Origin of the sequence: Thermovirga sp. (assembly GCF_017656375.1) — a bacterium.
In the GTDB taxonomy this organism is placed as follows: Bacteria; Synergistota; Synergistia; order Synergistales; family Thermovirgaceae; genus Thermovirga.
The window spans coordinates 1-57,671 of sequence record NZ_JACDOB010000007.1 but is presented as its reverse complement, the minus strand read 5'-3'; the positions used below and the strand labels follow the sequence as shown (position 1 = coordinate 57,671).

At 45.4% G+C, this 57,671-nt stretch carries 52 protein-coding genes and 1 riboswitch (1 of these 53 running past the window's edge); of the genes, 27 read left to right on the top strand and 25 right to left on the bottom strand.

Annotated elements, in window-relative coordinates:
- A protein-coding gene (locus tag H0Z23_RS04010) for an ABC transporter ATP-binding protein (RefSeq protein WP_296867683.1) crosses the window boundary here: on the top strand, positions 1-130 show its 3' portion. The gene continues 623 nt to the left of window position 1, outside the view; only the last 130 of its 753 coding nucleotides appear in the window; the start codon falls outside the window, past its left edge; it ends in the stop codon at positions 128-130.
- Between the two features lie 118 nt (positions 131-248).
- Here the strand turns inward: H0Z23_RS04010 and H0Z23_RS04005 are convergent, their stop codons facing one another.
- From H0Z23_RS04005 to H0Z23_RS03975, 7 genes are all read right to left on the bottom strand, one after another.
- Positions 249-1,805 carry an AbgT family transporter gene (locus tag H0Z23_RS04005; RefSeq protein WP_296867682.1) on the bottom strand — a complete coding sequence of 519 codons (1,557 nt, stop codon included), beginning with the start codon at positions 1,803-1,805 and terminating at the stop codon, positions 249-251.
- Between the two features lie 26 nt (positions 1,806-1,831).
- Positions 1,832-3,103 carry an amidohydrolase gene (locus H0Z23_RS04000; protein WP_296867681.1) on the bottom strand — a complete coding sequence of 424 codons (1,272 nt, stop codon included), beginning with the start codon at positions 3,101-3,103 and terminating at the stop codon, positions 1,832-1,834.
- Positions 3,100-4,305 (bottom strand): M20 family metallopeptidase, encoded by a 1,206-nt coding sequence (locus tag H0Z23_RS03995; protein WP_296867680.1) that lies wholly within the window; start codon positions 4,303-4,305, stop codon positions 3,100-3,102. The genes H0Z23_RS04000 and H0Z23_RS03995 overlap by 4 nt, the downstream gene beginning before the upstream one ends.
- A 108-nt stretch (positions 4,306-4,413) precedes the next feature.
- Entirely contained in the window at positions 4,414-5,433 is a 1,020-nt protein-coding gene (locus tag H0Z23_RS03990) for an ATP-binding cassette domain-containing protein (protein WP_296867679.1), read from the bottom strand.
- A 1-nt stretch (position 5,434) separates the two neighbouring features.
- Positions 5,435-6,124 (bottom strand): ABC transporter permease, encoded by a 690-nt coding sequence (locus tag H0Z23_RS03985; RefSeq protein ID WP_296867678.1) that lies wholly within the window; start codon positions 6,122-6,124, stop codon positions 5,435-5,437.
- A 27-nt stretch (positions 6,125-6,151) separates the two neighbouring features.
- Complete coding sequence (locus tag H0Z23_RS03980) at positions 6,152-6,979, bottom strand: substrate-binding domain-containing protein (protein WP_296867677.1); 828 nt, start codon at positions 6,977-6,979, stop codon at positions 6,152-6,154.
- Between the two features lie 45 nt (positions 6,980-7,024).
- A riboswitch (molybdenum cofactor riboswitch) is annotated at positions 7,025-7,144 on the bottom strand.
- 118 nt (positions 7,145-7,262) lie between these two features.
- A complete protein-coding gene (locus H0Z23_RS03975; protein WP_296867676.1) occupies positions 7,263-8,159 on the bottom strand; it encodes a LysR family transcriptional regulator in 897 nt (298 codons plus the stop codon).
- A gap of 214 nt (positions 8,160-8,373) precedes the next feature.
- Between H0Z23_RS03975 and H0Z23_RS03970 the strand changes: the two genes are divergently transcribed.
- From H0Z23_RS03970 to folD, 16 genes are all read left to right on the top strand, one after another.
- Positions 8,374-9,570 (top strand): YgeY family selenium metabolism-linked hydrolase, encoded by a 1,197-nt coding sequence (locus H0Z23_RS03970; protein WP_296867675.1) that lies wholly within the window; start codon positions 8,374-8,376, stop codon positions 9,568-9,570.
- Positions 9,571-9,611: 41 nt separating this feature from the next.
- Complete coding sequence (locus H0Z23_RS03965; protein WP_296867674.1) at positions 9,612-10,814, top strand: YgeY family selenium metabolism-linked hydrolase; 1,203 nt, start codon at positions 9,612-9,614, stop codon at positions 10,812-10,814.
- A 1-nt stretch (position 10,815) separates the two neighbouring features.
- Positions 10,816-12,063, top strand: coding sequence for a threonine synthase (locus H0Z23_RS03960; protein WP_296867673.1), 1,248 nt, complete (start codon positions 10,816-10,818; stop codon positions 12,061-12,063).
- 13 nt (positions 12,064-12,076) lie between these two features.
- Positions 12,077-13,339 carry a serine hydroxymethyltransferase gene (glyA, locus tag H0Z23_RS03955; protein WP_296867672.1) on the top strand — a complete coding sequence of 421 codons (1,263 nt, stop codon included), beginning with the start codon at positions 12,077-12,079 and terminating at the stop codon, positions 13,337-13,339.
- A 12-nt stretch (positions 13,340-13,351) separates the two neighbouring features.
- The gene (locus H0Z23_RS03950; protein WP_296867671.1) at positions 13,352-14,851 is read left to right on the top strand and encodes a pyridoxal-phosphate dependent enzyme; all 1,500 of its coding nucleotides are present in this window, start codon (positions 13,352-13,354) and stop codon (positions 14,849-14,851) included.
- A gap of 82 nt (positions 14,852-14,933) precedes the next feature.
- Entirely contained in the window at positions 14,934-15,971 is a 1,038-nt protein-coding gene (locus H0Z23_RS03945) for a DctP family TRAP transporter solute-binding subunit (RefSeq protein WP_296867670.1), read from the top strand.
- 34 nt (positions 15,972-16,005) lie between these two features.
- A complete protein-coding gene (locus tag H0Z23_RS03940) occupies positions 16,006-16,605 on the top strand; it encodes a TRAP transporter small permease (protein ID WP_296867669.1) in 600 nt (199 codons plus the stop codon).
- Entirely contained in the window at positions 16,602-17,894 is a 1,293-nt protein-coding gene (locus tag H0Z23_RS03935) for a TRAP transporter large permease (RefSeq protein ID WP_296867668.1), read from the top strand. The genes H0Z23_RS03940 and H0Z23_RS03935 overlap by 4 nt, the downstream gene beginning before the upstream one ends.
- A 49-nt stretch (positions 17,895-17,943) precedes the next feature.
- The gene (locus H0Z23_RS03930) at positions 17,944-19,143 is read left to right on the top strand and encodes a YgeY family selenium metabolism-linked hydrolase (RefSeq protein ID WP_296867667.1); all 1,200 of its coding nucleotides are present in this window, start codon (positions 17,944-17,946) and stop codon (positions 19,141-19,143) included.
- A gap of 29 nt (positions 19,144-19,172) precedes the next feature.
- Entirely contained in the window at positions 19,173-20,159 is a 987-nt protein-coding gene (locus tag H0Z23_RS03925; RefSeq protein WP_296867666.1) for an ornithine carbamoyltransferase, read from the top strand.
- Between the two features lie 27 nt (positions 20,160-20,186).
- Positions 20,187-21,182 (top strand): BMP family protein, encoded by a 996-nt coding sequence (locus H0Z23_RS03920; protein WP_296867665.1) that lies wholly within the window; start codon positions 20,187-20,189, stop codon positions 21,180-21,182.
- A 66-nt stretch (positions 21,183-21,248) separates the two neighbouring features.
- Positions 21,249-22,793: an ABC transporter ATP-binding protein gene (locus H0Z23_RS03915; RefSeq protein WP_296867664.1), complete on the top strand. Its 1,545-nt coding sequence runs from the start codon at positions 21,249-21,251 to the stop codon at positions 22,791-22,793.
- The gene (locus H0Z23_RS03910; protein WP_296867663.1) at positions 22,780-23,859 is read left to right on the top strand and encodes an ABC transporter permease; all 1,080 of its coding nucleotides are present in this window, start codon (positions 22,780-22,782) and stop codon (positions 23,857-23,859) included. The genes H0Z23_RS03915 and H0Z23_RS03910 overlap by 14 nt, the downstream gene beginning before the upstream one ends.
- A complete protein-coding gene (locus tag H0Z23_RS03905) occupies positions 23,856-24,776 on the top strand; it encodes an ABC transporter permease (RefSeq protein WP_296867662.1) in 921 nt (306 codons plus the stop codon). Before H0Z23_RS03910 ends, H0Z23_RS03905 begins: the two co-directional genes overlap by 4 nt.
- Before the next feature lies 1 nt (position 24,777).
- Positions 24,778-26,133 carry a dihydropyrimidinase gene (gene hydA, locus H0Z23_RS03900; RefSeq protein ID WP_296867661.1) on the top strand — a complete coding sequence of 452 codons (1,356 nt, stop codon included), beginning with the start codon at positions 24,778-24,780 and terminating at the stop codon, positions 26,131-26,133.
- A 20-nt stretch (positions 26,134-26,153) separates the two neighbouring features.
- Positions 26,154-27,005 (top strand): bifunctional methylenetetrahydrofolate dehydrogenase/methenyltetrahydrofolate cyclohydrolase FolD, encoded by an 852-nt coding sequence (folD, locus tag H0Z23_RS03895; protein WP_296867660.1) that lies wholly within the window; start codon positions 26,154-26,156, stop codon positions 27,003-27,005.
- On the opposite strand, the gene H0Z23_RS03890 is transcribed toward folD, so the two are convergent.
- Both H0Z23_RS03890 and H0Z23_RS03885 read right to left on the bottom strand, forming a co-directional pair.
- Positions 27,000-27,449: a MarR family transcriptional regulator gene (locus H0Z23_RS03890; RefSeq protein WP_296867659.1), complete on the bottom strand. Its 450-nt coding sequence runs from the start codon at positions 27,447-27,449 to the stop codon at positions 27,000-27,002. The two genes, folD and H0Z23_RS03890, sit on opposite strands and share 6 nt — an antisense overlap.
- Positions 27,446-28,813: an MATE family efflux transporter gene (locus H0Z23_RS03885; RefSeq protein WP_296867658.1), complete on the bottom strand. Its 1,368-nt coding sequence runs from the start codon at positions 28,811-28,813 to the stop codon at positions 27,446-27,448. The genes H0Z23_RS03890 and H0Z23_RS03885 overlap by 4 nt, the downstream gene beginning before the upstream one ends.
- Before the next feature lie 189 nt (positions 28,814-29,002).
- On the opposite strand from H0Z23_RS03885, the gene H0Z23_RS03880 reads away from it, so the two are divergent.
- Positions 29,003-30,712 (top strand): thiamine pyrophosphate-binding protein, encoded by a 1,710-nt coding sequence (locus H0Z23_RS03880; RefSeq protein WP_296867657.1) that lies wholly within the window; start codon positions 29,003-29,005, stop codon positions 30,710-30,712.
- Between the two features lie 37 nt (positions 30,713-30,749).
- On the opposite strand, the gene H0Z23_RS03875 is transcribed toward H0Z23_RS03880, so the two are convergent.
- From H0Z23_RS03875 to H0Z23_RS03815, 13 genes are all read right to left on the bottom strand, one after another.
- Positions 30,750-32,618, bottom strand: coding sequence for a TRAP transporter permease (locus H0Z23_RS03875; protein ID WP_296867656.1), 1,869 nt, complete (start codon positions 32,616-32,618; stop codon positions 30,750-30,752).
- Between the two features lie 79 nt (positions 32,619-32,697).
- Positions 32,698-33,672: a TAXI family TRAP transporter solute-binding subunit gene (locus tag H0Z23_RS03870; RefSeq protein ID WP_296867655.1), complete on the bottom strand. Its 975-nt coding sequence runs from the start codon at positions 33,670-33,672 to the stop codon at positions 32,698-32,700.
- Between the two features lie 189 nt (positions 33,673-33,861).
- A complete protein-coding gene (locus H0Z23_RS03865) occupies positions 33,862-34,545 on the bottom strand; it encodes a response regulator (protein WP_296867654.1) in 684 nt (227 codons plus the stop codon).
- Positions 34,535-36,136, bottom strand: a complete 1,602-nt coding sequence (locus H0Z23_RS03860; protein WP_296867653.1) for a sensor histidine kinase — start codon at positions 36,134-36,136, stop codon at positions 34,535-34,537. Before H0Z23_RS03860 ends, H0Z23_RS03865 begins: the two co-directional genes overlap by 11 nt.
- Positions 36,137-36,187: 51 nt before the next feature.
- Positions 36,188-37,105 carry a DUF2207 domain-containing protein gene (locus H0Z23_RS03855; protein ID WP_296867652.1) on the bottom strand — a complete coding sequence of 306 codons (918 nt, stop codon included), beginning with the start codon at positions 37,103-37,105 and terminating at the stop codon, positions 36,188-36,190.
- Positions 37,106-37,213: 108 nt separating this feature from the next.
- The gene (locus tag H0Z23_RS03850) at positions 37,214-37,684 is read right to left on the bottom strand and encodes an aminotransferase class IV (RefSeq protein ID WP_296867651.1); all 471 of its coding nucleotides are present in this window, start codon (positions 37,682-37,684) and stop codon (positions 37,214-37,216) included.
- Between the two features lie 78 nt (positions 37,685-37,762).
- Positions 37,763-38,809, bottom strand: coding sequence for an ornithine cyclodeaminase (locus H0Z23_RS03845; RefSeq protein WP_296867650.1), 1,047 nt, complete (start codon positions 38,807-38,809; stop codon positions 37,763-37,765).
- Positions 38,787-39,920 (bottom strand): NAD/NADP-dependent octopine/nopaline dehydrogenase family protein, encoded by a 1,134-nt coding sequence (locus H0Z23_RS03840; protein ID WP_296867649.1) that lies wholly within the window; start codon positions 39,918-39,920, stop codon positions 38,787-38,789. Before H0Z23_RS03840 ends, H0Z23_RS03845 begins: the two co-directional genes overlap by 23 nt.
- Positions 39,913-41,898 carry a TRAP transporter permease gene (locus H0Z23_RS03835; RefSeq protein WP_296867648.1) on the bottom strand — a complete coding sequence of 662 codons (1,986 nt, stop codon included), beginning with the start codon at positions 41,896-41,898 and terminating at the stop codon, positions 39,913-39,915. The genes H0Z23_RS03840 and H0Z23_RS03835 overlap by 8 nt, the downstream gene beginning before the upstream one ends.
- A complete protein-coding gene (locus H0Z23_RS03830) occupies positions 41,882-42,406 on the bottom strand; it encodes a DUF1850 domain-containing protein (protein ID WP_296867647.1) in 525 nt (174 codons plus the stop codon). Before H0Z23_RS03830 ends, H0Z23_RS03835 begins: the two co-directional genes overlap by 17 nt.
- 85 nt (positions 42,407-42,491) lie before the next feature.
- Complete coding sequence (locus H0Z23_RS03825; protein WP_296867646.1) at positions 42,492-43,445, bottom strand: TAXI family TRAP transporter solute-binding subunit; 954 nt, start codon at positions 43,443-43,445, stop codon at positions 42,492-42,494.
- Between the two features lie 182 nt (positions 43,446-43,627).
- Positions 43,628-44,773, bottom strand: a complete 1,146-nt coding sequence (locus H0Z23_RS03820; protein WP_296867645.1) for an enolase C-terminal domain-like protein — start codon at positions 44,771-44,773, stop codon at positions 43,628-43,630.
- 107 nt (positions 44,774-44,880) lie between these two features.
- On the bottom strand, positions 44,881-45,039 hold the full coding sequence (locus H0Z23_RS03815) for a hypothetical protein (protein WP_296867644.1): 159 nt from the start codon (positions 45,037-45,039) through the stop codon (positions 44,881-44,883).
- A 210-nt stretch (positions 45,040-45,249) separates the two neighbouring features.
- On the opposite strand from H0Z23_RS03815, the gene H0Z23_RS03810 reads away from it, so the two are divergent.
- Positions 45,250-46,164: a MurR/RpiR family transcriptional regulator gene (locus H0Z23_RS03810; RefSeq protein WP_296867643.1), complete on the top strand. Its 915-nt coding sequence runs from the start codon at positions 45,250-45,252 to the stop codon at positions 46,162-46,164.
- A gap of 11 nt (positions 46,165-46,175) precedes the next feature.
- Here H0Z23_RS03810 and H0Z23_RS03805 read toward each other — a convergent pair whose 3' ends face one another.
- Complete coding sequence (locus tag H0Z23_RS03805; protein WP_296867642.1) at positions 46,176-47,000, bottom strand: aminotransferase class IV; 825 nt, start codon at positions 46,998-47,000, stop codon at positions 46,176-46,178.
- Positions 47,001-47,165: 165 nt separating this feature from the next.
- On the opposite strand from H0Z23_RS03805, the gene ilvE reads away from it, so the two are divergent.
- From ilvE to H0Z23_RS03775, 6 genes are all read left to right on the top strand, one after another.
- A complete protein-coding gene (gene ilvE, locus H0Z23_RS03800) occupies positions 47,166-48,038 on the top strand; it encodes a branched-chain-amino-acid transaminase (RefSeq protein WP_296867641.1) in 873 nt (290 codons plus the stop codon).
- A 141-nt stretch (positions 48,039-48,179) separates the two neighbouring features.
- Positions 48,180-49,271 carry a butyrate kinase gene (gene buk, locus H0Z23_RS03795; RefSeq protein WP_296867640.1) on the top strand — a complete coding sequence of 364 codons (1,092 nt, stop codon included), beginning with the start codon at positions 48,180-48,182 and terminating at the stop codon, positions 49,269-49,271.
- 3 nt (positions 49,272-49,274) lie between these two features.
- Positions 49,275-50,183, top strand: a complete 909-nt coding sequence (locus tag H0Z23_RS03790) for a bifunctional enoyl-CoA hydratase/phosphate acetyltransferase (RefSeq protein ID WP_296867639.1) — start codon at positions 49,275-49,277, stop codon at positions 50,181-50,183.
- A gap of 78 nt (positions 50,184-50,261) precedes the next feature.
- Positions 50,262-51,182: a phosphate butyryltransferase gene (ptb, locus tag H0Z23_RS03785; RefSeq protein WP_296867638.1), complete on the top strand. Its 921-nt coding sequence runs from the start codon at positions 50,262-50,264 to the stop codon at positions 51,180-51,182.
- A 65-nt stretch (positions 51,183-51,247) separates the two neighbouring features.
- On the top strand, positions 51,248-52,327 hold the full coding sequence (buk, locus tag H0Z23_RS03780; protein WP_296867637.1) for a butyrate kinase: 1,080 nt from the start codon (positions 51,248-51,250) through the stop codon (positions 52,325-52,327).
- Entirely contained in the window at positions 52,327-52,947 is a 621-nt protein-coding gene (locus tag H0Z23_RS03775) for a DUF975 family protein (RefSeq protein WP_296867636.1), read from the top strand. The genes buk (H0Z23_RS03780) and H0Z23_RS03775 overlap by 1 nt, the downstream gene beginning before the upstream one ends.
- A 70-nt stretch (positions 52,948-53,017) precedes the next feature.
- On the opposite strand, the gene H0Z23_RS03770 is transcribed toward H0Z23_RS03775, so the two are convergent.
- Complete coding sequence (locus H0Z23_RS03770) at positions 53,018-54,409, bottom strand: aspartate aminotransferase family protein (RefSeq protein WP_296867635.1); 1,392 nt, start codon at positions 54,407-54,409, stop codon at positions 53,018-53,020.
- 75 nt (positions 54,410-54,484) lie between these two features.
- On the bottom strand, positions 54,485-55,534 hold the full coding sequence (locus tag H0Z23_RS03765; RefSeq protein ID WP_296867634.1) for a D-cysteine desulfhydrase family protein: 1,050 nt from the start codon (positions 55,532-55,534) through the stop codon (positions 54,485-54,487).
- 179 nt (positions 55,535-55,713) lie between these two features.
- Here H0Z23_RS03765 and ortA point away from each other — a divergent pair, with 179 nt between their 5' ends.
- Complete coding sequence (gene ortA, locus H0Z23_RS03760) at positions 55,714-56,034, top strand: 2-amino-4-oxopentanoate thiolase subunit OrtA (RefSeq protein WP_296867633.1); 321 nt, start codon at positions 55,714-55,716, stop codon at positions 56,032-56,034.
- Positions 56,024-57,445, top strand: a complete 1,422-nt coding sequence (gene ortB / locus H0Z23_RS03755) for a 2-amino-4-oxopentanoate thiolase subunit OrtB (RefSeq protein WP_296867632.1) — start codon at positions 56,024-56,026, stop codon at positions 57,443-57,445. The genes ortA and ortB overlap by 11 nt, the downstream gene beginning before the upstream one ends.
- The last annotated feature ends 226 nt before the right edge of the window (positions 57,446-57,671 follow it).

Here is a 57,671-nt window from a genome sequence, read left to right as displayed (position 1 = left end):
CATGAAAGATGGGAAAATATTTTCGGCTTCAGAGAGAGCTCGTATCTCTGCTTCAATGATAGAGGAAGTGTATGGTATTCCTGTAGAATTGGGGGAAATAAAAGGATACCCCGTCGTGCTTCCCGTGTGATAGTTATTGCAAGTTGTCGTCAATTGCTAAACGAAGGGGTTGCAGCTTGTTGCGTAATATTGTCGTATATAGATCCTAAAAGAGGGGCGCTTTGCGGCGCCCCTCTTTTTAAAGCAGGCTAATTTACGAAGATTCCAGCTCCTGGTCCCAGAGGCAATCCCAAGAAGTACCATATTGCAAGCAGAGCAATCCATACAACCATGAAGAAGATGGAAATGGGTAGCCCCAAAGAGACAATTGTCCCAATTCCAGCCTCTTTATCGTATCTTGCGGCAAAGCCAAGCAATATGGGGAAGTATGGCATCATGGGCGTTATGGAGTTGGTAGAGGAGTCACCTATACGGTAGAGCAGCTGAGCAAGTTGTGGAGAATAGTTGAGATAGTAGAGCATGGGGATAATTACAGGGGCCATGAATGCCCATTTGGTTGATCCGCTTGTGACGAAAAGGTTTATGAACGTTGAAAGTAATATTATTGCTATAAGTAGGCCAAAGCCCGTTAGCCCCATGTCCTGCAGCCATCCTGCCAGTTTTACCGCCATGACTATGGCCATGTTGGATTTTTTGAAGGCTGCTATAAAGTTGGCGATAGGCAGAATTATCACTATGTAGCTAGCCATATGTCCGACGCTTGCTACCATGCTGTCTATCATGTCTTTTGCGTTCCTTATGGTGCCGGCCTTGCGCCCATAAACTACTCCCACAAGGATGAAGTATAGGAGCATAAGGGGAACCATGCCCTTTATGAAAGGTGAAGGAATTATGGTGTTCTTTGCAGGGTCGCGCAGGGGACCGCCTGGGATTAACACCATCGCCAGCATGAAGGCCCAATAGAGCAGGGTAAACCAAAGAGCGCTCTTGAAGGCCCTACCTTCCTCTTTGCTTATAGCAAAATCATTCGTAGAATCTGAGGAACCACTACTTTCCAGTGCGGCCTCGCAGGTGTCAAATTTTTCATCCCACGCGCCGAAGGAAGGCATCATGAACTTGCTTACGAAAATTGCACCAAGAGACGATATGACTAATGTTGATGCAACCATGAAGAAGTAGTTTGCTGTTGGGTATACCTCTCCCCCCGGTACAACTATCTGATAAGCTGTAGTGGAGATTCCTGATAAAAGCACGTCAGTTCCTGCGATAAATAGGTTTGCTGTAAAACCTGAACAAACGGCAGCATATCCAAGCACAAGGCCAAAGATGGGGTTTTTTCGCATGGAGAAAAACAGCGCTCCAGTTAGTGGTGGAACTATTACTATGGCTGCATCAGATGCCAAGTTACCGCAGATACCAAAGAGGAAAACTGCAAAAATAAGGAACTTTTCTGGAACTTTGGCGATACTTTTCATCAGTGCCTCAAGGAAGCCACTCTTGGTTGTCACGCCAAGGCCTATCATCATTACAAGGACAAGCCCAAGAGGCGGGAAGCTTGAGAAGTTTTTGACCATGTTGCGTAACTGCCAATCAAGTCCTTCGCGAGATATGAGATTTATGATTTGAACGGTCTTATCCGTTCCAGGTTTTACTACCTGGGCTCCTGCGAAAACGGCTGAAAGTATGTAGACTAGGACCCAAAAACCCATGAAAAGCCAGAATGGATGGGGTAGCTTGTTGCCAGCTACTTCTATGCCTTTTATGATCCTATACAAAAAACCCTGTTTTTCATTTCCTTGTGACATGTTCTAATGCCTCCTTTCTTTTTTTGTCAACTTTCAAATCTGCTTAGTTTTTCAACTAATTGGCTCATGAGAACTACTCCCTTTAAGAGGCTCCTTTCGTCAAAATCGAAATACTCGTTGTGGTGTCCAGCTTCTATGTCAGAGCCCAAAACCATATAGGATGCTTTCCCCCCTTTCTCTTGGACTCTTTTCATCATCCACGAAAAATCGTCGCTTCCTCCCATGTTGTAAAAACTTTCTATGGAGTCAAACTCTCCAGTTTCTTTTGCTACTTTGCATATTAAGCCAACTAGGTCCTCATCGCTTTTTGCAGTGATTGACTCTCCCATTTGTTTTACAGTCCATTCCAGCTCGTACATGAGTGCGCAGGATTCGACTATTTTCATAGCCCTTTGGTACATGTAGGAAGCTATCTCTTCTGTCTCTCCCCTGGTTTCCACTTTGAACATGGCATGGGGAGGAACTACGTTTCTTCCCTCTCCTGCATGTAAAACTCCTACGTTTACCCTTGATGTGCCATTTCTATGGGGAGCTATTCCGTGTAAATTTATGGCAGCATTTGCCGCTCCCAGTAGCGCGTTTCTCCCTTCATTGGGTGCTGCACCAGCATGAGAAGCCTTTCCTTTATAGAACACGTCGAACTTTGTGGTACACAAAAGCCCGGCCACGCCGCCAGCCATATTCCCTGTGGACAGCCCGAGCCCAAGGTGTAGAGCTACTAAAAAGTCACAGTCGTCAAGGATTCCTTTTTCTGCGATGGCTTTGCCGCCTCTTACTCCCTCTTCTGCAGGCTGAAAGATAAGCTTAATCTTTCCGCGCAGGCTGTCTTTCTTTTCTGCCAGCAACCGGGCGACTCCCAACCCTATTGCAGCGTGCCCGTCGTGGCCGCAAGCGTGCATCGCTCCGGGATTTACGGAAGAAAAGCCTTCCCTGTAGGGGCGATGTTTGTCGTCCTTTGCCTCGTTCACTTCTACAGCGTCTATGTCAAAGCGCAGCGCTACGGTAGGGCCTTTTTTGCCTGTGTTGAGGACGGCCAGTGCCCCTGTGTAGCCTGCCATTCTCTCAATCCATTTGGGATCTGCGCCTTGCTTTGTGGCTCGTTCTATTTCCTTTGGTATCACCGATTCGTCACGGCCCATAACTGATGATTCGTCCAGGATTTCTCTTCCTACCTTTACGTCATATCCAAGGTTCGAAAGAAATTCCGCAATGACAGAAGTGGTCCTGAATTCACACCAACCAGCTTCGGCGTACTTATGGAAATCCCTTCGTAATTTGATAAGCTCTTCTAGTCTCATTTAGATAGCGCCTCCAATGCAGTTAGGGCAACTTGGCAAAGGTAGGTAACCCCTATAGGTAAAGCCTCCTCGTCGGGCAAGAACTTATTGTTGTGAAGTTTGGGGAACTCTTCTGGAGGGATACCTTTGGGCCTGCATCCCAGCCATGCAAATGCTGCAGGCACTTTTTCGCTGAAGAAGGCAAAGTCTTCCCCTCCAGGGTTTGGCATGGATATTTCGTAAAGACCATTCTTTCCTACAGTTTTTACAATTGCTTCTTTGGCTATTTTTGTGGCTTGATGGTCGTTCATGGTGGGAGGATATCCCCATTTGTAGTCCACAATGCAGTCTCCTCCCATGCTGCTTGCTGTCCCTTTCGCTATTTGGGATATTTTTTCGGCCACAAGTTTCCTTGTGTTTGGGTCAAAGGTTCGGACCGTTCCGTCCAGATCTACTTGGTCTGCCACTATATTGTACCTGCTTCCCCCTTCGATTTTCCCAAAGGTTATGACAGCGGAGTCCAGGGGACTTACGTTTCTTGAGATGACGGTCTGAAGAGCCGATATGACCTGGCTCGTTATTACTATGGCATCTATGCCGAACTCAGGAGTGGCTGCATGAGTGGATTTACCCCGGACAGACATGTTGAGCCTGTCCGACGCAGCGGACATGACCCCCTCTTTTATTCCCATGACGCCCGTTTCCAAGGTTGGCCACATATGAATGCCAAAGATTGCCTCTACTTTAGGGTTCTCCAGGGCTCCATCTTTTATCATCCCGGGGGCACCTCCCACAGGGCTGTCTTCCTCTGCAGGCTGAAAGATGAATTTGATGTTGCCTTTTACATGGCCCTTGAGTTCTGAGAGTACATGAGCAGCACCCAACAGCATGGCTGTGTGGGAATCGTGGCCACAGGCGTGCATAACTCCGTCGTTGACCGAAGCGAACTCGCAGCCTGTTTCCTCCTTTATTTGTAGTGCATCCATGTCTGCTCTCAAAGCTACGGTAGGGCCATTGGAGTCTCCTTTCAATAGGCCAATTACACCGGTGCCTCCAACTTGCTTTTTCACTTCTATTCCGAGACCTTCTAGTATCTCGGCAACCTTGCCAGAAGTTCGTATTTCTTTATGGCTGGGTTCTGGGTGTCGGTGAAAATCCTTCCAGTAGGATATGTAGGAATTTCGATATTTTTGAACAAACTCTGATATTTTCTCTTGAAACAAGGCAACAACCTCCCCGCAATTTAATCTAATTGTAAGCACGCGATAGTATATTATACAGTTTGTTAGTGTGCTTTTCAATTAAATTGTTATCTGAGTTTGGTTTTATCCTTAAATCCATTTAAGAGCTGAAGCTTTGAAATGAAGGTATACCTTTAATCCAGGATGGAGATGGAGATTTTTGACGGACTTTTCGGTAACTAGGGAAGATATAGTTTTTCCTCCGGCGTTCACTTTTACCAGCACCTGGCCGGACTCGCTTATAAGGGACATACTTGTTATGGTCCCCAGAATAGAATTGAGAGCCGAGTCCTCTTCTGGCATTTCAGTGCATATAATTACGTCCTTTGGGTCCAAAAGAGCTAAAGACCCACTTTGCGGGCTACCTGCTCCTATGAGGATTTGACCATCCGCTAATCGTAAGGCCAAGAGCCCATCGTTATATGGCTTCCAATCTCCAGCAAGGACGTTTTCCGGCACGTAATTTATAAGCTTGCCCTTGAAAAGAGATAGGATTTTTTCTGTAATTTGGTAAACCCATGGGAGGTCATGAGTCACTATCACAAGGGTAGAGCCCCATTCATCCCGGGCTTTGAATACTGCTTCCTTTATTATTCTTGCACTTTCTGAGTCCACACTTGCCGTAGGTTCGTCAAGCAGAATTACCTTTGGCCTTAGGATAAGCCTTGCTGCCAGGGCCACACGCTGAGCTTCCCCGCCTGAAAGCTCGAACCACTTTCTTTTGGCGAAAATTTCCGGGGAAAGCCCCACCATTTCAAGGGCCCTTTTTACTCTTTCCTTAATATTATGGGTATCCTTTCTCATCTTTAGGCCATAAGAAACGTTTTCCTCTACGGTTCTTCTTAGAAGCGGGGAATTCTGTAAAAGCAGTGTTACCTCTCGCCTTTGGGTGAAAGAAGGTTCCTTCACGAGTTTCCCGTTATAAAAGACTGTTCCTTCTGTAGGCTTTTCCAGGAAGGCCAATATCCGCAGTAGGGTGCTTTTGCCGCTGCCGTTTGGGCCTACCAGAGCGACAACCTCTCCTTCGGCAATTTCAAGTTTAGATATGTCAAGAACTGTTCTTTCGGAGTACCTGTGGACTATGTTTTCCAGCCTGAAAATGTTCTTCATCTTATGCCCTCCTGCGTAAGGAAGAGACGAGAGTATTTGCTGTTAGCGCAAAAGCCAGCAGGACAATTCCCAAAGCTATCCCCATGGAAAATTCTCCTTTTCCAGTCTCAAGGGCTATAGCAGTGGTTATGGTCCTTGTATGCCATTTTATGTTGCCACCTATCATCATGGAGACGCCAACTTCGGATATTACTCGACTGTAGGCAGTAACTGCAGCTGCTGTAACTGCATACCGGCCTTCCCACATGGAGGATAATGCTGCCTGCATGTCGGAAGCTCCAAGAGTCCTAAGGGTCAAGTAAATTTTTGGGTCTATCCCCTCTATTGCAGAGGCAGTGAGAGATACTACGATGGGCAGTGCCAGGATAAATTGTCCTATGGCAACGCCCGGGATTGTAAATAAAAGCCCTAAATCCCCCAGAGGGCCTCTGCGGGATATAAAAGCGTAAACCAAAAGGCCAATCACCACAGTAGGCAAGGCCAGTAAAGTGTCTACGAGAGTTCGAACGGCCCTCTTGCCGGGGAAGTTGTAGTGCCCTAGAAGGAAGCCCAACGGTATGCCAACTATCAATGTACACGTTATGGAGAGGGTTGAAAGACGCAAAGTGGTCCATATGGCTGAATATGTCTCTGGGTCCTTTGCTAGAAGTAAATAAAAAGCTCCTATAACCCCTTCAAATATGTAATTCAATTTAGGCCCTCTCCTTAAACGTTTTTGTTACCTGGCAGCATTTGGCACGAAAAGCTGCTTTCCCATAAGGCGGAAGTCGGCTATTAATTTTTGCCCTTCATCTGAGGTTATCCACTCAATGAACTTTAGTGCCAAGTCATATTTTACCTTAGGGCAGCGTTTTGGGTTTATGGCTATCACGCTGTATTGATTGAATAAAAGCTGGTCTCCTTCCACCAGTATTACAAGAGGAGGATTGCCGTTATGATTTGCTTCATATTTGATGAATGTTCCCCTATCCGTTAGCGTGTAGCCATCCCTTTCAGCTGCTATGTTTATAGTGTTTAGCATTCCTTGGCCTGTCTGTATGTACCATTCTTCTTTGTCTATGTTTGTAATGTTAGCTTTTTTCCAGAGCTCCAATTCCATCGAATGAGTTCCTGAGTTGTCGCCCCTGCTGACGAAAGGAGCTTTCTTCGATTTGATCCGCTTCAGGGCATCAATTGCCTTTAAACCCTTAATGCCTGCAGGGTCTGTGCGAGGGCCTATTATGACAAAGTCGTTGTACATTACTTCCCTACGGTTGATCCCATATCCCTCTTCTATGAATTTTTTCTCTTTGTCTGGTGCGTGAACTAACAAAACATCCACGTCACAGTTTTTTCCTAGCTCCAGGGCTTTCCCTGTGCCCACTGCAGTCCACCGCAGCTCAATTTTTGTGGTTTTTTCGAAGGCCGGGGCAATGACGTTTAAAAGGCCAGTATTATCGGTGCTTGTTGTCGTAGCCATCATTAGATACTGGGAGGCGGCTGTACTGGGTAAGGATAGCGTTAGAAGCAGGGCAATGCTTGCCAAAAAAACTAGCGTTTTGCGCATGTTCATTCCTCCTTATTCAAGTTTTTCCCTCCAGGAGGCATCCCGCATGAACATGCCTATCCCCCTTTCCAAACACGGGAGGCACTCCTGTTTCCAGGAATACCCTTCGGCTGGGCTCCATAGGCTAGTGCCTTTAGGAGCTTCAGCTCGGAGGCACCAAGAGGATAACATACTAAAGTTACTAAGACAACTTGGTATCTTGGAGGTTGTTACCGGACAGTGATATTGTCACCCTGTAAGTGGACCGAGAAAATGTTGCCCCAAGATATCCTGACAGGCTATCTTAAATTAATTTTTCTTCCAGAAACTTCAGCATTTCCCAACCAGCATAGGTCAAGCCCTGGGTTTGATGGAACAGGGCTAATATGTCCAATTCCAGAGGATAGGAGCATTTTACTTCTAGCTTGCAGAGGGAACCATTTCTTATGTCTTCCTGCACGGTGCGAAGATTAAGAAGTGCTACTCCAAGCCCCTTTATGGCTAGCTCTCGTGCAGTTTCTATACTTGAAACGATTATTTTGTGCTTAAGATGAAGCTGGTTTTGCACCTCAAAATCTGAAAGGTAAGAGGATAGGCACGACGATTGGTGCCAGCCTATAAATGGATAATTTTCCAGGTCCTTCGGAAATAGTAAATCTTTGGAGTGAGCTATTTCGTGAGATGCCACGAAGGCCAATTTCTCTGTGGCAATTACCTTGCTGGACATCTCGTTTTGAGGCAAAAAATCCCGAGTTCTTTCGATTAACAAAAGTTCTATTTCAGAAGATTGCAGCAGCTTCACAAGCTCTCGATTATTGCCCATTATTGTACTTATGCTTACTCCTGGATATCGGACGGCGAATTCAGGGAGAATGTTAGATAAAAGCAGAGAGTCCACGTAAGTGCTGCAACCAATTTTTAAAGTCCCTGCCTCTAGCGACCTGAGCTCATTGATCCGATTTTTAACTTCATCCAACTGTTTGAGGACTTCCTTGGCCGTAGTGTAAAAAATGCGCCCTTCAGGTGTCAGACGGACTTTTTTCTTCTTGCGATCGAAGAGCCTTACACTGAGGTGTTTTTCCAAGTTGGCTATATGCTGGCTTACCGAAGGTTGTGATATATACAGCTTGTCTGCTGCCGCCCTGAAAGTCCCGTTTTCCACTACCTCACAGAAGGTCTGTATCTGAAAAAGAGTAATCACTTGGTACCCCCTCTATCCTGCGTTTTGCGTATTTTCTCAAAGCCTTCCCAGTTTATTCTCAAAGTAAATAAAGCGTCCTTTTAGCTGTTTTTTGGACTAGCAAAATAACCATAAGAAAATCTTATCGTTCTGATAAGGTTTTATGCATTGATATTAATAGATAATCGGCTACACTTCAATTAGGTAATTTATCTAAAAGTCAGGAGAACTGACCATGTTAACCTCAGGCCGAAAAGAAGAGCTGGTAAAGCTTTGTAGTAATTTGGTTCGCATCCCGAGCCTCTCAGGGCGGGAGCGCCTTCTTGCGGCCTTCGTTAGAGACACCATGCTCTCCTTGGGTTTCGATGACGTCCAGATAGATTATTACGGCAGTGTAATAGGCACTATGGATTTTGGCAAGGGGCCATGTCTTCTTTTCGAGGCCCAGTTAGACCATGTTGATGTAGGTAACCCCTTTCAGTGGCACCACTATCCATTCGGAGGATTCATAGAAGACGGAAAGATTTATGGGCGGGGAGCCACAGACCAGAAAGGTGCTTTGGCAGCCATGATATGTGCTGCTTCTTTTCTGAAGGAAGATCTTTTTAAAGAGCTGTGTGGAAGGCTAGTTGTCTCTGCTACAGTTTGCCAGGAGAAATTTGAGGGAGTTTCTTCCATGCTGGTGGCAGAAAAATACCAGCCTGACTTTGTAGTGACTGGTGAGGCTTCAGATCTTGCTATAGAAAGAGGGCAGCGAGGCAGGGCGGAAATAGTCATGGAAGTTACGGGAAAACAAGCCCACTCAGCTCGCCCAGGCTACGGTGTCAACGCTGCGGCGCTCATGGCGCGGCTTGTCAATTTCATTACGGATACTTTCAAACCCGCCAGGGACTCCTTCCTTGGAGAAGGGATACTTGAACTTACGAGTTTGATTTCCTATCCCGAAAACGCAACAGGCATTATCCCTGATTCCTGTAGGGCCACTTTCGATAGACGGCTTCTGCCGGGGGAAACCCGTGCGGATGTTCTTTCGCAGATAGAGAACCTTCTGGATGAGGCTTCGAAGAGGATTCCCTTTTTGAACGCTAGGGCTTGGATCTCTTCTTCAGAATATCAGTGTTATACCGGGGCTACTATATCTGGCGAGCATTTCGCGCCTGCTTGGCTTTTGCCAGAAGACCACCCCTTTGTAAGAAGCTGCCTGGAGGGCTTGGCAAGGTTGAATCTGAAGCCCCGTTTGGCTGATGGGGCGGGGTTTGGAACCAATGGCTGCTATTACGGTGGTGTTGCAGGCATTCCCACGGTGGCATTTGGCCCGTCGAAGGAGAGTTTGGCTCACGTAAGTGATGAATACATAGAAGTAGAGGAGATATGCATGGGTTGCAGCGGGTACTATGGTATTGCTGCACAAGTGCTTTCCTCAAGAAATTAGATTTTTGGGTTGAATAGGAAGATGACGGGGGGTTGTTTAATTTGCTTACAGAGAAGAGAAAGGAAAGGCTAGTTAAGTTTTGTCAGGATTTGATTCGTATCCCAAGCCTTTCGGGGCAGGAGAAAGATGTTGCACAACGCCTTGCCGAAGAGATGAAGGCTCTTGGCTACGACAAGGTGGAGTTCGACAGGTATGGGAACGTGATGGGAACTATTGTGTTGGGCAGAGGTGGAAGGAAGATACTGTTTGAGGGCCACATGGATCATGTGGGCATTTCGGATATCTCGAAGTGGACCGTAGATCCCTTTGGGGCTGAAATAAGAGATGGAAAGATTTATGGAAGAGGCACGACGGATATGAAGGGAAACCTTTCAGCTATGGTTCTGGCCGCGGCCTTCGTGAAGGAAGATCTTTCAGGAGAGCTGGATGGTGAGATAACTGTTGCTGGTTGTGTGCACGAGGAATGCTTCGAGGGTGTGGCGTCAGAAGAAATAGCCAAAATTACTCAACCGGACTGTGTAGTGATAGGTGAACCTTCAGGACTTACCCTGAAACGAGGCCAAAGGGGCAGAGCGGAGGTGGTCTTGGAAACCTATGGGAAAAACGCCCATTCGTCCAATCCCTCTGTTGGCATAAACGCCATAAAGAAGATGAATAGAGCCCTTCTTGCCATAGAAGAAGGATTTACACCTAAAAAACATCCTATATTGGGAGAGGGAATTCTGGAGGTTACAGACATCATTTCTCACCCCTACCCGGGAGCCAGCGTTGTGCCTGACCGATGCAGGTGCACTTTCGATAGGAGGCTGCTTGAAGGTGAGGGCAAAGATGAGGTTCTTGGGCAGCTGGAGGAGCTTCTTTCGAAGATCGAAAGGCTGGATCCCCAGTTTAGATACAAGGTAAGTCTGGCTGTAGGGGAGGATAAGTGTTATACAGGCGAGCCCATAATAGCTGAGAGATTTGCCCCTGGCTGGATTTTCCCGGAAGACCACCCCTTCGTAGCTGCAGCACTGCAGGGGCTTCGTTCGGTAGGGCAAGAGCCAGAGATTTCCCACTACTATTTCTGCACCAATGGGAGTTATTACGCCGGAAAGGCAGGCCTACCTACCGTTGGGTTCGGAGGGTCTTTGGAGAGGCTTGCCCACGTGGATGACGAGTACATAGAGATAGATCATCTACAAAAAGCCTGCGAAGGATATTTTGGCATAACTCGCGGGGCTTTTCTCGCAAAAGAGGTGAAATAAAGTGGCAAAACCCCAATTACTTAAATGTGCCATTTGTGGAAAGGAGTATAAGCCTGAAGAAAACCTATACACATGTCCTGACTGTGGTTTGGATGGAACCTTTCACGTTCTATACGATTACGAAAAGGCAGCAAAGGAGATGACAAAAGAAAGCCTAAGAAAAAACGGCGATTTCTCCCTTTGGAGATACAAGGCAGTTTTGCCCATCGAAAAAGAGGAGAGTATTCCCCATCTTGCAGTGGGTTGGACTCCTCTTTACCGATCTAAGAAGCTTGCTGAGTCCTATGGCGTAAAGGAAGTTTACGTGAAAGATGATGGCCGAAATCCCACAGGGTCGCTGAAAGATCGGGCTAGTGCCGTCGGTGTGGCCAAGGCAATGGATTATGGCAGAAAAGCCATTGCATGTGCTTCCACGGGTAACGCAGCAAGCTCCCTTTCTGGTTTTGCAGCAGTTTCAGGCCTTAAGAGCATAATCTTTGTTCCCGAAAGCGCTCCAGTGGCAAAAATCACTCAACTTCTGGTGTACGGCGCACATGTAGTGTTGGTGAAGGGCACCTATGAAAAAGCTTTTGATTTGGCAACTGCGGCAATTGAGCGCTGGGGCTGGTATAATCGTAATTGCGCGATAAACCCTTACTTAGTTGAAGGGAAAAAGACTTGTGCTATTGAGATAGCCGAACAGTTGGATTGGAATGTGCCGGATTTCGTCTTTGTATCCGTCGGAGATGGCTGCATCATAAGCGGTTTGTACAAGGGGTTTTCCGATTTGGTGAAGTTAGGGCTGACCGATCGGGTACCTCATATAGTGGGAGTTCAGGCAGAAGGGGCAAGCCCGATATACAAGGCTTTTAGAGAGGGCTCCTCAAGGGTGAAGTTTAGCCCGGCATCTACCGTGGCGGACAGCATTTCCGTTGGGGCTCCCAGAAATTGGGCTAAGGCCCTTAATGCAGTAAGGCAGAGCAATGGAGAAATGATGACAGTGAAAGACGAAGAGATCCTTTCGGCCATACCTGAGTTGGCCAGAGCCACAGGAGTTTTTGGGGAACCTGCGGGTGTTACGGCCTTTGCTGGTTTTCGGAAAGCCGCACGGGAAGGAAAGTTGCCTCAAGATGCTAGGATTGCCCTTATTGTAACCGGCAATGGCCTTAAGGATATAGAAGGAGCTCGTAAGGCGGTAGGACAACCCATAGTTACTGAGGCTCGCCTTGAATCTTTGGAGCAAGCCTTGAGGGAGAGAAACGTAATATAAGGGAGTGATGGAAATGTTTGTGGGGTCTTTTGAGTATTTGAGGAAGATTGATCCGGCAATAGCCTCTGTAATAGAGGCTGAACTGAGGAGGGAAAGAGAGGGCATAGAGCTGATAGCTTCCGAAAACGTAGTTTCCCCGGCTGTTTTGGCTGCAATGGGCTCTGTTTTGACCAACAAGTACGCAGAAGGTTATCCAGCAAAGAGGTATTACGGAGGATGTGAGTTTGTGGACCAGGCAGAAGAGCTTGCCCGTGAAAGGGCTAAAGAGCTTTTCGGGTGTGACCACGTTAACGTTCAGCCTCATTCAGGCTCTCAAGCGAACATGGCCGTTTATTTTTCGGTATTGAAACCAAAAGACACGATTTTAGCCATGAATCTTTCACATGGAGGCCATCTTACTCACGGCAGTCCCGTCAATTTTTCCGGCCAGCTTTACAACGTTATCCCTTACGGTGTCTCCAGGGAGACTGAGACTATCGATTTTGATGAAGTGGAGCGTTTAGCTTTAGAGCATAAGCCCAGGATGATAGTATGCGGAGCGAGCGCCTATCCCAGGGAGATAGATGCAGAAAAGTTCCGCCAGATAGCTGACAAAGTAGGGGCTTACCTCATGTTTGACATAGCTCACATTGCAGGGTTAGTAGCTGCTGACCTTCACAAGGACCCAATACCTTGGTGCGACTTTGTGACGACCACGACACACAAGACGTTGCGAGGCCCAAGAGGCGGAATGGTCATGTGCAAGGAAGAGTATGCCAAAGCCATAGACAAGACCATATTCCCTGGCATGCAGGGAGGTCCTCTGATGCACATCATAGCTGCCAAGGCAGTGGCTTTTCAGGAAGCGCTGCAGCCGGAGTTTAAGGAGTACCAGAAAAAAATAGTAGAGAACGCCAAAGCTTTTGCCGATGCGCTTTCAAAGAAAGGTTTCAGGTTGGTTTCAGGAGGCACGGACAATCATCTGATGCTTTTGGACTTGACTGATCGAGACATTACCGGGAAGGACTTTGAAAAAGCTTTGGACAAAGCAGGGATTACTGTTAACAAAAACACCATACCCTTTGAGACTCGCAGCCCCTTCGTGACCAGTGGCATAAGGGTAGGCACCCCAGCGGTGACAAGCCGAGGGTTTGGCCCCAGTGAGATGGCCGTTTTGGCTGATCTTATGGACAGGGTGGCCTCTGCTCCCGACGATGAGGTGAACTTAAAGAAAGTGAAAGAGGAAGTTTTGGAGCTGTGCAGGGCCTTCCCGCTTTACGGTGGATGGGAACTGTAAAGCTTTGCAAATATGAATTCTTTGGAAGGAGTGGGCAAGTTGATTGATCTGACTATTAATGAGGAGCAGCTGCGCCGTACGGTAGAGAGGGCAAGGGAGAAAGGCATAGTCATACCAACGTTCGAACAGATGAAAGACCCTGACAAGATTCCTGAAAAAATAAAGGAAAGGCTGAAAGAAGTGGGCCTTTGGGATGTTAACCCTCTTAACCTTTTCAGGATAACCTGGAAGAACGAACCTAAGAGCAAAGGCGGGCTGTACGATGGAGTAAACTTCATGGAACTTCCCTCGGAGCTCACAGGTGTTAAGGCTAGAATAATAGCTTTGGTGGGTAAATGGTTCCCCACGGGAGCCCACAAGGTGGGAGCTACCTTCGGCTGCTTGGTCCCTCGCCTTGTGACAGGCCAGTTTGACCCTACGACACAGAAAGCCGTTTGGCCGTCCACAGGGAACTACTGTAGAGGGGGGGCATACAATGCCCAGCTTTTAGGGTGTGAGTCTATAGCTATACTGCCTGAAGGCATGAGCAAAGAGCGTTTTGAGTGGTTAAAAAGCGTCGCAGGAGAAGTAATAGCTACCCCTGGCAGCGAAAGCAACGTCAAAGAGATATTTGATAAAAGCTGGGAACTCCGCCGTACCAGGGATAATGTGGTTGTCTTCAACCAGTTTGAGGAAATGGGCAATCACCTGTGGCACTACGAAGTTACGGGGCATGCCATGGAGGAAGTAGTTGAACAGATTTCCGGCCCGAAAGATAAACTTTTCGGCTTGGCTTTGACGTCTGGTTCTGCAGGAACTTTAGGCTGCGGAGATTATATGAAGGACGTTTATCCTGCAAGCAAGCTCGCAGTTGGTGAAGCCCTGCAGTGCCCTACCCTTTTGATGAACGGCTTTGGGGCCCACCGCATAGAAGGCATAGGAGACAAACACGTTCCGTGGATCCATAACGTCAAAAATACCGATATGGTGATAGCAGTAGACGATGCTGACAGCATGGCGATGATTAGGCTTTTCAACGAGCCAATAGGCAAGGAATTCCTCAAAGAGCAAGGCGTGCCTGAAGATGTAGTTGATAATCTCCATTTGATGGGCATATCCAGTGCTGCCAACGTAATTATGGCTATAAAGATGGCAAAATACTATGAACTGACTGAGAAGGACATAATTTTGACGGTCTTCACAGACAGCATGGAGCTTTATGGCTCCCGAATCAAGGAACTTGAGGAGGAGTTTGGCCCATATACTAAGGTGCAGGCAGCTGTGGATTTTGAAAAACACATTATGGGGCTTTCCGTGGACTGGATGAAAGAGCTTACATATTATGACAAGAAGACCATCCACAACCTCAAATACTACACATGGATAGAACAGCAAGGCAAGGATCTGGATGAGCTTAATGCCCAGTGGTACGACGCGGAAAACTATTGGGGTAGCATACACAGCATGGCGCCGCTTATCGACGAGAAGATAAAGGCTTTCAACGAGATGACAGGATTGCTGGATGAACTTTAAAGGCTCATTGGCAGGGGAGGTGGAAGGGTAGCTGTAAAGGGGAGCAAAGAAAAATTAGAGTATGAAATAAGGAGGGAAAAGCATGAGGAAGCTTGTGGTAGCCTTGTTGGTGGTAGCTATAGTAATGGTAGGTGCTAGTGGAGCTTTTGCGGCCAAGACTATCAAGTTGTCCCACTTGAATCCCCAGCAGCCTTTCGAAGTGGCGACGGCTGCGATGGCTGCAGTTTTCAAGAGCATGGTTGAGGCCCAGAGCAATGGTGAGTTAAAGGTTGAAATTTACCCTGCAGGACAGCTTGGCAACGAAAGGGAAACCATGGAGCAGGTAAAGGTGGGAGTTGTACAGAGTTATATAGCTTCCGCAGGTGGAATGGCTGCCTTCTATCCCCTGTACAGTGTCTTGGATATTCCATTTGCCATTCCCGATTACAACGTGGCGTGGAAGTTGTTTGATGGGCCATTTGGCCAATATCTGGCTTCGGATATAGAGAAAAAAGCGGGATTCAAGGTGTTGGGTTTTGGGGAAGCAGGAGGGTTCTTTCAGTTGACTAACAGCAAACGCCCTATAAAGACGGTTGAAGATATGAAGGGGCTCAAGATGAGAACCATGACCTTGCCTTCTCATCAGAATTTGATGAAAGCATATGGAGCAGCTGCCACTCCGGTAGCATGGGCGGAAGTTTATACGGCCCTTCAGACAGGAGTTGTAGATGGGCAACACAACCCTATACCCATTATCCTCACTGGAAAGCTATATGAAGTTCAGAAATATTTGACTTTGACCAATCACCTTTACAGCACTTACTGCTGGGTTATGAACAAAAATTTCTACAATGGCCTGACAGATGAAGAAAAGGCCATTGTGGACGGTGCCGCTATGACTGCTATCGTCGCTGGAAGAGGCTTGAACCGGATCATTGAGGCTTCCGATAAGGGACTGCCAGCCCTTCAGGCTGCAGGAATGGAAATTTACACACCTACACCTGAGGCTCTTGAACAGTTTAGAGAAATTGGGAAAAAAGCTGCTATGGAATTCATCAAGAGCACATACGGGGACGAAGGGATAGAACTGGCTAACAAATATCTAGATTCCATTAATGAGATAGTTAAGGAGGAAAAGTAGGGCTTAAGCCCTACTTTTCCCTGAAAGGAAAGCCATGGCTAAAAAAGAGGATATGTTTCTTTTCAGGTTAGTTGAGAGAACGGGAAATACCCTGGAAAAGATCATAGAAGTCCCTCTTTTGATCCTCTCGGTCATCATGACTTTTACCGTTCTTTTGGGTGTATTGTTTAGATATGTTTTTGTTTCCCCTTTAAGCTGGACGGAGGAATTTTCCAGGTACATGATGATATGGATGGCCCTTCTTGCCGTGGCTCCATGTATCTGGAGACACGAGCATGTTGGGGTGACCATGTTCGTCAAGAAGTTGCCGCGCTTCATAGCAAAGGGAGTAATCTTCGTTTCCAATGGGTTTATACTGTTTTTCCTTTATATTCTTACCGTTTATGGATTCAAGATGGCAGAAGGAGGCAAAGAACAGATTTCCACAGCTTTGAACACTACGATGTATTGGTGGCTCATGGCTGTTCCAGTTAGTGCCCTGCTTTGCATTGTGATGCTTGTCTGCAAGATGATTCTGGATATAAGGCGCAAGGATCTGGATGAGATCCTTATGGCGGAGGATATTATTGCCGCGGTGAAGCGAGAGGAAAACCTTGAGTTTGATGAGCCTAAGTTAGGGGGGCGTGGGCAATGACTGGATTCATAACTGCTGTATTCGTGATATTTCTCGCTGTAGGTATGCCCATCGGTTTCGTTTTGGGAGTAACGGGACTTTTGGCTATGATTAAGATGCATATACCTTCCATACTCCAGCTGGTTCCACAGAGATACTTTGCTGGCGTAGACATGTTTACGTTAATGGCTATGCCCTTTTTCATCCTTGCAGGGGACATAATGAACAAGACAGGCATAACTCAGAAGCTTGTCAAGTTCAGTAATGTGCTAGTAGGGCACCTTCAAGGGGGGCTTGCCCATGCCAACATTGTAGCTTCAGTTTTTTTTGCTGGGCTTACAGGGGCGGCCGTTAGTGATACTGCAGCCATAGGCTCAATGTTGATTCCCGCCATGGTGGAGGAAGGTTACGACAAGGACTTTTCGGCGGCAGTTACTGCATCTTCTTCCATAATAGGGCCTACCATACCCCCATCTAACATCATGGTTATTTATGGGGCTTTCATGCAGGTCTCCATAGCTGGCCTGTTTCTGGCTGGCATCCTTCCAGGTATTTTGGTCGCTGTTGCCTTGATGATCCTTACGGCAAGAATTTCTAAGAAAAGAGGATATCCTGTTGGAAAGAGACGGGCAACGCTAAAGGAGATAGCGATAGCTTTCAAGGAGGCCTTCGTGGCTTTGCTCATGCCTATAATCATTCTTGGAGGAATCCTAAGCGGTGTGTTTACCCCAACGGAAGCGGCAGCTGTTGCCGTTGCATATGCTTTGTTTGTAGGATTTGTTATATATCGCAGCATTACATTGAAAGACCTAGTGCCTATTTTCATAAAGATGGCCCGCACGACAGGAATAGTGTTTTTGGTTATAGCTGCAGCCTCCATCTTGGGATGGGTGCTCACAATGGAACAGATACCGGAGAAGGTTGCCACCCTAATGTTAGGAATAAGCACCAATAAGTGGGTGGTTATGGGAATGATCTTGGTCCTTTTGCTTTTTGTGGGTATGTTCATGGATATAGCTGCAGCGTTGATAATTTTGGGCCCTATTCTTCACCCCTTGGCGGTAAAGATGGGATTTAACCCTCTTCATTTTGGCATAATAATGGTCCTTTCCCTCAACATAGCATTGATGACTCCTCCGGTGGGGGCCTGCCTGTTCGTCGCCTGTGGAATAAGTAGGTTGACCATAGAACAGCTCAGCAAAGAGATAGCACCTTTCATCCTCGTGGTAGTGACTGTTCTCATATTGATAACCGTATTCCCTGGCATACCTCTTTTCCTGCCCAGGCTTATGGGTTATGCACCTTGGTAGGGAAAGGTTGAAGATGTTGCTTAGATTAAAGAAAGGAGCATGATAGGTCGTGGAATTCAAGAATGTGCTTAAAAAGGCGGAGGAATACAGAAGTGATATTTCGAAATTTCTCCGAGACATGGTGGCCATCCCAAGCGAGAGTTGTCAAGAGCGGGACGTTATACTCCGCATAAAAGAAGAGATGGAGAAGGTGGGCTTTGATAAGGTTGAAATCGACCCCATGGGAAACATTTTGGGTTACGTGGGTAAAGGTTCAAGGCTTATAGCTATGGATGCCCATATAGATACTGTAGGAGTGGGGGATCTGAGCCTGTGGGAGGTAGATCCCTACAAAGGTTACGAAGACGACCAAGTGATAGTGGGAAGAGGTACCAGCGACCAAGAGGGAGGCATGGCCTCCATGGTATATGCCGCTCGGATAATCAAGGACCTTGGCCTGGAGGACGATTACACTTTACTTGTGACAGGGACTGTCCAGGAGGAAGACTGTGACGGCCTTTGCTGGCAGTACATTATTCAGGAAGACGGGATAAGGCCAGAGTTTGTAGTTATAACCGAACCTACATCCCTCAATATCTACAGGGGACAAAGAGGCAGGATGGAGATAAAAGTCAAAACTAAGGGGCTCAGCTGCCACGGCTCGGTACCGGAAAGAGGCGACAACGCAATTTACAAGATGGCTCCAATACTTCAAGAATTGAGGGCCCTTCACGAAAACCTTCACGAGGATCCTTTCCTGGGCAAAGGGAGTCTTGCAATATCGGAAATCTTTTTCACATCTCCTTCAAGGTGTGCCGTTGCCGACAGCTGCTGGATATCTATAGACAGAAGGTTGACTTGGGGAGAGACTTGGGAAAAGGCCCTTCAGGAAATACGCAACTTGCCTTCAGTGAAGGAAACAGGCGCAGAGGTTACCATGTACAACTACGATAAGCCTTCCTACACGGGGTTGGTTTACCCTACGGAATGCTATTTCCCCGCATGGGTTCTTGAGGAAGGCCATCCGGCGTGTCAAGCCACAGTTGATGCCTATAAAAACCTTTTTGGCCAGGATCCATTCGTTGACAAATGGGGATTTTCTACCAACGGCGTATCCATAATGGGAAGGTTTGGCATTCCATGTATAGGGTTCGGTCCCGGACATGAGGACCAGGCTCACGCTCCTAACGAGAGAACATGGAAGGATGAACTAGTAAAAGCAGCTGCAATGTATGCAGTCATCCCTTCCATATATGTTCAGAACTATTAAAAACGCACAATAGTAGGAGGGAAAAGAAAATGCAGACAATTTTCAGGGGAAAACATTTTATTACTCTAACAGAATGGACCAAGGAGGAGATTGAGACCCTTTTGGAGTGCTCGTATGAATTGAAGAGAGCCTTTGCCATGGATAAGCCAACCATATATCTGCCCCACAAGACGGTGTTCTTGATGTTCTTCGAGCAGTCTACCAGGACAAGAAATTCCATGGAGGCTGGTATTACCCAGCTTGGAGGGCACGCTCACTTTTTGGACACCAGCAACATGCAGATAGCTCACGGTGAGGTGGCGAAGGATACGGCTATCATTCTCTCCCGCATGGGGCATGCCATAGCTTGCAGAAACTGCTTCTGGAAGGTAGGCAATGCTTATCTTAGGGAAATGGCCAAATACGCGACGGTTCCTGTAATAAGCATGCAAGATGATTTATACCATCCTCTTCAAGCCATTGCGGATTTGATGACAATTCAGGAAAAGAGGGGGAAAGACCTTCGTAACCTAAAGGTCTCAATAATTTGGGCTTATGCTACTACCCACAAGAAGCCCATATCCGTTCCAGTGAGCCAGGTGCTTTTGTTCCCTCGCTGGGGCATAGATGTGACATTGGCCTATCCAGAAGGTTACGACCTTCCTGACTGGGTAATTGAAAAGGCTAAAAGATATGCGGAGGAAAACGGCGGATCCCTTAAGATCACCCATGATCAGGAAGAAGCATACAAGGATGCCGATGTAGTGTTCCCCAAAAACTGGGGCAACTGGGTCACTAACGAGGATACGGCTGTCATAGATTCTCTGCTTGAAGCTAACAAACACTGGAAGTGCACGGAGAAGATGATGAGCCTCACGGCCAAGGATTCTCTTTATATGCATGCCCTCCCAGCGGACAGGGTGAACGAGGTGGAGGATTCGGTAATAGATGGGCCCCACTCGGTCATTTACGATGAGGCCGAAAATAGGTTGCACACCGCCAAGGCGGTAATGGCCCTTACTATGGGTGGGAGATAGTAAATATAAATAGGGGAGGTATAGGATATGAGGCTAGGAAAGAAGCTGTTTAGCGTAGTATTGGTTTTGTGCCTTGTAATGGTTTTTGGCGGGGCTGCCATGGCAAAGAGCCCAGGAGATTACAAGATGGTGCTTATCTTGCCTGGACCTATAAATGATCAAAGCTGGAATGCCACAAACTATGCAGGGCTGCTGGCAGCCAACAAAGAGCTAGGCACCAACATTGAATATGTAGAAAATGTGCAGGCAAGCGATTATGAGTCTACTTTTAGAAATTATGCTGATAGGGGTTACGACCTCATTATGGCAGCGGGAACCCAGTTCGATGAGCCGGCACAGAGAGTAGCGCCAAACTATCCAAAAACGACTTTCATGGTCATAAACGGAGTTGTGGCGAAAGAGCCTAACGTTTGCCCCATTCTACCCAAGGAGTATGAAGGAAGTTTTCTTGCCGGAATTATAGCTGGCAAGACTACGAAGAACGGCAAGATAGGCCTTGTCGGAGGTTTCCCCAACAAGTTGATGATAAGGCTACTTAATACCTATGAGTTTGGCGCAAGAGTAGGGACACCGGAAGTTAAGGCTATGCGTGCCTATGCCAATTCTTGGAGTGATGTGGCTTTGGGTAAACAGATGGCTACGTCCATGATAGAAAAGGGCGCTGACGTACTTTTCTTCTACGCCAACCAGGTTGGCCTTGGAGCCATACAGGCGGCAAAGGAGAAAGGCGCAAAGTTTGTCGGCTTTGCGAGCAACCAGAATGATGTGGCTCCAGGAACGGTTGTGGCTAGCGTTTACTTTGATTTCAAGGCCATGTACGTATGGGCTGTAGATAAGTACTTGAAGGGAGAACTTAAACCCGTAGTCAATGAGGCAGGCATAGCAGAAGGAATAGTAAAGGTCGCTTATACCGACGAAGTTTCTCAGGAAACGAGGGATCTAGTCTCCCAGGCAGAAGATGCTATAGCTAATGGGGAGTTGCTCAAGTTCCTTTCCCAATTCCCGGAGCCATTGAATCAGTAGTTCAACTATGATGGGGAGCTTAGTCTCCCCATCATTCCTAAAAATTTTTCTGAAACGGTGATAATAATGCTCATAGGACATGAAAACACAGCCGTAGAGCTTATAGGTATAACAAAATACTTTCCAGGGACCATAGCGAACTATAAGGTCAATCTTACTGTCAGAAAAGGTGAGGTCCTAGCCCTTCTTGGAGAAAATGGCGCAGGAAAGTCTACATTGATGAAGGTCCTTTATGGCATGTACATGCCAGATGAGGGAGAAATAAGGGTAGATGGCAAAAAAGTAGATATCCGTTCTCCTCAGGACGCTCTAGCTTTAGGAATAGGCATGATTCACCAGCATTTTACCCTTGTGCCAGTACATACCGTCGTGGAAAATGTACTGTTAAGCGCTTTTAACACTCCCAAGGGTAAACTTCCAGTTTCTGAGGCGGCCAAGGAGATAGAAGAAATAGGCAGAAAGTATGGCCTTGAGGTTGATCCCTATGCCTTGGTAAACCAACTTACAGTAGGTATGCAGCAACGCGTGGAAATACTGAAGGCCTTATATGCTGGAGCCAGAATATTGATAATGGACGAGCCCACGGCGGTGTTGACCCCACAAAATGCTCAAAAACTTTTTGAGTTTGTCCAGGATTTTCGCCAGGCGGGAAACTCCGTCGTGTTTATAACTCATAAATTGAATGAAGTAATGGAAATAGCCGACAGGATAGTAGTAATGCGAGGAGGGAAAGTCACAGGCGAACTGCCGAGAGAAGCAGCCTCTGAGAACGAACTTGCCCGGATGATGGTAGGCAAAGATCTGGATGAGATAACTGTCACTAATGTCTCTGAGGGCGATTCTTTTGGCAATATAGTTCTCAGCATAAGAAATTTGAGGGTCAAAAGTGCTAGGGGGCACATGGCAGTCGATGGGTTGAGCCTAGATATACGCGAGGGAGAGATATTTGGCATTGCCGGCGTTAGTGGCAACGGTCAAGAGGAATTAGCAGAAGCTCTTTGTGGCTTGAGGAAGATAGATGGAGGAGAAATTCTTTTAGAAAGCAAAAATATAGTAGGCAAGAAAGTAATGGAAATTATCAAGGAAGGAATAGGTTACATCCCCGCGGATAGGCACAGGGAAGGGTTAGTCTTGGATATGAGCCTAGAAGAAAACCTGATCCTGAGGAAGTTTGAAAGTGAGAGTTTTTCAGCCAGAGGTGTTTTGATCCAGGAAAATATTCGTCGATATGCTGAAAGAGCTATAGACGAATATGCCATAAAAACCCCTTCGTCGAAAGTGAAAGTGAGGGGGCTTTCTGGAGGGAACCAGCAGAAGGTGGTGGTGGCGAGAGAAATGGATATTGCGACAACCGCCCTGGTCGCTGTACAGCCCACAAGGGGCCTTGACCTAGGGGCGATAGATTACGTTCACAGGACTCTTCTAAAAGCCAAGGCCGAAGGAAAGGCCATACTGCTTATTTCCACTGAGCTTTCCGAAATTTTGGCCCTTTCGGACAGAGTAGGAGTAATTTATAGAGGGAAGATAGTGAAGGTATTTAATAGGCAAGAAGCCAAAGTCGATGAGATAGGTCTTGCAATGATGGGAGTGTCCAACGATGAAGCGCAGTAAGAAGATAGCTCTTTCCCTTTTCCCTGTTTACTCCGTGTTCCTGGGGTTGATTTTGAGTGGGCTGTTGATGCTCCTTCTTGATGCTAACCCGCTTTTTGTTTACAAGAAAATGTTAATCTTTGCCTTCAGGGATGCCTACAACATAGCAGATATTTTTGCTAAGGCTACACCTCTGATGCTTACAGGCCTTGCTTTTGGATTTGCCTTTAGAGCTTCGTTATTTAACATAGGAGCTCAAGGCCAATTTTATATGGGCTGCCTTGCTACGGTAACTTGTTCCCTTTTCATGAACAATTTCCCCGCTGTGATTTTGCTCCCCCTTTGTGTATTAGCTAGCGGCGTAGCTGGTGGACTATGGGGCTCTTTGGTGGGATATGCGAAAGCAAAGTTTAACGCCAATGAGTTTCTGATAAGCATGATGTCTACTTATGTTGCGATAGCCATAATGAATTACCTGATAAGAGGGCCATTGATTGAAAGCAAGGGAGAGTACCCACAGACTGATGTGATAGCCCAAAGTGCATGGATACCCCAGATAATTCCACATACCAGGCTTCATTGGGGGTTTGTTCTAGCCGTTGTGATAGCAGCGCTTGCTTACTTCATTTTATGGAAGACAACCCTGGGGTTTAAGATAAGGGCAGTTGGAATGAACAGGGACAGTGCTCGATATGCTGGAATAAACGAAAAAAGAATTTTTGTGGAAGTGTTTTTTATAAGTGGAGCCTTTGCTGGCCTTGCCGGGTTCATGGAGGTTAATGGCATTCAGCACATGCTGGTTCAGGGTTTCAACCCATATCTGGGTGCTGAAGGAATAGGAATAGCCATATTGGGTAACGCTCATCCTTTAGGTATCGTATTTGCTGCCATCCTTTTCGGCGCTTTGAAGGTGGGAGGAAACTTGGTGGTTCAAACCTCTTCCATTCCATCGAGCATCATAGGCATAATGGAAGGGCTGGTAATGATTTCAGTAATTTTCTCTTATTTCCTAAGAGAGCGTATCTTGATTAGGATGGAAAAGAAGATGCTTCAGGCTGAAGATAGAAAGGAGGATCCTCGCGTATGATTGTAGAGGGCATCCTTAAGGGCGCTGTTATGATGAGTACTCCCTTGCTGATTGGAGCCTTGGCGGAAGTTTTCGTCGAGCGAACAGGGGTAATGAACATAGCGATAGAGGGTATTTTCTTAATTGGAGCCTGGGCTGGGTTTGTAGGTGCTTACCTGACTAAAAGTATTGGTGTGGGGCTGGTTTGTTCTGTGGTTGCCGGTCTTGTTACAGGGGCAATTTACGGTTATTTCACCGTTTATTTAAAGCAGCACCAGATAGTCACAGGGACGGCTTTTAACATCTTATCTGTCGGTTTAACCTTATATTTATATAGAGTCTTCTTTGGCGTGCCTCTTTTGCCTTTGACAGTGGAACCTCTTTCTAGCATAAACATACCTTTATTAAGCAAAATTCCTGTTTTGGGCGAGGCTCTTTTCAATCAGAATATCTTGACGTACCTGGCTTTTTTATTTGTTGGGGTTGGCTATTGGGTGTTATATCACACGCGATTAGGTTTGGTTATCCGCTCCACAGGAGCCAACCCAGAGGCTGTAGACGCCGCAGGTATAAACGTAGAGAAAGTTCGTTATTGGGCAGTTCTTTTTTCCAGCGCAATGAACGGGCTGGCCGGGGCGTTTTATTCCCTTGGCTTTTTAGGCCTATTTACTGAGAATATTATAGGGGGGAGAGGCTGGATTGCCTTTGCTATTTGCTTTTTGGGTAATTGGAATCCCCTTGGAGTTTTGGCTGGAGCTTTGGTTTTTGGCCTCGCAGATGCTGTTGCTGTATCTATCCAGACCTCGGCTTTCAAAGCTATCCCCAATGAGTTTATAATTGCTCTTCCGTATATTTTAACTATAGTTGCGACCATAGCGAGAAAACATTTCAATGTTCCGGCTTACCTTGGCACTCCCTATGTGAAGGAGAGAAGATAAAATGTACGACCTGGTAATAAAGGGGGGTACCCTCGTACTGGGAGAAAAAACCTTATTGGCTGATTTGGCTATCGCTGGAAGTAGAATAGCTGCGATCGGTGAGGGGCTTGAGGGCAAGAGAGTCATTGATGCGGAAGATATGCTTGTCTTGCCAGGCGGTATAGATATGCATACTCATATGGCTCTTCCCGTAGGAGGCACCCGTTCGAGTGATGATTTTTATTCTGGAACAGTCGCGGCAGCTTTCGGAGGAATAACTACGATAGCAGATTTTACTGTGGGAAGCCCTGAAACATCTTTAAAGAAGGACCTCACTGATAGGCTGGAGGATGCTAAAGAGAGCGTGCTGGATTATGTTTTGCACTCTGAGATTGTCGGATGGAGGAAGTCTAGGATAGATGAAATAAGGGAAGTTTCCGAAGATGGTGTAAGGACCTTCAAGTTTTTCATGGCCTATGGGGATTCTGGCAGGAGAACAAGCGGAGGGCAAATGCTTGAAGCCTTCAGGGAAATTAGTTCTGTTGGTGGTATAGCTTTAGTACACGCCGAAGACGAGGACATAATATCTTACCTGGAGGAAGGCCTTTCGGAAGATCAGTCGGGAGAGATGAAAAGCCTGGCCTTGACCAGGCCGGATGTTTGTGAAGCCACAGCTGTAGCAAAGGCCGCCATAATAGCGGGGTATACCGAGTGCAGGCTGCATGTAGTTCATTTGAGCTCTGCCATGGGACTGAGAGAAGTTCGGAAGGCCAGAGAATTGGGAATTAAGATAACGACGGAGACATGTCCACAGTACCTTTTGCTCACAGAAGATGCCTATGATCTCCTCGAAGGCCATCTTTTTTCTGCAAGCCCCAGCTTAAAGAAGCCTTTGGATTGCAGCAGCCTTTGGGAAGGCCTTGCAAATGGTTCAATAGATGTCGTGGCTACGGATCACTGCCCTTTCACCAGAGCTCAAAAGGCTTGGAAGGGTTCTTTTAGGGAATTGCCTTATGGCCTTCCAGGTGTAGAGACTTCGAGGGCTTTGCTGTTTTCGGAAGGGGTAAAGAAAGGGAAGATAAAACTTAGCGATTTCGTTCGTGTTACATCGACGGCTCCCGCGAAACTGCTAGGGCTGTATCCCCGAAAGGGCACATTAATGCCTGGAGCTGATGGCGACGTAGTGGTCTTTGACCCCGAAAAAGAGTGGGTGATAAGCGCCGATAGTCTCCATATGAATGTGGACTTTTCGCCTTTTGAAGGTTTAAAAGTTAAAGGCAAAGTAGCTTATACTATTTCTAGAGGAGAGGTAATAATAGAGGAAAGAGAGTTTACAGGGGAAAAAGGTAGAGGGCGTTTTTTGGGGAGAAAGGTTTAATAAAAAAGAGGTGATTTGAAGTGACAGAATGCAAAATTCTGGACGGGAAGAAGGTTGCATCTGAGGCAAGGGAGCGAATTGCGGTCATAGTAAAAGAGATAAAGGAAAGTGGAAAAGTGCCTCCAGGCCTGGCGGTGGTGTTAGTGGGAGACAACCCAGCGTCTAAGGTTTATGTTGGACAAAAAGAAAAAGCCTGCAAAGAGGTGGGTTTTGAATCCTTTTTACATCGTTTGCCTGAGGAGACCACGCAGCAAGAATTGCTGGAGCTCGTGGCTAAATTGAATGAAGACCCTAAAGTTCATGGGATTCTGGTGCAGTTGCCATTGCCGAAACATTTGAACGAGACCGAAGTTATAGAGGCTATTCGCCCTGAAAAGGATGTGGACGGTTTCCACCCGATGAACCTTGGTAAGCTCGTCGCGGGGCTTCCGTGCACAGTTCCTTGTACTCCCAAGGGAATAATGTATCTTTTGGAATATTATGGTATAGAAATAGAAGGTAAAAACGCTGTTGTTGTGGGTCGAAGCAACATAGTTGGAAAGCCCGTAGCCCATCTTTTGTTGCAGAAAAACGCTACGGTAACTATATGTCACAGCAGGACAAAAAACCTTGAAGCTATAACCCAGGAAGCGGACATATTGGTGGTTGCTGCAGGCAAGCCCCATTTCATAACCCAGCACATGGTCAAAAAGGGAGCTGTAGTTGTGGATGTAGGTATTAACAGGCTTGAAAGTGGCCTTGTGGGTGACGTGGATTTTGATGGTGTCCGAATGAAAGCCTCCTGGATAACTCCTGTGCCGGGTGGCGTTGGCCCTATGACAATAGCAATGCTTTTGCAGAACACTCTGGAGATGTATGAGCGGACGTTATGAAGATTTGGTAAGATGTTTTTTTCTTAAGTTTACAGCGTTTTCGGCTAGGCGAACAAGAAAATCTTCTAATATTTCATATTCTTCTTCGGAAAACCCCTTTGTAAGTTCTTCTATGGCCTTGTTTCTTGCTTGTAGGGCGAAGGGCAAGACGGCAAGGCCTTTTTCTGTTGGGAACAAAAGATACTCTCGCAGGTCCTCGGGGTTTTGTCTCTTTGTGATATAACCATTTTTTTCTAACCCTTTAACGGCACGGGCTATGGTGGTTTTATCTTTTAGGAAGCATTCTGCCACCTCCTCTTGCGTGCGGCCTGGGTGAAGGGCTATTTCAATTAACAGGCGTTTTTGCCCATGGCCTATCCCTTCAGCCGGGATGCTGTGGTCCATGAACATTGATAGATTGCGATGGATAATTGACAGCAATTTCCCTATGTTTTTATCTTTCATAGCTTTTCACCTTGAGCTTTAGTGTACTTGTTCTTAAGCAATCTTTCGTAAGGCAGCAAAAAGCCCATGGTCAGCAAAAAAGAGAGGATATCTGATATGGGAAAGGCAAGCCATATGCCTTTAAGCCCTATAAATCGAGGCAAAACGATTAATAGGGGGACAAAAAATAATATGGGCCTTGCAAGATTGATGATTAGGGCTGGTTTCGCTTTTCCAAGAGCCTGGAAGAACACCCCGCCTATTCTGTTGTAGCCCATCAAAAAGAATGCTGAAACCATTATTCTTAGGGCTATAGGGCCTCTTTCAAGCACTTGGGGATCAGATGTAAATAGATGTAGTGCTGCTTTTGGGAAAAGTAGAAGAAGCACTGTAACGGTTCCACATATACTCATGGCAATGATGGTGGAGAGGCGGAGCGCCTTTGTTGCCCTGTCGTATCTTTCTGCTCCATAATTGTATCCCACTATTGGCTGCATGCCTTGGGCTATGCCTATGACAGACATGCCGGAAAACCGTATGATTCTGTTGCTTATTCCGAATATAGCTATGGCTAGGTCTCCTCCATAAAAACCTGCAAGGTTGTTTATGAACCCAAAGACGAAGCTGGAGGAAGCGTGCTGCAATAAAGAGGGAAAGCCTATAACAAAGATTTCTTTGATCATTGCGGTGTCTGGCATCAAGTGGCGCAACCTGGGTTTTACTAAGCTTTTCCCGGAGTAAAAGAAGTGAGTTATCCAGGCTGCGACCAGGATCCTCGATAGCACTGTAGCTATGGCAGCTCCTTTTACGCCCATGCCTAGGACAAATATAAAAATAGGATCGAGAATGATGTTGGCAACAGCTCCTATGAGCATGGAAGCCATGGCTGTCCTTGCTGCTCCTTCTGAACGAATAACGTTGTTCATGGACATGGCAAAGAGAATCAGGGGTGTTCCTAAAAATATTATGCCCATGTAATCCTTTGCGTAGGGAAGTATTGTCTCGGTTGATCCAAAAAGTTTCAGTATTTCTTCTAGAAAGAGCTCACCCATTGTGGCGAAGAGAAGCCCTATAAAGATTATCAAGAAAAGGTTGTTTCCTAAAGTTTTTTCGGCTCTTTCGTAATTTTTGGCACCTAAGCTGCGGGAGATAACGGAAGCAGCTCCTATCCCAAGCATTGCGCCGGTGCCCCCTATAATCATTTGCAAGGGAAAGGAAACAGAAAGGCCAGCTATACCTAAAGCGCCTACGGAATGTCCAATGTATATGGTATCTACAAGGTTGTACAGGCCATTTACAAACATGCCCACCACGGCAGGAAGCGAGAGTTTGACAATTAAGTGTCCGATGGGCTCATTAGCCAAAAGCTTTTCCCGTTTTTGCAACAAAACCCCTCCTATCTGAAACTGAGAAAAATTATAGATCATATTAGTTGTATATGCAACTACTCTGCATCCTTCATGTCCTTGCTTTATAGTGGAAAATAGATGAAGAGCCTATAATTGGATTTAGATAGAAATGCAAAAGTATATGGAGAAATAAAAGGGCTATATGGATTGAGGGGAGGAAGGAGTATGAAAGGTGGAAGAATTATTCTTGAAATGCTTAAAGCATATGGAGTAGAGTGCGTATTTGGTTTACCGGGGGAGACCACATTAGGTTGGTATGCTGAATGGAAAAATTTCCCAGAGATAAAATACATACTTGCCAGGGATGAGCGCAGCGCTTCCTTTATGGCTGAAGCCTACGCTAGGGCTACCAACAGGCCTGGGGTGTTCGAGGTCCCTAGCCCTGGGGTGACCCATTGTGTTCCAGGAGTTGCTGAGGCATTCAAGGGTTCTATGCCGGTGGTCTGTTTTTCTTCCGACATCCCCTATAACTGGGACAAGCGGAACATGCTCACGGGGTCCGACCAGCCGGCCTTATTTAGTGGTATTACTAAAGAGTCCATAACCATCACCAAAGCGGAGGATATCCCCTTTTTGATTCGTAGAGCATTCAGGGTCGCCTTGACTGGTCGTCCGGGCCCTGTGCATATAAGGGTTCCTCAGGACGTTTTTTACCAAGATGTGGAGGTTCGTGACATATACGCGCAGAGGGATTTTACCGTCTTTCCCTCTCATAGGAGCATTGCCGAGCGCGAAGCAATGGAAAGGGCCGTTGATATATTGTCGGAAGCTCAAAACTCACTTATTTGCCTCGGGCAAGGAGCGCTGGTCTCACGCGCATGGAATGAGGCTGTGGATCTTGTGGAGGCTTTGTCTATACCCGTTGGTACAACCATGACTGGTAAAGGAGCTTTCCCTGAAAGTCATCCTCTGTCCATAGGTGTTATAGGATCCAGGGGAGGTACGAGCTTTTCCAATGCTTTCGTGGAGGAAGCAGATGTCATATTCTATGTGGGTTCCAACACAGATTCAGCTACCACTGATGGGTGGAGGCTTCCAGATGTCTCTTCTGTGAAAAAATTTATTCAGCTTGATATCGCTGGAGTTGACGTGGGCAACATGTATAAGTTGGATGTGGTATTGATAGGCGATGCAAAGGCTACTCTTGGAGAGATGGTAAACATTATAAGGGAGAAAAAGAAGGAACCTAAAGCGAGAAGGGAAGATGAGATAGCCAAAAGAAGAGCTTCGTTTCAGAAAGAGTTGGATGCATATGTAGATAGCAGCGAAATCCCGATAAATCCCTTGTTTTTTGTTCGGGAGCTTTCAAAAAAGGTGCCAGAAGAAAGCCACATAATTTGTGATCCCGGAGTTGGGGGAATTTATACAGCTGCCTTTTTTAAACAAAAGGATGCAGGAAGAAGATTGTATTTCAATTACTCCATGGGTTCTTTAGGTTATGCTGTTCCAGGGGCTATAGGTGTGGCTGCTTCTGCTCCAGGAAGGTGTACGTTAGCAATGGTGGGCGATGGAAGTTTAGGGTTTACATGCGGCGAGCTTGAGACCATATCCCGTTTAGGATGGAACATCAAAGTTTTTCTATTCCAAAATGACGCCTTTGGCTGGATAAAAGGAGAAGCTTCTTTAGTGCACGATTTTGAACCCTTTGGGACCGACTTTGCACTGGTGGACTACTCTAAGGTCGCCGAAGGGTTTGGGCTTAGGTCCTATATGGTGAAAGATCCTAAAGATTTGCCCCAAGTGCTGACCCAAGTATTTGCTACTGAGGCTCCTTGTTTCGTTATTATCAAAGTTGCTACGCAAGATAAATTAGTGCCTCCTGTGCCTAAGTGGGTTGCTTCAGCAAAGGGAAAGGGCTTGAGGTGCATATATTAAAAAAATAAAGCCTCCAGAGTTGCTCTGGAGGCTTTTATTATGCTGGCTCTTTCAAAGTTTTTGGGGTTTTTGAAAACAGAAACATGAAAAGTACAGTGGCTGCTACTGCTGGGAGTTTGATGGCTAAGATTGGGGTAAAAGATGCAAGGCCTGACGCTACGAATAAGAACCTTTCGTAGGATTTAAGTGCCCGTGTCATAAATCCTTCCATAGCAAAGCCCAAAGAAAGGGCAGCAGATATACCACCTGCTATGGCAGCAGCATTTTCGATCATGGTGCCGTGCAGGATGAGCCCCTTGTCGTAACAGAAAGCGTAAGGCACTATGAACGCCAAAATTCCGAGCCTCATGGCTTGGAACCCTGTTTTATTTGGGGGAGCACCAGCGATGGAGCTTGCTGCGTATGCTGCAAGGGCCACAGGTGGTGTTATGGCCGAGATTATGGCGAAGTAGAAGACGAAAAGATGGGCACTTAAAGGAGCAAAACCGAGTTTCGTCAGTGCAGGCACTCCTAAAGCTGCAGCGAGGATGTAAGCTCCAGTGGTAGGAAGTCCCATTCCAAGGACCAACGATACTAGCATTATCAATATTAGCGCCAGGAAGGGTATGTCCCTGGCTAGTGAAAATACTAACCCTACGAACTTAAAGCCAAACCCTGTCAGGGAGACCGAACCTACGATAATGCCCGCGGCAGCACAAGCTATTGCCACTACGGTTATATTCAGCGCGCCTGTATAAATGGCATCCAGGATGGATTTTATTCCCATACGGCGTTTAGTGTCAAAAAGGGAAATTCCCCAAGCCATGCCTATGCCTATGACTGCGGCAAGCATAGGAGTGTAACCAGAAAGAAGCATCCATAAAAGCCCCACTATTGGGACCAACTTGTATGAGTTTTTAAGGACATATTTTTTCGAGGGTAACTCTTCAGGCTTTAATCCTTTTATTCCAGTTTTAACAGCTCTCAGGTGAACCATCAAAAACACTGCTCCGTAATACAAAAGAGCAGGTAAAGCAGCGGCAATTATTACTTCTCGGAATTGAATTCCCAAAAGTGAAGCCATAATGAAGGCTCCAGCACCCATGATAGGGGGCATGATCTGTCCTCCAGAGCTTGCGACGGCTTCCACGGCTCCTGCAAAGTAGGCCGGATATCCAAGGCGCTTCATGAGGGGGATGGTAAAAGTGCCCGTTCCGTAGACGTTTGCTACGGCTGAGCCTGAGATGGAGCCAAAAAGGCAAGAGCTGACGACTGCTATCTTTGCCGGCCCTCCAGGGGTAGTGCCGGCGAAGGCCTGGGCGAACTCCATGAAATACTCTCCAATACCACTTTTCTCCAAGAATCCGCCGAAAATGAGAAATATTATTACAAAGGTAGCCGAGACTCCTAACGGGATGGAGAAGATACCTTCTCCAGTCAAGTAAATTTCTTCTACTACTTCGGCTAAGGTAAATTGTAGCCCTTTTAGCACTCCTGGGAGATAAGCTCCGAAATACATATAACCAGCGAAAAACGCTGCAATTATTGCCAGGGGAAGGCCAACTACTCGGCGTGTGGCCTCAAGAAGCATTATGGTTAAAAGCACTCCAAGGATCAGCTGAGCCTGGGTTAACGGGTCCACTTGCACAATTCTTGATACTATCTCATTGTAATAAATTATTCCGTAAATGCCGGGAGCAGTGCTCAGAGCAGCCAAAAGCCAGTCAAGAAGGGTTGGCCTATCCTTGGGTGAATGTTCGGTAGCAGGGTAGAGTAAAAACGCCATGGGTAGTACCCAAGTAAGATGTATGGTTCGCTGCAGGTATGCTTCAAAATTGCCAAATACAGCGGTATACAGGTGAAAGATTCCCATTAAGATGACATATATGTACATGAAAGTCTGAGTTTTGCCTTTTAGTTTGCGCATGTCTCATACACCTCTGAAAAGGCAGGGCAAGGGTGTAAAATTTAATCCCTTGCCCCAGCCAGAGTAGATTTTTTGCTAGTTATTTTACTTCGTTCCAGAACTTTATAGATCCTGGATGGGCTTTTACAGCGTCAGAAACGGCTTCCTGTGGGTTTAGCTCGGCGATGTCCTTGATGGAGGCTGCAAGGTCATTTTTGTGCTCCCACAACGTCTTTGCCATAGAGTAGACCAGATCGTCAGGAAGGTCGCCGCGGACGATTATACAGGTGTAGTCTCCTACTACGGGAACAGGCTTCGTCACGGACTTGTAAATGGCAGGGTCTACTTCAAAAGTTGTAGTCCCCAAAGCTTTTTTCATGGCGTCACGGGCTTTTTCGTCTACAGGTAAAATGACTATGTCAGTCTGGGATTCTATCTTCATGACGATGGAAGCAGCCCTTCCTACTGCAAATGCGAACATGTCTATGTGATTGTCAGCAAGGAGGTTGGCACCGTCACTGTAGGACGCATACTCTACAGATCCGCCCCATGATTTGATATCTTTCCATGATACGCCAAAGCCTTTTTGGAAGATAGACCTGATGACGAACTCAGAAGAAGTGCCAGGTTTTAAAGTAGCCATTCTAATGGGTAGCTTCTTTTCCACTATATCCCCAAGAGTCTTGATGCCATGAGCTTCCGCATAGTCTTTTCTCATGATGAAATAAGTGTACTGCCTGTAAAGGTTGGCGAAAATTTTTGCGTTGCTCATTGGTTTCTTGAAAGGAGCTTCTCCTGCCTGGGCAGCGCCTACCACGGAAGCAACAGAAAGCCCCATATCAGCCTTGCCGCGGTCTACGTTAACTATGTTACTTACACCGCCGCCAGTTCCACTGGTGGTAGGGATTACGCTTTTCGTCCACATGTCGGCGAGGGTTCCACCAAGGGCAAACCAGTTACCGCCTGGAGGTCCAGCTACGAAACGGATCTGCTGTGGCCAGTTGGCAGAGGCAGCGAAAGCCGAACCTGCTAGGACGAAAGCGAAAACTAAAGCTAGGGCAACAACTTTTCTCATACTACCAATCACTCCTTCTTGTAAGTTTTTTATAAACCCTGGCTACATAGTAAATGTTTGCGAATGCAATAACAATGGTTTAGACCTTAAAATAACATTTTGTAAGTTTTGGTCTAAAGTTTGAGGCGAGATTTTCTAAGATACTAGATGTGCCATGGGTTGAGTATGAACAAAATGAACAAAATAAAGTTATTTTATCGAAATGTAGGTGTTAACGGGCCTTCCAACTTCACCGTAGCTTCGCTCTACGACAGCCCTTCCCTGATCTACAAGATATTCTAGGTAGCGCCTTGCCGTTACCCTTGAAACGCCTAGGGCCTTTGCGGTTTCCTCTGCTGAGAGGGGATGAGCGCTTTCTTCAAGCAGTGCTTCTACTCTTTCTAAGGTAGAGATATTGAGGCCTTTAGGGAGGCAACCATGCTTTTTGCTTCTTCGCAGGATAAAGAGCCCGTCAACGTCATCTTGAGAGACTGAATTTTTGCCTTTTAATAGTTTTTCTCGATATTCTTGATAAGTTTCAAGGGACGATTTAAGCCTCTCAAAAAGGAAAGGCTTAATTATGTAGTCAAAGGCCCCTGCTCGAATCACCTGGTTTACGGTGTCCGTTTCCTGGGCTGCGGAGATAACTATGATATCTACAGGCATCTCCCTTGAACGCAGCTCCTTTAGTAGTTTAAGCCCATCCATCTCTGGCATGAAAATATCCAAAAAAACCAAGTCTACATGTGTTTTTTGGAGGTCTTCTAGTGCCCTTTCCCCATTGCTGGCATGTCCTACGACTACAAAGTTTTTCATCGTAGATACAAATTTTTTTAGAATGTCTGCAACCATAGGGTCATCTTCTACTATGAATGCGCGGATTTTATCGGCCATCGCTCTCACCTCTATACGGTAGGGTTACTATAAAGTCAGTACCTTCTCCAGGAGTAGATTCTACCTCTATATCTCCATCTAGTTCTTCCACTCTATTTTTTACATTATATAACCCGTATCCCCTGGAGTGGGGACCTTCTTTGGTAGAATATCCCTTTTCGAAGATATAAGGCATGTGCTCAGGTTCAATTCCCATTCCATAATCTCTTACATTTATGATTATTTTCCCAGACTCCTCGAAGAGGCCGAAATACACTTTTCTTCTTTCTTTGGGCATTCTTTGCACGGCTTCAATGGCGTTTTCCAGCAAGTTGCCTATTATCATTATCAATGAAAGGTTGTCGAAGCTTTCCAGTTCGCTGCAGAAGCTGTCTGGGTCTATCTGGAAATCTATGCCTAGTTCGGAGCATCTGGAGCTCTTTCCCAGTAGTATGCCTCCCACTGAAGGGTTTTTGAATCTTTTGGCTATGAAAGATATCTGAGACTGGTGAGCCGAAGTTATTTCCGATATGAAGGATAGGGCTTTTTCGTATTCTTCAAGTTGAATAAGGCCAGCTATAGCCTGTAGCTTGTTTTTGAACTCGTGGTTTTGGGCCCTTAGAGCCTCTATGTAGAGGGCAACTCCAGTCATCTGTTCCGCCTGAGCCCTTACCTCAGTGAGGTCTCTGAAACTTCCTATGGCTCCTGCAATGGTTTTTCCCTTATATATGGGTATAAGTTGGGCTAAAAATTTTTTGCCTCTTATGTTAAGTTCCATGTCCCATTGGGCCTTTCCGCTTTGGACAACTTGACAGAGAGCCGTTCCAGGAAGGATGGGCTCAAGTGGTTGCCCAGTGATATCCCTGTCTATGCCGAAAAGTTTTTTGGCGGCGCTGTTAATGAGGGTAATATTGGAGTCGGAATCAACGGCGATTATTCCTTCTCTTATGGATTCTATTATGCCCTCTCTTTGTTTCAAAAGCAGGGCAATTTCGCTTGGTTCCATGCCGTATATTATGTTTTTGACTCGCTTTGCCAGGGATGCAGCAGCTATTACAGATACTACAAGGCCTGCGAATATGGCCAGGAGCAATTTGCCATAAAGGCTGTACTTGGTGCTTTGGATTTCATTGACCAAAGCATCCACTATCACTTCTCCTACCTTGATTCCATCCCTTATTATTGGGGCTTTTGACCGTATGGAAGGGCCTATAATGGTTTGGGATTCTTTCGTTTGCGGAAGGTAATCTAATGCCTTGCCTCCCTCTTCTTCCTGAAATTTAGCTCCTAATTCATACGAGATGGGGTGAGAATATATTTTGTCGTCGTTATCGATGATGATAATGGCTTTTACGCCTGTTTCCTTGCGTAGCTTTTCTGCTATCGGCTGGATTACTTGCTCTCCTTTTGGCAAACCCAGGGCTTTTTTTATATCAGGATGTTCTGCAACCAAAAGGGCTATGTTACGGGCATTTTTGGCTATCATGCGTTTAAACTGGGCTTCTATTGTGTGAGAGCCTACCAACCCTACGGCTAAAAGGCCCATCAACGAAACTAAAAGTAAAACCAGCACCAATTGAGCCTGAAGCCCAGTTTTTGTTCCTGATTCCATCCTGCTCTTGTGCCTCCGCGGAAAGTCTTTTGTATGTAGTCGACCTTTAGGTTACTTGTTTTTCAGGCATTCTATGAGACCGTCTATAAGACCTATGATATCCATTAAACCACGATTTTCATTAGAATACCACTCTGGTTCAATCGAGGAGGGATCCACGCCTCTTGATTTTAACATTTCGACAGTTGCAATTGTCCAAAACCTGCCAACTTCCAATGCTATGGCATGGGGCAATTTCAAAAAGTAATCCTCTATTATTTCTCCGGTGTTTTTAGACGGGTCTGGCCCTTTCATAATCTTGGACCTAAGATCTGAAACTATCTCATGTCCCCTAAGCAAGTATGAAGTAGGCTTTCTTAGAATTAACGTGCCTATGTAGGCTAATACAAATGAAAGGGCTGAATATATGGTTATGATCGCAGCAGAGCAATTATTTGCTGTAAAGGTCAAAAAACCTCCGAATATTGCAAGGGTAACCACTCCTAAGATAGCCTCAATATGAGGTTTGGTTAGTTTGCTCCCAAAGGTTTTATCCATATGTATCTGAAAGGATTTATTCAATTCCGCAAATTTTGTGGGAGCGTCTCGTTCAATGAGATAGGTTTTTTTGTCTTTGAACATTTCCTGGAAAAGAAATTTTTCCTCTTGAGCACGGGCAGAGGGACAAGGTGATTCCATATGAATTATCCAGCCCTCATAGTGGTCGGCAATGGATATTATTCCTTCAATTGCAAGGTGTACCAAAGATGCCACCAGGCAATTGTAATGGTAATCTGCATGATACAGATAGCCTGTCTCCGCTGGAGAAGCTGGAAGGGTTAGGGAAGGGCTTACATCGACGCTTATATGTTTGGCCAAATTTGTCTTAAGGCCAAACATAAAGAAAAGTAAAACTAAGTAAAAAGATTGAACTAACAATGAAGCGAAAGCTGCTACCCACGCCTGCACTCCCACAGAAAGAAAACCCATATCCTTTTCATCTCCCGCCAAATTAGGTTTGGCTTTTAAGCTTTTTAGCTTTATTATGCGTGGCCGTGATTACAGAGTTTATTCTTATCTGAGAATAATTTTATCATGTTATTCCAACCAACGGGCTATATTTTGTAGATACAAATGCCTAAGCATTTGCGAGACGGGGCCAGGCCTTCCCTTTCCTATGAGTGTTTCCCCAACTTTTACTACCGGCATTATCTCTTTTACGCTTCCGGTTATGAAAAATTCAGCTGCCTCTGGGAGTTCTTCCACAAGGGGGCAGCGTTCCCTTACGACAAACCCGGCTTCTTTTGCAATTTCTATTACCATATTCCTCATGGTTCCTGCTAAAACCCTGCTTGTTGGTGCGGTTATTATTTCTTTTCCTTTAACCATGAAGGCGTTGCTGTGGGAGGCTTCAGTTATTTCGCCATTTGGGCAATAGAGTATTTCTATAGCCTCAGGGTCATCCCGCAATGGTAGGTAACCCTGAAGGTAGTTAATGCTCTTTATGTGAGGTAAAGGCCTTTCCATATTTATAGGGAGCAGGGTTACACCTTCCTTGTTTAGAGGCATGGCTATTTTGCACCAGAGAAAGAAAAAGCGAAATGATCGAAAAGCCGTTATCATTTCGCTTTTTCTTAATTTAAATCCTTAGATCCAGAAGGGCTCATCCCAAAGAATCAAGTATGTCCCTAGTCCCTTTTCCAATGCTTTGTCATATATTTTCTTTGCTACAGCTACATCTTCTCCTCCGTTTCCTACGGCGCAAAAGTAAATAATTTCTTCATCGCTTTGTCGAGCTTCTTTTTTTCTGTTTACTATTGCTCCCAGTTCTGCATAAATATCTTCTCTGCTCAATAATCCTTCTTTTGCCATTATAGCCGGAGTTTGAATTCCACGGTGAACCAATGCATCCCAGTCATCCACTATGATTTTATTGGCCTTTCTTATTGCGTCGAATTCAAATTCATAGTTGCCTACGTTTGCTAAGAAAGCACCGTTTTTTATCCAGTTAGCCTTGACTATCGGGTTTAAGGTTGTCGTTGCCGTGACAACGATGTCTGAGTCCCTAACGGCTTCTTCTGCTGAGGTAGTATATTTGATCGATAATTCAGGCCATCTCGTTTTTTCTAAGTTTACGAAGTTTTTGAGTCTGTCTTCGGAGAGGTCGCAAATCACGATTTCTTTAAGCGAGGGAACAGCTGTCATAATTGCTTGAAGTTGCGTATGATTTTGTGTCCCCGCCCCGATGAAGGCTGCTTTTTCTGAGTTTTTTCGAGCCAGATATTTTGTCGCTACGCCTGTGACGGCACCAGTTCTCATGGCGCTTATAATAGTTCCGTCCATTATAGCTATTGGAAGCCCTGTTTCTGGATCGTTCAAAATGGTTAGAGCTGATGCTCTTGGTAAACCGTATTTTGTGGGATTGAGGGGTTTGCTCCCTATCCATTTTATGCCTGCTGTGTTTATTTCCCCTCCTACAAAGCCTGGCATTGCATTTATTCTTCCCGTGACAGCTTCGGAAGAGGCATCTCCCCAACGTAAGGTAACTTTATCTGGTATTATGGTTTCACCATTATCATGAAGGGAAAAGAAGTTCTCTATTTGTCCCATAACCATGAACATATCCAAAGCTCCGCATTGGATGACTTCCTTCTGGTTGAGATATAAAAATTTAACTTGCTTGTCTTTTATCATCGTTATGTACCTTCCTTTCCGATGTTATATGTGCAAAAGAATTAATTATTTGATCTGGAGTCATTTTCTCTAAGCCTAATTTCTTAAGATTTCTCCCGTTTTTTCTATAATCACAATCATGGATGATGTTAGCTAAACAAATGATGCTATCCATGACAGGAGTTTTTATTTCAAAAACCTTGGCTAGCTCAGAGAGGGGTACAAGGCTCATGGGAACATCTTCAGTGATATATCTCACGTCAGGCGTTTTGGGAGCTAGTATGCCTTTATAGGCTTTTTGTTTTTGTATGGCTTCATAAAGAGTTTCGGAGTCCTTTATTGGAATACCGTAAACTTCTTGGAGCCACTGTTTGGCGCTTGGTACATTGAGGCCCATTCTTGAAGCTAAAGCTATTCTTTCACTGTCTAAACGCTCTAGGATTTTTGAGACGCAAGGTGATATGCCCTGCAGGTAATATTCAAAGTTGTGTTTTGCTTCAATTCTTGCAATATTTAATATAGTGGGGGTTGGATGGAATATAGCTCCTATGTTAGATAAACTTGTTTCTAGTACGCTCTGAGCAGCTTGGATTTGAGGGAAGTAAGAAGATAGAATGTTTGCTACTTTTTGTGTCTGCGATGTAGGGATGGCGGCAACAGGCATTTTCCGTTTTATTTCATATATAGTTGCTTCTGCAGGGCCAGTTATTCTACAGGCAAAAATAAGCGATTGAGTTTCCGCTATGGTGAAGGATGCCGAAGGATTAACTTCCGTGGCGACTTTATGAAATTCTATGGCGCCTCCTGTTCGCCCAGGGTTGAGGATTATTATTTGCCCGTTGACTAGATAAGGTGCACAAAGCTTGGCAATTTCTGCATGAGCAAAGGCAGGAGTGACGACCATTATAAGGCTTGAGCCTTCAAGCGCTTCTTCTATGTTCGATGTGGCTTTCTCGATAGGTGCGAATCCACGTATTCCTTTCCCCTTTAATAATATGCCTTTAGCATTTCTGATCTCAGTTAAAGTTGATTCGAACTTGTCGTAAAGTTTAACTTTACAGCCTTTTAAAGAAAGCCAAGCTGCAATACTAGTGCCACCATTACCTGCTCCTATAACGGTAATTTTATTCATTTTTCTCTTCCCCCTCTACAGGAGCTTTTGAAACTTTTAAAGGGAAAGAGGTCGCGTTTTTTGCCTTAATTATTTTCTGCATGAAATAAATTGACAGGATAAGCCCAAGACCTAATAAATCTGAGTATATCTCTGGATACATCATGGCCAAGGCCGCTATGCCCATGAGAATTCTTTGAAAAATGTTTAAAGGTCCGAAGAAGTAGTTTTCTAGACATGATGCCATGGCTACTACTCCAAGGATTGCCGTTATCGTAGCTATTGTAGCGGAAGAGAAGGAAGCGTTTATAAGAAGTAGTTTGGGTTCAAGAGCAAATATAAAGGGAAGTATGAATGCTGCAGAGGCTAATCGTAGACCATTTAGAGCTGTTTTTACTGCGTCCCCCTTCGCTATCGCTGCAGCTAGATAGGAGCTGAGGGCTACAGGTGGTGTAACGGAAGCCATACACCCAAAATAGAAGATGAAAAGGTGTGCTGCCACTATTGGAACATTCATTTTCACCAATGCTGGTGCCACCATGGAGCCAAGAATAATGTAAAGGGCAGTTGTGGGCATTCCCATACCCATAATTATTGAAGCGAGCATTGTCAACACAAGAGCAGGATAAAGTGATCCTTTAGAGAGAGCTATTATAAGGTCTGCAAATTTTAAGCCTAATCCTGTAAGGGTTACGGTGCCTACTATTAGGCCGGCCACGGCGCATGCTGCAATTACGCTTAGTGCTCCTCTGGCACCCATTTCAAGAGCTCGTAGGAATTTTTTAGGAGTCAATCGTGTTTCTTTCCTTATGAAACTTGCAACTATGACCAGCATAACTGCACTAAATGACGCTTTAATAGGTGAGTAGCCTGCCAGTAGCATGTAAACTATGCTTAATGGGGCGAGAAGTAAGAACCCGCCTTTTTTTAACGTTTCTATAAAGCTTGGCAATTGATCTTTTCTGAGTCCCTTTAGGCCCATTTTTGCAGCTTCGAAATCGACCATTAGAAAAACAGAAAGATAGTATAAGACGGCTGGAATAGCCGCGTGAACAATAAGCTTACCATACGGTACACCGGTCATTTCTGCCATTATGAATGCTGCAGCACCCATAATAGGTGGCATAATTTGACCTCCAGATGACGCTGCTGCTTCTACACCTCCGGCAAATTCGGGTTTGTAACCTACGCTTTTCATCAATGGGATTGTGAAAGTTCCCGTACCTGCGACATTTGCAAAAGAGCTTCCGGAGATAGTTCCCATTAATCCGCTTCCTACGACGGCTGCTTTTGCGGGGCCACCACGGTAACGGCCTGTAAGGGAAAAAGCGAGGTCTATAAAGGCTTGCGCTCCGCCCGTTTCTATGAGGAATGAACCAAGCAATATGAAAACAAACACGAAAGTGGAAGTGACGTAAATAGCAACACCATAAATTCCTTCACTCGTGAGGAACATGTGTTCGATAATTCTTGAAAGCCCGTATTGTTTATGCCCCAGATTTCCAGGAATGAGATGCCCTAGTAGGGCATAGAGCAAGAAGGAAGATGCTACTATTACCAATGGCCATCCCATGCTTCGACGGGTGGCTTCCATTACTATCAATATGGTAAAACCACCTAGAACCAGATCCCTAGTTAGTGGGTCACCGGCGCGCATGGCAATATTCATATAGTCGAGGACTAGATAAGCACCAACTCCCAATGAAAAAACGATAACTACCCAATCGAACCAAGGGACTTTTTCTCTGTACTTATCAGATGAAGGATAGATAAAGAATGTAAGAGACAGGGCGAACGCCAAGTGGATAGCTCTATGCTGCATTTGCGGAAGCATCCCGAAGCCAGATGTATATAAATGAAATATGGACATGCAAATAGCTAAAAAGAAACATATTTTTGCAGCAATTCCAGTCAAGCTTCGTTTGTTATCTAGCTTTTTGTTCAACTCTTCTATGTCTACAGTAGTTTGTTGCCTTTTCTTTCTATTTAGGAAGAACATCGACCTCACCTCTAATAAGAACTTTCCACAAAGGATCTTTGTTTGCGGATATATCAATTCTTTCTTCGTCATTAACCACGCATTTCAAGTCCACGTTTCGTTTCCCCCCATCTAATAATAGGTGCGGTTGTGCTATATAGCTAACTCTGAAAGGAATAAAATCCAAAGGTTTTTTAAAACCTTCGATAATGAGAAATCCACCTTCAAACCTACAAGGTTCTGTGAATGTCGAGGGTACACCCCATCCTAAATCTTGGAGTTTGGTGGATTCCAAGATTATCCTTCCGTTTTCGTCTATACGGTAGTATTCATATACGGGCGTTAAGTGGACTGAATGGCGAATCAACGTGGCAAATGAATATCCAGGTGGAACTTGCTTTCTGTACAAAGTTGAGCCGTTCTCATAATTCGTGATTTCAAGTATGATCACGTTATGAAAAAGAATTGAGGCGATACCAAAAAGAAAGAGAGATATTAGGAAAAATGTTATAATTTTCTTACGAGTCACAAACGGCACCATCCTTTTTAAGAGCGGGGGGCTTTCCCAGGAGTGCCCCCGCTCTGCGTATTTGAGACCAACGTGATATTGCTGATTACTTCAGAAGACCAACTTCTTTGTAATATTTTTCGGCTCCTGGATGAAGAGGAACAGACATAGCGCTCAACGCGGTTTCGAGCTTTATATTCTTGCCCTGGACATGTGCTGCAGCTAGTTCGTCGAGGTGTTCAAAAAGAGCTTTGGTGATTTTATATACTGTCTCTTCACTCAAGCTTGCTTCTGCACTAAAGATAGCTGGACTTGCAACTGTAAGAACCTCTTTGTCTATGCCGCGATAAACGCCAGCCGGTATTTTGTAGAGCATAAGGTAAGGCCTGTCAGCAAGAAATTCTTTCATAACTTGTTCGTCAACTTCCAACATGGCGATGTCTAATGTGGTTGAAGCATCTACAACAGCTGAAGTTGGGATACCAGATCCAACGATAGCACAGTCGATTAGTCTATCTTTCAAGGCCGTAACTGCCTCTCCGAATTTCAGGAATTGTTCATCTATATCTTTGTAGGTTAGCCCGTGTGCTTCTAATACCATTTTTGCAGTTCTCTCCGTTCCGCTGCCTGCAGCTCCTACTGCAACTTTTTTGCCTTTAAGATCGTAAATAGTTTTAAGTCCTGAATTCTTTAAGACAATAAACTGGAATGTTTCGGGATAGAGGCATGCTATTCCGCGAATGTTCTTGACAGGTTTTTTCTCGAAGGGGGGCAAGCCATTATATCCTCCCCAAGATGTATTGGCTGCTCCTAACATAAGATCTACCTGTTTGTTACGAAGCATTTTTAAGTTTGCCACGGAAGCACCGGTTGATTCTGCAGTGACTTCTACACCTGGGACGTGTTTGTTGATGATAGATGCTATAGCAGAGCCTATGGGATAATACGTTCCTGCCGTTCCACCTGTAGCCAGAGATAGTCTCTCTGCTGCCGACGCCGCTCCTGTTACTCCTAACAGAGCAACAACCAAAAACAATGCCGCTAACTTTCTTAAATTCAATTTCCGTCGCCTCCTTTTGATACATTCAAGTATCAACTTTTATGATATTGAAACTAAGGTATTTCAGTATGCAATTTAACAAAATTAATCACCGGGGTCAATATTGTGAAGATTGGAGCAATATTGTATAATGTATACCTAGCTTTCCGTGCAGGGGGGTGTCAAATTAAAGATTATACCTTTCATCGATATGCTGAGTTTGTGGCAGAGAAGTTGTATTTGTTTCTCAAGAACCTATTGATCGTCTCAGTTTTTAAATCAATTCCCAGCCCTGGTCTTGTCGGAGGGTAAATTTTTAAATCTTGGATGTTTTCTGAATATGTAGAGATATCAGCAGCGAGACGCAGTGGAGAAAAATACGCATGGCCTCCGTCAAGTAGATTAGGAGTGCTGAGTCCAAGATGAAGGCTTGCTGCCTGGGTTATTCCTTCTTCTAACATTGAGTTCATCCAGCATTTTATTTCGTTTTCTGCAGCAATTTTAATTAACTTTTGTGCCCTCGATATTCCACCGTTTTTTGAAACTTTTATGCTGAAAATATCTGCAGCGCCTTCGCGAATTATTCTGCGTGCATCGTGGAGAGTAAGGAGAGATTCATCTACTGAAATTGGGATCGGAATGGATTTTTTAATCTTCGCAAGGCCCTCAATATCCCAGTAAGGCACAGGCTGTTCCAAGAAATATATGTCAAGGGGAGCAATTTTGCGCCCAACTTCTATGGACGTTTCTACGTCCCATCCCTGATTTACGTCTACTATTATTTTTATATTTGGGTAAGTATTTCGAACAAGTCTTATTCGCTCAATATCGGTGTGGGGAGCAAAATGCCCTGTTTTTATCATTATGGTTTTAAAACCTTCGTCATGTGCTTTTTGTACATCTTTGACAGTTTGTTCCGGAGGAGAATTGCCCACGGACCATGCCAAAGGGATAAAGTCTCTAATTTTGCCTCCGAACATTTCGTATATTGGAATGTTCCTCTTCTTGCCCAAGATGTCGTAGCAGGCCATGTTGATGGCTCCCTTTGCCATCAGGTTAAGCTTTACGCCTTGATCCATAAGTGAATTGATGCCTTCGATGTTTTCAGGGTCCTGGCCGATGACCAATGGGGACAAATAGTTGAGTATGCAATAGGTTATGCTTTCCATGGATTCCTCTGTAAATGGGACATGGGGATCGGCTTCTCCTATTCCGTAGATGCCTTCGTCAGTGTCAATTTTTACCAGTACGCACTCTGTGGAGCTTTTAGACCCTATGACTTTCGAAAGGGTATATTTGTCTTTTAGAGGAACTACGATTTCAAATATTTCCATACTTGTTATTTTCACAGAAAGGTTTCCTCCTCAATAAATACTTGTCCATTTCCAGATGTTGAGTTCTATCTGATGCTTTGAGGCTTAAGAAAAACAGAACCCTAAACCTCAAAAGGGGCGACCTATTTGTTGATGATAGATGCTATAGCAGAGCTTATGAGATAATATATTCCTGCCGTTTCGCCTGGAGCCAGAGAAAGCCTCTCAACTACCGACGCAGCTCCTGCTACCTCTAATAGAGTAAAAGGCAAAAACAATGTTGCCAACTTCCTCAATCGCAAATTCCATCGCCTCCTTTTTTTGGTATTTGTTGTAGAATACAAATTTGTACAAGTAGAGATTGACATATTTAAATAACAAGTTTCAGTGTATTGACACATAACAGTATCAGTATACAATTTAACAAAATCTATTTTGTAGGTCAATGTTGAGAAAATCAAAACAATATTGCATAATGTATTCACATGATTATATTGAGAGGAGTTTATTGAATGGGTAGAAGAAAGGAGAAATCAGTGAGTGTAAAAGGCAAAAAAGCCGTCCTGGAGGGATATGCAGGAGGTGTTTTCCAGTATATAAGAGCTAAAAGCAAAGATTTGCCTCAAAAACAGCAGCTGGTTTGTGATTATATTTTGAACAATTATCAAAAAGCAGCCTTTTTAAGTGCGGAAGAGCTTGCCAGAGAATCAGGGACTAGCCACGCTACGGTTTTTAGGGCTGTTGCGAGCTTGGGATTTGCTTCATATATAGCATTGAGGGATAAACTTCAAGAAGTTTTAACAAAGACAAGTATCCCTCCTTTGGATAGATTGAAAGATACATTTGCGGAAGCTGATGAAAATAACATTTTAGATATGGTTATAGAAGAAAACATACGAAATCTAAGAAGCATGAACACTCCGGATCTCAGGGTGCATTTCCCACGAGCCGTGGAATTATTGGTTTCTGCTAGAAGGATTTATATAGTGGGCTTGAGGTCTACAAAAGGAATAGCCTTATATTTGCATGCTTTGCTTCAGCAATTTTGGAGGGATGTATTCCTGGTCGATGCTACTGGCTCCGATACAATCCTAGATGTTATGCTCGATATGGGAAAAGAAGACGCATTGATAGCTCTTATGGCGGGAAGCCCACATTATACGAAAAGAACAATAACTTGTGTCAAATACGCGCACGACAACAATATTCCGGTGGTGCTTATAACAAATAGTTTGTCTAGCGCTGCAGCACCACTTGCAACCGAACTTTTGTTGGCACCTCAGAATACTCCACATTACAGTTCAAGCTCTCTTTTGACAATATGCGATGCATTGGTAGCTGCTTTAGGTACTAAAAAACCACAAGAGGCCAACGAAAAGATTGATAAACTAAGTACGCTTTTGGTGAAGTATGATATTTCCTTGTGATAGTAAGAATATCACTCTAACCATCTTTTAAGGTTCTGTAGATACAAATGCCTAAGCATTTGCGAGACGGGGCCAGGCCTTCCCTTTCCTATGAGTGTTTCCCCAACTTTTACTACCGGCATTATCTCTTTTACGCTTCCGGTTATGAAAAATTCAGCTGCCTCTGGGAGTTCTTCCACAAGGGGGCAGCGTTCCCTTACGACAAACCCGGCTTCTTTTGCAATTTCTATTACCATATTCCTCATGGTTCCTGCTAAAACCCTGCTTGTTGGTGCGGTTATTATTTCTTTTCCTTTAACCATGAAGGCGTTGCTGTGGGAGGCTTCAGTTATTTCGCCATTTGGGCAATAGAGTATTTCTATAGCCTCAGGGTCATCCCGCAATGGTAGGTAACCCTGAAGGTAGTTAATGCTCTTTATGTGAGGTAAAGGCCTTTCCATATTTATAGGGAGCAGGGTTACACCTTCCTTGTAAAGCCTGTCTTCAGGAGGATTTAGGGGCTCAAAGAAGACAAAAAACCGTCCCTCAGGGAATTGTCCCGCTACTTCAATATCACCCCCTGTTATGTATGGCCTGGCTCTTGCATCCTCTTCGAAACGGCTTAGCCCATTTCGAATTATCTTATTCATCTCCTCTATGTCTAGAGGCATGGCTATTCCGCACCTTCGCGCTGACTCCTGAAGCCGCTCCAAATGCATGGAAAGGGCCATAGGGCGCCTGTTATATGTGCGTATGGTTTCAAATACCCCCACGCCTCTTTGAATTGCCAAGTCAGTTACAGGTATATATGCTTCAGAAGGTTTTCTGTAAAGGCCATCTATATAACAAAAATTCATTGTCAATCCTCCTTGAGGGGTTCTATGAGTTGTTTTTCCAGGTATTAATAGTATAGTATACGACAAAAATCAAATATTTGGTGCTTGAAGTGCCCATAAGGATTCAGTTTTAGTTTATAATAAAGCTGTTTTTGAACGTCTTACCATTTTGAGGGGGTTGAGAGTATGACAGTGGTTTATATGAACGGCAAGTTCGTGCCCAAAGAGGAAGCAAAGGTTTCGGTATTTGATCATGCATTTCTTTACGGAGATGCGGTATTTGAGGGTATAAGAGCTTACAATGGCCGGGTTTTTAGATTGGAAGAGCACATTGACAGGTTATACGACTCTGCGAAGGCTATTTGGCTCGAGATAGAGATGCCCAAAAAGGAAATGATGGAAGTTGTAGCGGAAAGCTGCAGGCAGAACAATCTCAAGGATGCTTACATCAGGCTTGTAGTAAGCCGAGGCGTAGGAGATTTGGGGCTTGATCCCAGAAAATGCCATGGCAATTCAAGCATTATATGCATTGCTGACAAGATTGCCCTTTATCCTGAGGAATTTTATGAAAAGGGGCTCAAGGCCATTACCGCTGCCACAAGGAGAAACTATGGTGAAGTTTTGGCCCCTCAGGTAAAAAGCAACAATTATCTTCCCAACATTATGGCCAAGATAGAGGCTATCACTGCAGGTTGCTTGGAAGCCATATGTATGAGCAGGGAAGGATATGTAACTGAGGGGACTGGAGACAACATCTTTATCGTGAAAGATGGAGTCCTTAAGACGCCTCACCCGGCAGTGGGCATACTGAAAGGCGTTACCAGAAAGGCCATAATGGAATTGGCTGAGCAAGAGGGTATACCTGTTGAAGAGACATTTATGAACCGCTTTGACGTTTACACTGCTGATGAGATATTCTTCACAGGAACAGCGGCAGAAGTTATTCCTGTGGTAGAAGTCGATTCCAGAAAGATTGGAGACGGTGTGCCTGGGCCAATAACCAGAAAATTGCGCAGCTTGTTCATGGATCTCGTCAAAAAAGAAGGTTATCCTATATAATAAGGCGTAACGTGCCATATTCCGCAATTGGTCCGAAGAGACGATCTATAAAAACTTCAGAGCATTGTCGTAATTTAGGGCGGGATATTGAATTTCCCGCCCATTTGATTGTATGGTGCAGAAAATGGAGGAGTGGGGAGTATGTCTTTTCAAGTTTTGGCAATCAATCCAGGATCTACCAGTACGAAAATAGCGTGGTTTAAGGATGAAGAGAAGGTATGGCAGGAGTCTATATCTCACAACCCCGAGGAAATAGCTTCTTTTCAGTCAGTTGCTAGTCAGTATGAGTACAGGCTATCTACGGTTTTGAGAACAGTGGAAGGAAAAGGATTCAATTTAGATGATTTATCTGCTGTGGTAGGAAGAGGAGGGATATTGGAACCTATTCCTGGAGGGACCTATGTAGTAGATGATCTCATGCTAGAACATTTGAGAAGAGGGAAACCTTGGGAACATGCTTCAAATCTTGGAGGTATATTGGCTCACTCTATAGCTTCCAAAAGAGACATACCTGCATTTATAGTGGACCCCGTAGCAGTGGACGAACTGGATGACATATCCAGAATAACAGGCCTTCCTGAACTTCCTAAAAGATCCTTGGCCCATGCCCTTAACGTCAAGGCTACCGTGAGAAAGGCAGCGAAGGACCTCGGGAGAAAATGGGATGAACTTGATGTCATAGTGGCTCATCTTGGCGGTGGCATTACCGTGTGTGCCCACACGGGAGGTCGCATGGTCGACCTTAACAACGCCAATGAGTTCGGGCCCTTTTCTCCGGAAAGGGCAGGAGGGGTGCCTGCTGGTGACCTTGTAAGGCTGTGTTTTAGCGGAGAGCACACCATGAAAGACGTAAGAAGGAAGTTGGTCGGCAACGGCGGGCTAATGGGATATTTGGGAACCAGTGATGTCAGGGAAGTAAAGAAGCGTATAGCAGAAGGAGACGAAAAAGCCTCATTGGTGTACAGGGCCATGGCTCTGCAGGTAGCCAAAGAGATAGCCAGTTATGCTGCAACGTTGAAGGGTAAGGTGGATGCTATTTTGGTAACAGGGGGAGTAGCTCACGACAGTGACTTTGTTGCCCTTGTCCAGGAAAGGGTACAGTGGATTGCTCCTGTTTTGAGATATCCTGGAGAGGATGAGATGAGAGCTCTCGCAGAAGGAGCACTAAGGGTGCTCAGAGGTGAGGAAGAGCCAAGAATTTACGGTGATTCCATAAAAAGGCGGGAGGCGTAAAAAGTGTCCTTTAAAGATTTGGAGTTTTTGATTTCAGAAAGTAAAGCTGGCAGGAAGATGCGCTTGGCGGTGGCCGCAGCACAGGGAGTGGACGTGCTTGAAGCTGTTTGGGATGCGGCCAAAGAGGGAGTGGTTGAGCCTGTTTTGTTTGGTGATTTGGGCAAAATAGGTGCCATTGCTGCTGAATTGGGCATTGATTTGTCCGATTTTGCAAAGGTTCCCTGCTCTAGTGAGAAGGATGCAGCGGAAAAAGCAGTCAAGGCTGTCTCTTCGGGAGAAGCGGATCTTCTCATGAAGGGTAATGTAAAGACTGCTACGTTGCTCAAAGCTGTTTTGAACAAGGAGTGGGGACTCAGAACGGGAGCTATATTGTCCCATCTTTTCCTTTTTTATATTCCCAAGTTAGGCAGAGTCGTATCTCTAACAGATGGCGGCATGACCATGTATCCTGATTTAAACACGAAAAAGGCACTCATAGAAAACGCCGTATCATGTTACAGGAAGCTTGGTGTCGAGTGTCCCAAGGTTGCAGTGCTGGCTGCCGTGGAAGTAGTCAACCCTGATATGCCTTGTACCTTGGACGCTGCGGCTTTGAAGCAGATGAACGTTCGCGGCCAGATAAAAAACTGCATAGTAGATGGCCCTCTTGCTCTCGATAATGCCATAAGTGAAGAATCGGCAAGACATAAAGGTATTGTATCTGAGGTTGCTGGCAAGGCCGATATATTGTTAGTGCCAGACATTGAGGCAGGTAACATGATGGGCAAAGTGATGATGTATATGTCTGGTGGGGTAGGAGCAGGAGTTATTTTAGGGGCAAAAACTCCTGTAGTTCTAACGAGCCGGTTCGATTCTGCAGCAACCAAATTGCGCTCCATAGCACTAGGGGCTGTTTTGGCCAGCAAGATATAAATGTGATAGATATTTATTTGTATTTTGATAATATATTGTCTCGTATAATAAATTATATTTCACAAGGAGGTTCCATAGATGAAACAGATTAAGTCCCTTGTAGAGCTTCTTGCTTATGCGAAAGAAGTAGGTCCTAAGAAAATTTCTGTCGCTTTGGCAGAGGATCCTGAGGTCCTTGAGGCCGTTGAGAATGCCAGGAAAGAGGGTGTAGCTGAAGCGTTCCTCGTGGGTAACGCGGACAAGCTCAAAGAAGTAGCCGATTCTATGGGTGTTGACCTGGGCAACTATGAAGTAGTGGATGTAAAAGGTGGCCAGAAGGAAATTAGCCTGGAAGCCGTAAAATTGGTCTCATCTGGCAAGGCAGACATCTTGATGAAGGGTATGATCTCAACTGCCAATTTCCTCAGAGGGGTACTGAACAAGGAAGTAGGGCTTCGCACAGGTGGAACCCTTTCCCACGTATATATTCACCAAGTAGAGGGCTACGACAGGCTCTTTTTCATTTGTGATCCGGCTTTCAACATGTACCCGGACCTCCCAACCAAAGTCAACATTTTAAATAATACTGTCCAGCTAGCCCATGCTTTCGGTATAGAAATGCCAAAGGTGGCTGTTTTAGCTGCAGTTGAGGTAGTAAATCCAGATATGCCTTGTACCCTGGATGCTGCGGCACTTTCCCAGATGAATCGCCGCAAGCAGATTAAAGGCTGCATAGTGGATGGCCCCTTCGCCCTTGATAACGCGATAAGCGAGGAATCAGCGAAGCACAAAGGTATTGTCTCAGAAGTTGCAGGCAAAGCGGACATACTGCTAGTTCCCGATATAGAGGCTGGCAACATGATGGCGAAGGCAATAGTTTACTTTAGCAACAATAAGACTGCTGGGCTTGTTCTGGGTGCAAAGGCTCCGGTAGTGTTGACCAGCAGGTCTGATACTCCAGAGACAAAACTTCTTTCCATCGCTTCAGCGGTTGCTCTTTCGGTATATCAGAATAAGTAGTGGTTGAAATCTTATAAGGGCTGGCCTGTGCCGGCCCTCTTCTTTTCACTTGGAGGGATGAGAGTATGGGCTTTTTTAGAATTTTAGCGATAAATCCCGGTTCTACTAGCACGAAGATTGCCCTTTTCGAGAACGAAGAGGAGAAATGGAGCGAGACGCAGCGGTATGACGTGGATGTCTTGAGTCACTACCCCGGTATACCTGCCCAGGAGCCCTTTAGGCTCAAAGAGATCAAAAAGGCCCTTGGAAAGCATGGAGAGGATATAACTTTCATAGATGCCTTTGTGGGAAGAGGTGGCCTGCTACGCCCTATTCCTGGAGGGACGTACAACATCAACGAGAAGATGATTGAGGACTTGAGATCTTGCAAGTATGGCTCTCATGCTAGCAACCTAGGGGCTCCTCTTGCCAAACATCTAGCGGAAGAAGCTGGAGGCAAAAGGGCATTCATAGTTGACCCTGTCGTAGTGGACGAGATGATGGAGGAGGCTAGGCTGTCCGGCCTTCCTGGCATTGACCGCAAATCCATCTTTCATGCATTGAACCAAAAGGCAGTTGCCAGGCGCGCTGCTGCAGAACTTGGCAAAAAATACGAGGAAGTGAACCTTGTGGTCGCCCATATGGGCGGTGGGATTTCCGTTGGTGCCCATGAAAAGGGTAGAGTCATAGACGTAAATAACGCCCTTGATGGGGAGGGCCCTTTTTCCCCGGAGAGAGCTGGCTCCCTTCCAGCGGGCGAGCTGGTTAAGTATGCTTTCAGCGGTAAGGTGGAGATGGCCGAGCTGCTGAGGAAACTGACAGGCAAAGGTGGCCTTGTGGCGCACCTTAAAACCAATGACTTAAGAGAAGTAGAAAGGCGCATTGACGAAGGTGACAAACATGCCGAACTTATTTTTAAAGCCATGGCCTATCAGGTGGCAAAGGAGATTGCTTCCCGCGCTGCGGCCTTAAGTGGCAGGGTTGACCTTGTGGTTTTAACTGGAGGGCTTGCTTACAGTAAGCGTTTTACTGGAGAAATTACAGAGAGGGTTTCCTTCATAGCTCCTGTTAAGGTGTATCCAGGTGAGGATGAGATGCAAGCTCTAGCGGAAGGAGCATTGCGAGTTCTTAAAGGAGAAGAGGTAGCGAAGGAATATACTGGCTGATGAGTGGTAAGATCGCCATAAAAGATGCTTTTTCCTACGGCTGGGAAGCCTTTGTGAGGAATTTCTTTTTCTTTACTGCACTTTTTGCTATTTCTCTTTTCCCTTTGCTTTTACTGGAGGCAGCTTCAAAGAGATGGGAAGAGGCTAGTTTCCTGTGGAACGTGGTGAAGCTGGCCTCATCCTTATGGAGAATACTGACCGCCATGGCCGTGTTAAGTGCTTGCCTTTATATTTTTGACTATGGTAAGGCATCATTGTTGGCCTTCAGCGGCTTGTTTAAAAGGTTTGTGCCTTATTTTGTGGTAACCACCTTGTATGGTTTGATGCTGGGGTTAGGGCTTATGGTCTTTGTTGTGCCTGGGCTTTACCTTGGAGTGGTTTTCCAATTTGCCCCTTATCTTGTCTTGGATAGGGCTGTAGGTCCCATTGAAGCTTTGAAAGAGAGCGCTTCCCTTACGAGAGGAAACCGTTGGGAGCTTTTTATGTTGGATGTTCTTGTGATTTTGGCCAATTTGGGTGGGGCGTTTCTTTTCGGGATAGGGGTAGTAGTTACGGTGCCTGTTACGTTTCTGGCGGTTACGTTCGTATATAGGAGGCTTTTAAATTTGAGCGGGGCTTGACCTTGATAAAAAAGGTCCCGGTGGGGTAACCGGGACCGCAGGCAGAGAAGAGAAGTGTGGAAGTGAGGATTTACCATCCTTTCAGGCACGGCAGTATCTCGTCGGGAACCCTACCTTCTGCCGCATCCTTAAAGGAAGCATCTATTATCTCGAGAGCTTCCTTCAGCAGCTCGTCAGGGATGTTGAGAGGGGGAGCTACTCGTAGGACATTTCCATTCTTGCCGAAAGTTATCAGTATCAAGCCTCGCTCCCATGCTGCCCAGGATATCTTTAGGGCCATGGATTTATCTGGAGTTTTGGTTATTTTGTCGGTTACTATCTCTACGCCCATAAGAAGGCCTTTCCCTCTAACGTCGCCTATGAATGGATACTGGGATGTTTTTTCTTGGAACCATTTTTTAAGGGAAAGCCCTTTTTCTTCCGCTTGTTTCAGGAGATTTTCTTTTCTTATAATTTCCATTACGGCTATACTTGCTGCACAGTTTACGCTATGTCCCGAATGAGTGTAGGCGAAAAATGGCACAGGAACAGAGTCCATTATTTCAGCCCGCCCTATTACGGCTCCCAGGGGCATGCCTCCACCTAATGCCTTTGCTGATACAATTATATCGGGGGCTATACCATAATGTTCTATCGCCCACATCTTGCCGCTGCGGCCCATGCCGGTTTGTACTTCCTCGTCAATGAAAACTATGTTCTTTTCTTCAGTCAAAGTCCTAAGGCCTTTCATGAACTCTACAGGTGGGAATATCATTCCCCCGTCGCCCTGCGCTGGCTCAATAATTACACCTGCAACGTCGCCGTTGAGGTCGTCTATCATCTTTTCTATTTGCAATAGGGCTTTTCTGGAAAGAAGCTCTGGTTCGGTATAGCCATCTATGTCCCAACTGTTGCGATATGGGTCAGGATACTCTGCAAAGGCGATGTGCTCATCTGGACAAATAATCTTCTTTGAGTCTTGGTCTATTATTCCTGTGGCCGACAAAGAGCCATAGGTCATGCCGTGATAGGAATGTTTGAAGCTTATTATATATTTTTTCCCTGTGAAAGCCCTGGCAGCCTTTATGGCAGAATCTACACTGTCTGAGCCAGAAAAGCCGTAAGCGACTTTTTTAGGAAAGCTTCCGGGAGTAGATTGGGTTAGAAGCTCCGCCAGTTTCACTGGTTCCTCGTTGTAAAAATATACGATGGTATAATTTTGGATCTTTTCGACGTGTTTTTTTACGGCTTCCACTACGGCTGGGTGGCTGTGTCCAACGTTATATACAGCGGCGCTGGATAAAAAATCTATAAAACGATTACCGTCAACATCCCAAATTTCTGCACCTTTTGCCTTCTCTACAACAGTGGGGAAGTACTTTATAGCCACAGCTTCCGGGAGAAGCTTTTCATCTTTTTCAATTATCTGACACGATTTCTCTATGTTTTTCCTAGCAAATTTTCTCAATTCCTTCCAGTCCATGCTTTAGCCCCCCACAATTAAAATACCATACATTATTATCTATTGCCCTATATATTGAAGAGAAGTCTATTTACTTCAGTCATTTTTGTCAAGGTGTATGTAGTTTTGAATTTTCAAATCAAAAATGTTACGCGCCAACATTTTTCGATAATGGTTTGCAAAGAGGCCGAAGATGCCTCCTGTGTGGACGAAAAGGACTTTCTGGCCTTTTTTTAGAGTACCTTTTCGGATCTCTTCCTTTAGTCCCCAGAATGCTTTGCCCGTATATACAGGGTCCAATACCAAACCCTCCAGAGAAGCTATTTGCTGTATCATCTTGAGTTGTTCTGGGGTGGTTTCGCCGTATCCTTCACCTATGTAGTTGTCTAAAACTCGGAAGTTGGTAATTGGTGTGGCAAGTTCCGGCAGAAATTGCTCTTTTGTTTCTTGGGCAAGGGATGTGACCTTTTCCCTTATCCAGTTTTCTTTGAAGCTTACACTTATTCCCCAAATTTCAGTCTGGGGGTTCAGGTAGGAGAAGCCAATTGCCAGTCCGGCAAGGGTGCCTGCAGAGCCGCAGGGCACAACTACGTAGTCAAATTTTTCTCTTAGCTCGCCTGCTTGCATCGTTATTTCGGTTGCCGCTCCTATGTAGCCTAAAGCGCCTAGGGGGCTAGATGCTCCGAGAGGTATTACATAAGGTTTTTTGCCTTCTTTTATATACGTTTGTGCAACGTCTTCCATGGCTTGGTCCATTTCAGAAAGATTTGCGCCTTCCAGGAACGTTACTTTGGCACCGAAGAGAAAATCAAGGAATGTGTTACCATCAGGCACATCCTCCAGCTGTCCTGAAAGGACGAGATGGCATTTAAGGCCTACTTTCGCGGCTGCAACGGCCGTAGCCCTTGCATGGTTGGATTGAATTCCTCCGCACGTTATGAGGACATCTGATTTCTTTTTTATAGCGTCATAGATTACATATTCCAGCTTTCTGACCTTGTTGCCAGAAAGAGCACAACCTGTAAGATCATCCCTCTTAACCCAAATTTCCGGACCTTCCAACCAGGATGAGACCTTTGGTAGAGGATGTAGAGAGGTTGGGAGGTTAGCTAGATTCACCTTTTTTGCCGCCATTATGCGAAACATGGTACGGCACCCCCTTTTCGTATACAGTATAATTTAGTTTAAACCTTTGACATAGGGTCTGTGATATTGCATATTATACAAACAAACGGGGCGTTTGTGTTTGTCTCTTTGCTTTGTTAAATAAAAAACATTTCCTTAACTTTGTTTGTGGCTTATTTCGAAATTTTGGAGGTGTGAATATGTCAGATAAGGCCAGAAAAGGCGACTGGGTTCAAATTCACCAGATTGTCCTTCCCGCAGGGCAAAGAGCCCCGCAGGTGCCAGAAGATACAGCTCAAGTTCCTCTTGAAATGAAGGTAAAAGGAATATTGTTGAACCAGGAAGCTTCTTTGGGGGAGTTGGTAACTATACGAACTGCCGTGGGCAGAGTTCTGGAAGGAACACTTGTGGCAGTTAACCCATCATATGACATAAGCTATGGTCCCCCACCGGCGGAGCTGAGGGGTGTTGGAGAAGAGCTCAGGCGCATTCTAAAGGGGGTTGGCCAAGATGAAGCCTAGAGACTATAAAAGCGTCATGGATAGACGGGCAGAGATAATGAGGGCATCTGTAGGTATCGACTACAGCAAGTACAGTCTTGGCCGCCTTGCTTTTGACTATGAAAAAATGATGGAAGAAACAGGCTATTCCATCCAAGAAGTGAAGAAAATCCAAAAAGAAGCCAATGTTGGCAACACCCCACTTATAGAGCTTAAAAACCTTACTGCCTTGGTGAGAAGGCTTTCAGAGCCTGGTTATGGAGCCAGAATTTTCGTAAAAGACGAGGCAAACAACCCTGCAAGGTCCTTTAAAGACCGAAGGGCTTCCCTTTCAGTGTTTCATGCGAAAAGAAAAGGATATCCAGGTGTGGTGGCTGCTACGAGCGGCAATTATGGGGCAGCTGTGGCCAGTCAGGCTGCCAGGAGCAACCTGGGGTGCATAATCGTCCAGGAAATGTTTGACAGCAAAGGCTTTGAGCAGCCGGAGATAGCTGAAAAGGGAAGGGCGTGTGAAGCTTACGGCGCAGAGGTTTTGCAGCTTTCAGTAGGGCCAGAGCTATTTTATATGTTCCTCTTGGTGTTGGAAGACACAGGCTATTTTAATGCTTCCTTGTATACTCCTTTTTCCATTGCCGGTATAGAGACATTAGGCACGGAGATAGTGGAGCAGGTTCGAGAGCTTGTCGGCAAGGATCCAGATTACATAGTTAGTACTCATGCCGGAGGAGGTATAACTACCGGGACTGCTAGAGGTGTTCTGAAGGCAAAAAGCCCTAATACCAAGATAATAGGGGCAAGTGTGAATCTCCAGGGGCTGCACATGGCATCCGACAGGGATTTCAACAGAAAGTCTTTTACCACAGGGCATACAGGATTTGGAATTCCTTTTGCAGTTTGGCCTGATCGCTCCGATGTGCCTCGCAATGCGGCCCGAGTGCTCAGGTATCTTGATGGTTATGTGACTGTAACTCAAGGGTCTGTTTTTTACATTACCGAAGCTCTTGCCCAGCTGGAAGGTTTAGAGAGAGGCCCTGCCGGCAACACGTCCCTTACGGCAGCTTTTTCCCTTGCTCGTTCGTTGCCTGAGGACAATATCGTGGTTGTCAATGAAACAGAGTACACCGGAGCTGGAAAGCATCCTTATGCCCAACTGAACTTTGCGAAGATGATGGGCGTAGAGATTAAAAGAGGCAATCCAAAAGATGAACTGCCAGGCAAAAACATAATAATACCAGAGCGCCCAGAACAAATAGTTTGCTCTGAGGTGTCTCTAGAAAAACTTAGGGAATCTTACATAAAACATGCCTGCTCTAGCTTGGGTGAAGAAAAGAAGCTGTCTGAAGTTGACGTGGAGTTTTTGGCAGAGGATTCGAGATTGGAAAAAGAGAAAGTTTTAAAGCTCCTTGAGAAAAACGGCGTGAGGGTAGGGTGAAGCAGAATGCCTTCTAAGGAAGAGCGAGATTGGGGAGCGAGGAGGTGATGGAACAACTCTGTAGGTGTTTATGTATTTCTCCTACCTTGATCTTTGCAAGAGCCTTCAAGGATTATGAATGTATGTCTTGTTGACGAGATTGTTTAGTGATGTGTTATTATATTAAAATACAAAGAAATAGAACTAAAATACAGAAAGGCAGAAGGGGGCAATTGGATGCTTTGGA

Coding starts and splice junctions, on each gene's coding strand:
- H0Z23_RS04005 (WP_296867682.1), bottom strand. CDS start 1,805: ATGTCACAAGGAAATGAAAAACAGGGTTTTTTGTATAGGATCATAAAA.
- H0Z23_RS04000 (WP_296867681.1), bottom strand. CDS start 3,103: ATGAGACTAGAAGAGCTTATCAAATTACGAAGGGATTTCCATAAGTAC.
- H0Z23_RS03990 (WP_296867679.1), bottom strand. CDS start 5,433: ATGAAGAACATTTTCAGGCTGGAAAACATAGTCCACAGGTACTCCGAA.
- H0Z23_RS03980 (WP_296867677.1), bottom strand. CDS start 6,979: ATGCGCAAAACGCTAGTTTTTTTGGCAAGCATTGCCCTGCTTCTAACG.
- H0Z23_RS03970 (WP_296867675.1), top strand. CDS start 8,374: ATGTTAACCTCAGGCCGAAAAGAAGAGCTGGTAAAGCTTTGTAGTAAT.
- glyA (WP_296867672.1), top strand. CDS start 12,077: ATGTTTGTGGGGTCTTTTGAGTATTTGAGGAAGATTGATCCGGCAATA.
- H0Z23_RS03950 (WP_296867671.1), top strand. CDS start 13,352: ATGAATTCTTTGGAAGGAGTGGGCAAGTTGATTGATCTGACTATTAAT.
- H0Z23_RS03945 (WP_296867670.1), top strand. CDS start 14,934: ATGAGGAAGCTTGTGGTAGCCTTGTTGGTGGTAGCTATAGTAATGGTA.
- H0Z23_RS03940 (WP_296867669.1), top strand. CDS start 16,006: ATGGCTAAAAAAGAGGATATGTTTCTTTTCAGGTTAGTTGAGAGAACG.
- H0Z23_RS03935 (WP_296867668.1), top strand. CDS start 16,602: ATGACTGGATTCATAACTGCTGTATTCGTGATATTTCTCGCTGTAGGT.
- H0Z23_RS03925 (WP_296867666.1), top strand. CDS start 19,173: ATGCAGACAATTTTCAGGGGAAAACATTTTATTACTCTAACAGAATGG.
- H0Z23_RS03920 (WP_296867665.1), top strand. CDS start 20,187: ATGAGGCTAGGAAAGAAGCTGTTTAGCGTAGTATTGGTTTTGTGCCTT.
- H0Z23_RS03915 (WP_296867664.1), top strand. CDS start 21,249: ATGCTCATAGGACATGAAAACACAGCCGTAGAGCTTATAGGTATAACA.
- H0Z23_RS03910 (WP_296867663.1), top strand. CDS start 22,780: ATGAAGCGCAGTAAGAAGATAGCTCTTTCCCTTTTCCCTGTTTACTCC.
- H0Z23_RS03905 (WP_296867662.1), top strand. CDS start 23,856: ATGATTGTAGAGGGCATCCTTAAGGGCGCTGTTATGATGAGTACTCCC.
- hydA (WP_296867661.1), top strand. CDS start 24,778: ATGTACGACCTGGTAATAAAGGGGGGTACCCTCGTACTGGGAGAAAAA.
- H0Z23_RS03890 (WP_296867659.1), bottom strand. CDS start 27,449: ATGAAAGATAAAAACATAGGGAAATTGCTGTCAATTATCCATCGCAAT.
- H0Z23_RS03880 (WP_296867657.1), top strand. CDS start 29,003: ATGAAAGGTGGAAGAATTATTCTTGAAATGCTTAAAGCATATGGAGTA.
- H0Z23_RS03875 (WP_296867656.1), bottom strand. CDS start 32,618: ATGCGCAAACTAAAAGGCAAAACTCAGACTTTCATGTACATATATGTC.
- H0Z23_RS03870 (WP_296867655.1), bottom strand. CDS start 33,672: ATGAGAAAAGTTGTTGCCCTAGCTTTAGTTTTCGCTTTCGTCCTAGCA.
- H0Z23_RS03865 (WP_296867654.1), bottom strand. CDS start 34,545: ATGGCCGATAAAATCCGCGCATTCATAGTAGAAGATGACCCTATGGTT.
- H0Z23_RS03860 (WP_296867653.1), bottom strand. CDS start 36,136: ATGGAATCAGGAACAAAAACTGGGCTTCAGGCTCAATTGGTGCTGGTT.
- H0Z23_RS03855 (WP_296867652.1), bottom strand. CDS start 37,105: ATGGGTTTTCTTTCTGTGGGAGTGCAGGCGTGGGTAGCAGCTTTCGCT.
- H0Z23_RS03850 (WP_296867651.1), bottom strand. CDS start 37,684: ATGCCTCTAAACAAGGAAGGTGTAACCCTGCTCCCTATAAATATGGAA.
- H0Z23_RS03845 (WP_296867650.1), bottom strand. CDS start 38,809: ATGATAAAAGACAAGCAAGTTAAATTTTTATATCTCAACCAGAAGGAA.
- H0Z23_RS03840 (WP_296867649.1), bottom strand. CDS start 39,920: ATGAATAAAATTACCGTTATAGGAGCAGGTAATGGTGGCACTAGTATT.
- H0Z23_RS03835 (WP_296867648.1), bottom strand. CDS start 41,898: ATGTTCTTCCTAAATAGAAAGAAAAGGCAACAAACTACTGTAGACATA.
- H0Z23_RS03810 (WP_296867643.1), top strand. CDS start 45,250: ATGGGTAGAAGAAAGGAGAAATCAGTGAGTGTAAAAGGCAAAAAAGCC.
- H0Z23_RS03805 (WP_296867642.1), bottom strand. CDS start 47,000: ATGAATTTTTGTTATATAGATGGCCTTTACAGAAAACCTTCTGAAGCA.
- ilvE (WP_296867641.1), top strand. CDS start 47,166: ATGACAGTGGTTTATATGAACGGCAAGTTCGTGCCCAAAGAGGAAGCA.
- buk (WP_296867640.1), top strand. CDS start 48,180: ATGTCTTTTCAAGTTTTGGCAATCAATCCAGGATCTACCAGTACGAAA.
- ptb (WP_296867638.1), top strand. CDS start 50,262: ATGAAACAGATTAAGTCCCTTGTAGAGCTTCTTGCTTATGCGAAAGAA.
- buk (WP_296867637.1), top strand. CDS start 51,248: ATGGGCTTTTTTAGAATTTTAGCGATAAATCCCGGTTCTACTAGCACG.
- H0Z23_RS03775 (WP_296867636.1), top strand. CDS start 52,327: ATGAGTGGTAAGATCGCCATAAAAGATGCTTTTTCCTACGGCTGGGAA.
- H0Z23_RS03770 (WP_296867635.1), bottom strand. CDS start 54,409: ATGGACTGGAAGGAATTGAGAAAATTTGCTAGGAAAAACATAGAGAAA.
- H0Z23_RS03765 (WP_296867634.1), bottom strand. CDS start 55,534: ATGTTTCGCATAATGGCGGCAAAAAAGGTGAATCTAGCTAACCTCCCA.
- ortA (WP_296867633.1), top strand. CDS start 55,714: ATGTCAGATAAGGCCAGAAAAGGCGACTGGGTTCAAATTCACCAGATT.
- ortB (WP_296867632.1), top strand. CDS start 56,024: ATGAAGCCTAGAGACTATAAAAGCGTCATGGATAGACGGGCAGAGATA.